Genomic DNA, 57329 nt, shown 5'->3' with positions numbered 1-57329 from the left:
GAACGCCGCGCCTGCTGCCAGCGAGGTCAGCCGCACAGTGGTGCCGGTGGATGCGCTGATCCCGTCGATGATGCGCTGAAACATGGCCTTGCTCCTCAGATCCCACAAGCCGGCACCGGCGGCGCCGCTGCTGCGCCACCGTCTCGATACCCCCTTCGCGACCTCAGCGGCGCCAGGCCGCGCCGATCAGGAAGCCGATGCCGAGCGCGAGCCCGACGGTCGCGAGCGGCCGCTGGCTGATCGCGTCCTCCAGCGTCTCCTCGATCGAGCCGTAGGCCTCCTGTGCCGCGCCCATCATCGCGCTGCCGCGCTCCGACATGTCGTCGATCGCGGAATCCACGTTCTCGCGCGCCTGGCGATAGCCGCGGCGGGCCTGCTTGCCCGATGAGTTGGCAAAAGTATTGAGCGCGTCGGTGATCTGATCAGTGAGGGCGGCGATATCGCTTTTCACGGCTGCTACATCCTTCTCGAGGCGTTCTCGGGTGGCTTTGTCGGTCCAGTCTCTCATCCCGGCTTCGGCATTGGTGGTGGACATCAGGGGCTCCGAACTGCTGACGGTTGAGACAGCCGGGAAACGTTTCGTCGTCGGGTAAGTTCCGTTCACGGAAACCGTTAGTCCTGCGGGAGCTGCGGCGAATCCTCCGGCAACAGATGCTCCTTCAGGATCAGGGCTACGATCAGCAGCGGCGACGACAGGAACGCACCCATCGGGCCCCACAGCCAAGTCCAGAACGCCAGCGCCAGCAGCACCGCGAGCGCATTGAGCGCCAGCCGCCGGCCGATGATGGTCGGCGTGACGAAATGTCCCTCCAGGAAGGTGATGCCGCCAAAGGCGAGCGCCGCCATCAGGCCGCCGCTGACAGTCGGGAAGGTGACCAGTCCCACCACGACCAGAATGGCGAACATGGCCACCGGTCCGATGATCGGAATGAAATTGAGGGTGGCCGCGAGCGCGCCGAGGCCAGCCGGATTGGGCATTCCGGTGAGGGCACAGACTAGGCCGGCGGCGACGCCGACGCCGACATTGATGAGGGTGACGGTCAAGAGATAGCTGCCGAGATGGACCTCAATCTCGTTGAGGATGCGAAGCGTGCGCAACCGTGCGTCATGATCGCTGAAGGTCATGATCATCGCCCGTCGCAGGTCCCGCCAACTGGCGATGAACAGGATCAGGGTGACGAAGAACAGCAGAAATTCGGTAAAGGTCGGTGACAGGAATTCGATCGTCGGCTGTACCCACTCGAATTTCGGCATCTGGAGGCTCGGCAATCCCTCCGAGCCGCCGAGCATCGTCTGCAGCTCTCGCCACAGCGCCAGCGGCCGGTCTAACACGTGGACCTTGTCTTTCAACTGCGCGCCGAGTTCGGGCAGGCGCGAGCTCCATTCCATCGCCGGCGAGGCAATCAGCGCGACGATGAAGCCGACTACGGCGGTCACCGCGAACACGATCAGCGCGGCGGCGAGACTCCGCGGCACTTTCTGTTTCTCCAGGAAGGTCGCTGCCGGCGAGAGCATCGTGCCGGTGACGAACGCCATTACCACAGGCAGAAAGAACGCCTTTCCGACATAGAGCACCGCGACGATTGCGATGAGGAGAAGTCCGGCGAGCGAGAAGGCGACGAGCTCGGTGCGGCGGATCACCGGCGGGAGTTCGCCGTGGCTCTCGGGAAGCGGAGTGCCTTCGCCGTTGCCGGAAGTCAGACGTTCGCTGGGAAGGACGCGCACAATACTTCTCCGGCACGGAGTCTTCGGTCCGCGCGCCCATGACCAGACAAGAACGTCCAAGCCTGCTGCGGGTTCCATCGCGGCTTCGTGAAGCGATGCTCGCTTGACTGTGACGTCGCTGCTGCATCGCGCCGCGGAACTTGTGCCGGTTCGACTGCGTTGATCGAACCAGCGCATCACCCTGATGCGGGTATCCAACGGGGCAGCACATGACGAAGTTCTCTGCAGTCCGACGCCGCTTATCGCCGCGCCGCATCACCGCCTTCGCCTTCGCAACCGCTTTGCTGGCAATGCCGTTCGGCGCCGCAAGCGCACAAACACTGGGCTACACCTATCCGCAGGATCAGGCCTACCCTCAGGACCAGGGCTATTCGCAGGGTTATGCGAACCAAGGCTATGCGAACCAAGGCTATCCAAACCAAGGCTATGCAAGCCAGAGCGCGCAGGCGCCCGACGAGGATGCCGCGCTGCCCGATCGCCTGCGCAAGCAGATTGTCAGCTTCGACCGGAGCGAGCCGGCCGGTACCATCGTGATCGATACCAACAATACTTATCTTTACTACGTGCTCGGACAGGGCCGCGCCATCCGTTATGGCGTCGGTGTCGGGCGCGAGGGCTTCACCTGGTCGGGCGTGCAGAGCGTCAGCCGCAAGGCGGAATGGCCGGACTGGCATCCGCCGGCTGAGATGATTGCGCGCCAACCTTATCTGCCCCGCTTCGTCGCGGGCGGCCCCGCTAATCCGCTCGGCGCGCGTGCGATGTATCTCGGGTCGAGCGAATACCGCATTCATGGCACCAACGATCCCAGCACGATTGGCAAGTTCGTTTCGTCCGGCTGCATCCGCATGACAAATGAGGACGTCACCGACCTGTTCGGCCGCGTCAATGTCGGCGCCAAAGTCGTTGTGCTGCCGAAGAACGCGCCGCTGATGGCGAAAGGCAGCGATTCCGTGCGCAAGCGCCCGGCCGTGACGGCGCTGCCCTCGGGCCGGCAGGCGCTGAACATTTCGAATTCGGCCGTGAACTAAGGGTCGAGCGAGGTCACATGAAGAGAAGTTCGATCGGCAAACTCGCGGGTGGCGCGGCGGCATTCGTCGCCGTTGCCTCCTTCGGCCTCGCGCTGACGCCATCGGCCCATGCGGAGGACTTTTTCTCGGCGCTGTTCGGCGGCTTCCGCGGGCGGCCGGCGCCCCAGATTCGCATGCCGTTCCAGACCGATGACACGCCGCGCTACGACACGCCGCGCCAGCGGGCATCCTATGGCGGCGGCACGGCCTATTGCGTGCGCGGCTGCGACGGACGTTATTTCCCGGCGCAGGGAAATGATTCCGAGAGCAAGGCGCAATCCTGCAAGAGCTTCTGCCCGGCCTCGGAGACCTCGCTGGTCTATGGCGGCAACATCGACGACGCGACGACGGACAAGGGGAAATCCTATTCCGACCTGCCCAACGCGTTCCGCTATCGCAATGAGATTGTCGCAGGCTGCACCTGCAACGGCAAGGATCCGGTCGGGCTCGCTCAGGTCAAGGTCGACGACGATCCCACCTTGCGCAAAGGCGACATCGTCGCGGGCGCCGACGGTCTGGTGGTCGCCAGCCGCAATGCCAACGACCGCCGCGGTGTCGCAATGAATTTCTCCCCGCTGCCGGATTCGGTGCGCGCAAGATTCCGCCAAGTGCCGGTGGTGGCTAAGGAGTAGCCGTCTACGTCGTCCTGGCGAAAGCCAGGACGACACCGAGGGTGTGGGCGCGGCTCTCTTTAAGCGGCCTATCCTACGCCGCGCGGATCTTGCCGAGGAAGTCGCTGACCTCATGGCCGAGCTGGCGGCTCTGGCTCTCCAGCATCTCGGAGGCGTGCTTTACGTTGTCGGCGGCGGCGGCAGCAGCGTCAGCATCGGATTTGACGCCGGTGATGTTGTCCGAGACGTTCTTGGTGCCCTGCGCCGCAAACTGGGTGCTGCGGGTGATCTCTTGCGTGGCCGCCCCCTGCTCCTGCACGGCGGCGGCGATTGCGGTCGCGACCTCGTTAACTTCGCCGATGATGCCGCCGATGGTCTGGATCGCGCTGATGGCGTCGCCCGCGACCTTCTGGATGTCGGCGATCTGCTCGGAGATCTCCTCGGTTGCCTTGGCGGTCTGGCTCGCCAGCGACTTCACCTCGGAGGCGACCACGGCAAAGCCGCGCCCGGCTTCGCCGGCGCGGGCCGCCTCGATCGTGGCGTTGAGCGCGAGCAAATTGGTCTGCTGCGCAATGGTGTTGATCAGGCCCACGACCTCGCCGATGCGGCCGGCCGACTTCTGAAGTCCCTGCACCGTGCCGTCGGTGTCGCGCGCCTGGGTCACGGCGCGGCTGGCGATGCCCGCGGCATGCGCGGCCTGCTGGCTGATGTCGTTGATCGAGGCGCTGAGCTCTTCGGCTGCGGCGGCGACGCTGTCGACGCTCATGGAGGCGTCATTGGAGGCCTTGCCCGCGACCTGCACGCGGTCGTTGGTCTGCCGCGACACCGCGGAGAGATCGCCCGAGGTCTTGCGCATTTCGCCGGAGGCTTCGCTCAATTCGCCGAGCGTCTTGCGCACCGCGCCCTCGAACTCGCCGACATAGGTCTCGACCGCGCGTTGGCGCGCGGAGGCGCCCGCATTGCGTTCGCGCTCCTGCGCCTCGATCTTGAGCTTCTCGTTGGCCTGCTGCTTGAAGGTCTCCAGCGCGCCGGCAAGCGCGCCGATCTCATCGTTGCGATCGAGATAGCCGCTATCGACGGCAAGGTCGCCGCCGGCGACCTTCAGCATGGCATCCCGGATGGTGTTGAGCGGAGTGATGACGCGGCGATTGACCAGCATGATCGCGCCGACGGCAAGCCCCACGGCGAGCGCCAGCAGCGTCAGCTGCACGATCAGTGCGCGCTCTGCGGCGCCGCGCTGCTCCTGCGTGTGGATCTTGGCAGCATCGAGCGCACCTTCTGCCACTGCGACCGCGCTCGCCATGCGGCCGACCGTGAGCGGGCTCCATTGGTTCGCCGTCATCTCGGGCTTCTCACCCTTGACCAGCGCGTCGGCGAGACGGTCGCGCAAGGCCAGATATTGCGGCTCGAAATAGGAGGTCTTGGCGGCCGCCATCGCGGAGGCGAGCCCAGCCGGCAACTGCATGCCGGACGTCGACAACTCCAGCGCCTTCCACATCGCGCTCGTGCCGCCGACATGTTGGGTATAAGCGTAGCGGCCTTCCGGCGTGATCTTGCCGGCGGCCAGTCCGGTCGAGACGATCAGCGACGCCTCGCCCGCGGTGTTGCGGAGCAGCCAGGCGTTCTGCTTGATCGACAGGAGCTGGTCGATCGCGGCGTCCAGGTGATTGACGGTGGCGGCCAAGGTGTTCGAGAGCTTGTCGAGCGTGTCGAGCAGGCCCTGCGTCGTCTCCATGTATTCCTTGGGCAGGCTGGCGCGGCGCTGGTCCTTCGGCTTGGCGACATCCTCCCAGAACTGCTTCTGCTCTTCGGTCAGCAATTTGAACAGACGCGCGAGCTCCGGTACCAGAGTGCCCGACTGCGGGAAGTCCATACTGGGCAGCAGCTGGAGCGCGCGCGCCATGGCGGGCATTTGGGCATCGCGCAGGGCGCGCAGATATTTCTCGATCTCGCCGTCCATCGGCTCGGTCGCGTTCAGGAGGCGGACCAGGCGATCCCAGGACTCGTAGGCGGTGAGCGAGAGTGCGATCACCACGCAGATCGATTGATCGCGATCACCGCCTTCAGCAGCGCGGATACGGTCAGACGATTCAGCATCGAAGTCCCCCAATTCCCATTACAAAGTTCGTGAAGTGGCCCCCGGCAACATCGGAAAAAAGGGGCACGCAAGACCAGGCAATCGCATGCCGTTTGTGGCTCAGGGCCCAAACGGTGACTGCATCTGAAAGGAAAAGGGTCAAGTTTTAGGCAGGCCGACTGACGGTAGAAGTACGGAATTACTAGAAGTTGCAGAGGGTTGCCTCAATGGAACCGGCACGTGAGTTGTGCGTTAAGAAGCGTCAGCAACTGGCCTAATGGGGGTCCTAGCAATGTTGGTCGGCGTCCTCGTCACCTTTCTCGTCGTCATTCTCGTACTTTACCTCATCAACATGCTGCCGATGGACGGCCGCGCCAAGCAGATCGCGCGCGTTGTCGTCATCATCATCGGCATCGTCTCGCTGCTGAAATATCTGGCAGTGTTCTAGCCGCGCTACTGCTCCAAAAAAAAAGCCCCGGCGCGAGCCGGGGCTTCTGGTGCTCGCTTATTAGGGCCTACCCCGCCGCCTTAGCCTCGCGGCGGCGAGCGGTGAGGATGTATTCGGTGTAGCCGTTGGGCTGCTCGCGTCCTTTAAAGATGAGGTCGCTGGCCGCCTTGAAGGCTGTGCCGTCGAAGGCGGGCGCGATCGGCTTGTAGATGGGATCGCCCGCATTCTGCTTGTCGACGACGACCGCCATGCGCTTGAGCGATTCCATCACCTGGGCTTCGGTGATGACGCCCTGGTGCAGCCAGTTGGCGAGGTGCTGGCTGGAAATGCGCAGGGTGGCACGGTCTTCCATCAGGCCGACGTCGTGAATGTCAGGCACCTTGGAGCAGCCGACGCCCTGGTCGATCCAGCGCACGACATAGCCCAGGATGCCCTGGCAGTTGTTGTCGATCTCCTGCTTGACGTCATCGGGCGCCCAGTTCGACTTCGACACCGGGATGGTGAGGATGTCCTCGAGCTTTGCCCGCGGGCCGCCCTTGGTGAGCTCCTGCTGGCGCGAGGTGACGTTGACCTGGTGGTAGTGCAGCGCGTGCAGCGTCGCGGCTGTCGGCGAGGGCACCCAGGCGGTGGTGGCACCGGCCTGCGGATGGGCGAGCTTCTGCGTAAGCATGTCCGCCATCTTGTCGGGAGCCGCCCACATGCCCTTGCCGATCTGGGCATGGCCGGGCAGGCCACAGATCAGGCCCATATCGACGTTCCAGTCCTCATAGGACTTGATCCAGGCCTGCGCCTTCATCTCGTTCTTGCGGATCATCGGCCCCGCCTCCATCGAGGTGTGGATCTCGTCGCCGGTGCGGTCGAGGAAGCCGGTGTTGATGAACATGATGCGCTTGGAGGCGCGCTGGATGCAGGCCTTGAGGTTGACGGTGGTGCGCCGCTCCTCATCCATGATGCCAACCTTGAGCGTGTTCTCGGGCAGCGACAGCATCTTCTCGACGCGATCGAAGATCTCGCAGGTCAGCGACACCTCGTCGGGGCCGTGCATCTTCGGCTTGACGATATAGGCCGAGCCGGTGCGGCTGTTCTTGACCCTGGAGTTGCCCTTCAAGTCATGGACGGCGAGAAGCCCGGAGACGGCGGCGTCGAGCAAGCCTTCCGGAATCTCCTCGCCCTTGTCGTCCAGCACCGCGTCGGTGAACATGTGGTGACCGCAATTGCGCATCAGGAGCAGGCTGCGGCCGTGCAGCTTGACCTCGCCCTTGCCGTCAGGCGTCTTGTAGCTGCGGTCGGCATTGAGCGAGCGCGTCAGCGTCTTGCCACCCTTCTCGAAATCGGCCGACAGCGTGCCGTTCATCAGGCCGAGCGTGTTGCGATAGACCAGCACCTTGTCCTCGGCATCGACCGCAGCGACCGAGTCTTCCATGTCGAGAATCGTGGAGACCGCGGACTCCATGACCATGTCCGCGACGCCGGCCGGATCGTCCTTGCCGATCGCGCTGCTGCGGTCGATCTTCACCTCGACATGCAGGCCGTTGTTGGCGAGCAGCACCGCGCTCGGTGCGGCTGCGTCGCCCTGGAAGCCCGCGAATTGCGCGGCGTTCTTCAGCGCGGTGGCGTTGCCGCTCTTCAGCTTCACCGCGAGCTGGCCCGCGACCACGCTGTAGGCGGTGACGTCGGTGTGACTGCCGGTCGCCAGCGGCACGGCTGCATCGAGGAACGCTTTCGCTTTTGCGATCACCTTGTCGCCGCGCGCCTTGTTGTAGCCCTTGCCGCTCTCGGATGGATCGTGCGGGATCGCGTCGGTGCCGTAGAAGGCGTCATAGAGCGAGCCCCAGCGCGCATTCGCCGCGTTCAGCGCGTAGCGTGCGTTGGTCAGGGGCACGACCAGCTGCGGGCCGCAGATCTTGCCGATCTCCTCGTCCACATTGGCGGTCTCGACCTTCTGCGTCGCCGGCTCCGGGACGAGGTAGCCGATCTCCTTCAGGAACGCGGTATAGGCGTTGAGGTCGAACGCCTTGCCCTTGTTGGCGCGGTGCCAGTCGTCGATCTTGGCCTGCAGCGTGTCGCGCTCCGCCAGCAGCGCGCGGTTCTTCGGCCCCAGCTCCTTGATGATGGCGGCAAGCCCGGCCCAGAACGCATCCGGCGCGATTCCCGTCTTCGGGGCCGCTTCCTTGGCGATGAAATCGAACAGGACGGGAGCGATCTTCAATCCGTGGGCGTCGACGCGTTTCATGATGGGCTTTCTTGTTGGAAATGGCTGTTTTTGGCTGCTTTTGACCCGACAGCAGCAAAATGCGCTCCAAGGAGCGGCTTTCGGGGTCTTATTAGCCCCAAAATCGGGGCCGTGAGAAGGCCCCCAAAAGTTGTCAAAATGTCAAGGCGAGGTGGGGGCGCACGCACGGTGGCGTTCCCCGCGAAGGCCGGGAATCCAGTACGCCGCGGCCTCTCGGCTGAATCACTGCTGTCGGTGGAATACTGTCGTCGCCCGGTCAAGCCGGGCGACGACAGCGGGGCAGCAGCCCGGCTTCAAATATTCGCGGCGAGGTCCACGACTTCGTCGAACAGCACGCCGGTCGTCTTGAGCATTTGTTCGATCTCGTCCGCCGCTTCGGCCACCGTCCGCGTCGAAGTGTCGATCACGAGTTCGGCGGCCTCAGGCCGCTCGTAGTCATTGCCGATACCGGTGAACGACGCGAGCGCGCCGGCGCGGGCCTTCTTGTAGTGGCCCTTGGGGTCTCGCTCCTCGCAGATCCCGGCCGGCGTCGCGACGTGAATCTCGCGGAACGAAGTGTCAGCGATGCGGCGCGCGGTGGCGCGATCCTCGCGGGCGGGCGAGACCGCCGCGACGATGGCGATGTGGCCGTTGCGGGCGAGATGTGTCGCGACTTCGGCGAGACGGCGGATGTTCTCGCTGCGATCGGCGGCGGAGAAGCCGAGGTCGCTGTTGAGGCCGGCGCGCAGCGTATCGCCGTCGAGTAGGATCGGCGAGCCGCCATTGCTGAACAGCCGCCGCTCCAGCGCTTTTGCGAGAGTCGACTTGCCGGAGGCGGGCAGGCCGGTGAGCCAGACCACGGCGCCGTTGTGGCGATAGCGTGCGGAGCGCTCATCCAGCCGCAGGGCGGATTCCACCGGCACGATGTCGACGGGCAGGGCACGCTGACCGGCATCGACCGACAGCACCAGACCGCCGCCGGCGATACGCCCGGACACCTCGATCACGAGCCGGCCGGTGCGCGGGTTTTCCGTGTAGGGGTCGGTGGCAATCGGATTCGAAAGGGAAATGTCGATCTCGCCGACATGATTGCGGCCGATTGCCTTGTTCTCGACGCTCGACAACTCGCCGGGATCGACCGCCTTCTCGATCGCGACAACGGTGGCACGGCTTTCCTTCGGCCCGCAGCGAACCAGGAGCTGGTCGCCCTTGGCCAGCGGCTTGTCGTGCAGCCAGAAGATCCGCGCGCGCAGCCGCCGCGTTTCGCGCGGCGCGCTGTTGGTATGCGCGATGATATCGCCGCGTTCGAGGAACAGCTCGCGGTCGAGCGTGATGCCGACCGAGCGGCCCGCACCCTGTCGGCCCGCGACCGGCGTCACCGGCCAGCTCTCGACCGTCTTGATCCTGGCGATCTTGCCGGCCGGCATGATCACGATTTCGTCGCCGGCGATGAGGCTGCCGGATTCAATCCGACCCGCAACGATGCGGCGATCGTCGAATTTGTAGATCGCCTGTACCGGCAGCCGCAGCGCCAGCGCTTCCAGCGGCCGTGCCGGCTCGAGCCTGTCAAGCGCTTCGACTACGGTGGGGCCCTTGTACCAGCCGATCCGATCGGTGCGCTCGGCGACGCCGTCGCCGTCTCGGGCGGAAATCGGGATCACGGCCGTGGGCTTCACACCGAGGCCTTGCAGATGTGCCGAGATCTCGTCGCTTATCTCTTTGAAGCGCTCGGCGGCGAAGTCGACGCGGTCCATCTTGTTGACGACGACCGCGACCTGCTTCACGCCGAGCAGATGCAGGAGATAGCCGTGCCGCCTTGTCTGGTCACGCACGCCTTCGAGCGCGTCGATGATCAGCACCGCGCCGTCGGCCTGCGAGGCGCCGGTGATCATGTTGCGCAGGAACTCAGCGTGGCCGGGCGCGTCGATCAGCACGATGTCGCGCGAATTGGTGCGGAAGCGGATCTGCGTGGTGTCGATGGTGATGCCCTGGTCGCGCTCGGTCTGCAGCGCGTCGAGCAGGAACGACCATTCGAACGGCATGCCGCGCCGCGCGCTGACGGCCTTGAGCATGTCGAGCTTGCCGTCGGGCAGGCTGCCGGTCTCGTGCAGCAGGCGGCCGACCAAGGTCGACTTGCCGTGGTCGACATGGCCGACGATGACGATGCGGACCTGCGGACGGGTGGTGCCGTTCGGAGTGGCGGGCGATGCGGGGGTGACGATCATATTCATACGACGCTCGCGTCCTTGATCAGAGATAGCCGGCGACGCGCAGGCGCTCGAAAGCGTCCTCGGTCTCGTGGTCGAGCGCACGGCCGGACCGTTCCGGCACCTTGGTCTGCTCGAGTTCGATCAGGATCTCGTCGATAGTCGACGCGTTTGAGGCGACCGGATTGGTGATGTCCTGATCACCCAGCGAGCGATAGCGCTTGCCGTTTTGCGACAGATACAGCGGGATGATCGGGATGTTCTCGCGCTTGGTGTAGGCCCAGATATCGGACTCGGTCCAATGCAGGATCGGATGGATGCGCAGATGCGCGCCCTGCGGCGGCGACGCATTGAAATGATCCCAGAACTCCGGCGGCTGGTCGCGCACGTCCCAATTGCCCTCCAAGCCGCGTGGCGAGAACACGCGCTCCTTGGCACGCGTCGCCTCCTCGTCGCGGCGGATCCCGGCAATCAGGCCGTCGAAACCGTATTTGGCGAGCGCCATCTTGAGGCCCTCGGTCTTGCGCGCGGCGGAACGTGCGGCGGGCGGCAGCGTTGGGTCGACGGCATCAATCGGCGGGCAAGGCTCGACACGCAGATCGAGATCCCATTCCTTGCCGTAGTGATCGCGGAAGCGATACATTTCCGGAAACTTCTTGCCGGTGTCGACATGGAGGGCCGGGAACGGCAGGCGGCCGAAGAAGGCCTTGCGCGCCAGCCAGATCATGACGTTGGAGTCCTTGCCGAGCGACCACAGCAGGGCGATCTTCTTGAGGCGGCCAAAGGCTTCGCGGAAGATATAGATGCTCTGGGCCTCGAGCTGGTCGAGATGGTCCATGCTCGGGGCAAGGTCAGCAGAAAATTCTTGCGTGCGCGCGCGCTCGGCGGCGGCCGGGCTGCCCAAGCCGACAGCAGTGGAATTGTCCTTGAGAAGATGCATCTCTGCCACTTTGCGTTTGAAGGCGAAAATTCTATAGTTGCGATGCAAGAGAGAAGAAAAAATTTTCTCTTGGCGCGCTCGAAACGACACATATATAGAAAATAATTCCAGTCAACCCCGGCTCTGGGGGAGCGAGTATCGTATGCGGTTCTTGCCGGTGTTCCTCGATCTCAAGGCCGGTCCGGTGGTTCTCATCGGCGCGGGTGAGCTTCTGCGCGCCAAGCTGCGCGTGCTCGCAGCCGCCGGTGCGCGCATTCGCGTGCATGCGATCGACGGCAATCAGGATCTGGGTCTGGGCTCCGAGGACGCCGCGCGTATCGAGATCGCGGCCGCCGATCCGCTGACCGCCGATCTCTCGGGAATCATCGCTGTCGTTTGTGCCGGCGCAGGCGATGTCGGCGTGGCGATGTCGGTCCGCGCCAAGGCGCTCGGCCTGCCCGTCAACGTCATGGACGATCTCGAGCATTCGAGCTTTATCTTCCCGGCGATCGTCGATCGCGGTGATGTCGTCGTCGCCGTCGGCACTGGCGGCACGTCGCCGGTGGTGGCGCGGCGCGTGCGCGAAAAGATCGAGGCGCTGCTGCCGGCGCGGATCGGCGAGCTGGCCGAGTTCATCGGCGGCTTCCGCAAATCCATCAACGAACGTATTGCCGAGTTTCCGCTGCGCCGCCGCTTCTGGGAGCGCGTCATCGACGGCCCAATCGGCGCCGCCGTTCTGGTCGGCCGCAAAGGCGAGGCTGAGGCGGCGCTGAAAACGATCTCCGATCCATCCGCGTTCGCGCGAGCCGACAAGCCGGAGGGCTCGGTCGCGCTGGTCGGCGCCGGTCCCGGCGATCCGGATTTGCTGACCATCAAGGCGCTGCGCGCGCTCCAGGATGCCGACATCGTCTTCCATGACGAGCTGGTCTCGCCTGAAATTCTCGACCGCATCCGCCGTGACACCAGCCGCGTGCCGGTCGGCCGCCGCGTTGGCAAGCCCGGCATCGGGCAGGACGCCATCAACAAGCGCATGATCGAGGCCGCGCAATCCGGCCAGCGTGTGGTGCGGCTGAAGGGCGGCGATCCCTTCGTGTTCGGCCGCGGCGGCGAAGAAGTCGAAGCGCTGCGTGCCGCCGGCGTTGCCTATTCGATCATTCCCGGCATCACTGCAGGCCTCGGCGGCGCCGCCGATTTCGAGGTGCCGCTCACGTACCGTCACGAGGCGACCCGCATCACCTTTCTCACCGCGCACAAGGCGCGCGACGCGGAAGTCGTGGACTGGTCGACGCTGACCGACGCCAGGATGACCGTCGTGGTCTACATGGGCATGACCGCTGCGCCGGCCGTACGCGCCGGCCTCTTGGCCGCCGGCCGTTCGCCGGAGACGCCGGTCGGCGTGTTCGCCCGCGTCACGCGTCCCGATGCGCAAGGCGCGATTGGCACGCTGCGCGACCTGCCCGAACTGGTGCGACGGACAAATGGCGGCCCCGCCATTCTCATCATCGGCGATGTGGTCCGGCATGCCGGACCACATCGTCGCCAAACCCCAAAACAAATCATCTCTGACCTATTGGATGCAGCCGAATGACCTCCCCGCTTGAACAGAAGAAGATCAAAATCGCCGGTCCCTCGGTCGTGACCGCCAACCGCACTTGGGACGGCATCGTGGTTTACCGCACCGCCGCCAAGAGCTGGTCCGCGGACCTGTCGGAAGCTGCCATCGTGCGCAACTCCGACGAGGCGAAGGCGTTGCTTGCGGAGTCCGTTGCCGATGACGTCGGCGCGATCGGTCCCTATATCGCGCCGGTACAGGTCGGTGCCGACGGCAAGGTCGAACCCGGCAATCTGCGCGAACAGATCCGCCGCACCGGCGTGACCATCGGACAGCCGGTCCAGGTTTAAGGCATCTCTCATGTACGCTTACGATGAAATCGACCGCACGCTCGTCAACGAGCGCGTCTCGGAATTCCGCGACCAGGTGAAGCGCCGCCTCTCCGGCGAGCTCACCGAGGACGAGTTCAAGATCCTGCGGCTGCAGAACGGCGTCTATCTGCAACTGCACGCCTACATGTTCCGCGTCGCGATCCCCTACGGGACGCTGGCGTCGAACCAGCTGCGGGCGCTCGCCCACGTCGCGCGCAAATACGACCGCGGCTACGGCCATTTCACGACGCGGCAGAACATCCAGTTCAACTGGATCAAGCTCGCCGAATTACCGGACGCGCTGGCCGATCTCGCCGAGGTCGGCATCCATGCGATGCAGACCTCCGGCAACAACATGCGCAACGTCACCTCGGACCAGTGGGCCGGCGTCGCGCCCGGCGAGATCGAGGATCCCCGCATCTGGTCGGAGCTGATCCGCCAGCACACCACGCTGCATCCGGAATTCTCGTTCCTGCCGCGCAAGTTCAAGATTGCGATCACCGCGTCGGACCACGACCGCGCCGCGATCAAGATCCACGACATCGGGCTGAAGCTGATCAAGAACGAGAAGGGCGAGACCGGCTTCGAGGTGCTGGTCGGCGGCGGGCTCGGGCGCACGCCGTTCATCGGCAAGACCATCAAGCACTTCGTGCATGGCCGCGACATTCTCAGCTACATCGAGGCGATCCTGCGGGTGTACAACCAGTACGGCCGCCGCGACAACATCTACAAGGCGCGCATCAAGATCCTGGTGCACGAGCTCGGCATCGAGAAGTTCTCGCGCGAAGTCGAGGAGGAGTGGCAGCAGATCCGCAACTCCTCGCTCCAGATCGATGACGAGGTTGTCGAGGACATCCGTTCGCGCTTCACCTATCCCGCCTACGAGAAGCTTCCGCACATGCCGGACGAACTGCGGCAGGCCGCGGCCGATCCCGATTTCGAGGCATGGCGCAAGAACTCGGTCGCCCCGCACAAGGTCCAGGGCTATTCCATCGTCACGATCTCGCTGAAGCCGATCGGGGCGCCTCCGGGTGACGCCACCGCCGAGCAGATGGACGCGCTCGCCGATCTCGCCGACAAATATTCCTTTGGCGAGATCCGCGTCGGCCACGAGCAGAACCTCGCTTTGCCGCATGTCGCCAAGCGCGACCTGCCGGCGCTGTGGAAGGCGCTCGACAAGCTCGGGCTGGCGACCCCGAACGTCAATCTGATCACCGACATTATCGCCTGCCCGGGTCTCGACTATTGTTCGTTGGCCAATGCGCGCTCGATCCCGATCGCGCAGGAATTGACGCGGCGCTTCGCCAATCACGAGCTCGCCAACCTGATCGGCCGTCTCCACATCAACATCTCCGGCTGCATCAACGCCTGCGGCCATCACCATGTCGGCCATATCGGCATTCTCGGCGTCGAGAAGAACGGCGAGGAAGTCTACCAGATCACCATCGGCGGACGCGCCGACGAGAGTGCCGCGCTCGGCAATTTGATCGGCCCCGGCGTCAAGTTCGACGAAGTCGCCGATGTCGTCGAGGATATCGTGGAAGCTTATCTGGCGCTGCGCGAGCGGCCCGAAGAGCTGTTCATGGACACCGTAAAGCGCCTCGGCGTCGAACCCTTCAAGGAGCGCGTTTATGCCACTCGTTAACGGCGGAAAGATCGCCGACGACAGCTTCGTCAAGCTCGCCGCCGACACGCCGCTGCCCGAGGGCGGCGACATCCTGGTGCCGGCGGAGCGCTTCATCGGCGAGGCGGATGCGTTGCTCAGGCGGACCGGAAAGGTCGGTGTGATCTGGCCGAACAATCGCGACATCGCCGAGCTGGTGCCCTATCTCGGCAAGATCGCGGTTGTCGCGCTGGTGTTCCCGACCTTCCGCGACGGACGTGCCTACAGCCAGGCGCGGCTGCTGCGCGAGCGTTACAATTACCGCGGCGAATTGCGTGCGACAGGCCAGATCCTGCGGGACCAGTTCGTGTTCATGCTGCGCGCCGGCTTCGATTCCTTCGACGTCAAGAAGCAGTCCGACGCCGAAGCCTTCATGCAGACCGCGAAGCGCTACTCGGTATTTTACCAGCCCACCGGTGACGGCCGCATCACGGCGCTGCACCGGCGCATGCAGCTGCGTCATTCCGAGGGTGTCGGCACGTGAACGTAGTCGCGCCTCAGGCTTCGACGTCCGTCTCTGTGCTGCCCTCGGCTGAGGAGCTCGATCGTGTCTTGCGCGATGCCTCGCCCGCCGAAATCATCGCCGCCGCGCTGAAGACGGTCGGGCGCGACAGGCTCGCGCTGGTGTCGTCCTTCGGTACGGAATCGGCGACGCTGCTGAAGGTCATGGCCGACGTCGATCCGGCGATCCCGGTGATCTTCCTCGACACCGGCTGGCTGTTCGAGGAGACGCTGGCCTATCGCGACACGCTGATCGCGACGCTGGGCCTGAAGGACGTCCGCTCGATCAAGCCCGCCGAGGAGACGCTGTCGCGCGAAGATCCCGAACGCGACCTCTGGTTCTCCGATCCCGACGCCTGCTGCCGTATCCGCAAGGTCGAGCCGTTGGCGCGGGCGCTGAAACCGTTCGATGCGTGGCTCAATGGCCGCAAGCGCTTCCAGGGCAACTCGCGCGCCGATATCCCGGTGGTCGAGGACGACGGTGCGCGGTTGAAGTTCAATCCCTTTGCCAATGTTTCGCGCGAGGAGCTCGAGGCGATTTTCGCCCGCGCCAAATTGCCGCGTCATCCTCTGGTTGCGTCGGGATTCCTGTCGGTCGGGTGTATGCCTTGCACGAGCAGAACGGCCGAAGGTGAGGATGAGCGTGCTGGTCGCTGGCGCGGCCGGGCCAAGACGGAATGCGGCATCCACACGATGAAGACTTCGTAGCAAAGTTACGCTGCCCGGCTACGAACAAGAAAATCCGGTTCCGTTGACTTAAGCGCGTTTCGCCCCGAGTTATGCCTGCCATCGATGACGCCGACGTCATTGATGTGAATGGAGATGGACATGATGCGTCGTATCGTTCCGCTCGCGGCAGGACTGCTCGTGACAGGCTTGTTGGCAAGCTCGGCTCTCGCCGCTGACATCAATCTGCTGAACGTATCGTACGATCCGACGCGCGAGCTCTATGTCGAGTTCAACAAGGCGTTCGCGAATTCCTACCAGAAGGAAACCGGCAAGAGCGTCGAGATCAAGCAGTCGCATGGCGGCAGCGGTTCGCAGGCGCGCGCCGTGATCGACGGATTGCAGGCCGATGTGGTGACGCTCGCGCTCGCCTACGACATCGACGCCATCGCTGGCAAAGGCCTCACGACGGCTGACTGGCAGAAGCGGTTGCCGCAAAATTCGTCGCCCTATACCTCGACCATCGTGTTTCTGGTCCGCAAGGGCAATCCGAAGGGCATCAAGGACTGGGGCGATCTGCTCAAATCGGGCGTCGCCGTGATCACGCCGAACCCGAAGACGTCAGGCGGCGCGCGCTGGAATTATCTGGCGGCCTGGGGCTTTGCGCAGAAGAAGTACGGCTCGGCGGACAAAGCCAAGGATTTCATCGGAAAGCTCTATCAGCAGGTGCCGGTGCTCGATACCGGTGCGCGCGGCGCGACCGTGACATTCGTCGAGCGCGGCGTCGGCGACGTGCTGCTCGCCTGGGAGAACGAGGCGTACCTCGCGCTCAAGGAATTCGGTCCGGAAAAATTCGAGATCGTGGCGCCGCCGCTCTCGATCCTGGCCGAGCCGCCGGTGACAATCGTCGACAAGGTTGCCGATAAAAAAGGCACGCGCAACGCCGCCGATGCCTACCTGCAATATTGGTATACCAAGGAAGGTCAGGAAATCGCGGCGCGCAATTTCTATCGTCCGCGCGATCCCGAGATCGCTAAAAAACACGAAAACTCCTTCGCGAAGGTCGAGCTGTTCACGATCGACGAACTATTTGGCGGCTGGACCAAGGCGCAGAAGGAACATTTTGCCGACGGCGGCGTCTTCGATCAGATCTACAAGAACTGATCGGGCGCTGTTGGCGAGGCTTAAACAGGGGGCCTGGTGAGCGCAATAGCAGCACGACGCCGGACATTGCCGGGCTTCGGTCTCACCATGGGGCTGACGCTGTCCTGGCTGTCGATCATCATCCTGATTCCGCTCGCCGGCCTGTTTCTGAAATCGCTCGAGCTCAGCCCCGAGCAGTTCTGGAACATCCTCTCCAGCCGCCGCACCCTGAATGCCCTCCGCGTGTCCTTCGGGCTCGCCTTTGCGGCGGCCTGCGTCAATCTCGTGATGGGCAGCATCATCGTCTGGGCGCTGGTTCGTTACCGCTTTCCGGGAAGGCGGTTGTTCGACGCCATCGTCGACGTGCCCTTTGCGCTGCCGACGGCAGTCGCCGGCGTCGCGCTGACCGCGTTGTTCGCCGAGAAGGGCTGGCTTGGCGCGCCGCTCGCGGCGGCCGGTATCAAGGTGGCGTTCACGCCGGTCGGCATCTTCGTCGCCATGATCTTCATCGGCATCCCGTTCGTGGTGCGCACGGTGCAGCCGGTGCTCCAGGATCTGGATCCTGAGATCGAGGAGGCCGCGGGCAGCCTTGGCGCGAGCCGCTGGCAGACTATCATTCGCGTGATCCTGCCCTCGCTCGGTCCGGCGCTGCTCACCGGGCTCGCGCTCGCCTTCGCACGCGCGGTCGGCGAATACGGCTCGGTGATCTTCATCGCCGGCAATCTGCCCAACGTCTCCGAGATCGCGCCGCTGCTGATCGTGATCCGCCTCTCCGAATTCCGCTATGCCGATGCGACCGCCATCGCGGTGGTCATGCTGGTCGTATCCTTCGTCATCATCTTCGCCGTCAACCGGCTCCAGCGCTGGGCGCAGAGCCGGATCCCGGCGCGCTGAGGGCGGGGCCATGACAATGCAGATCGCAGATTCCGTCCCACTCTCGGCCCCCGACGCCAGGGCACGCGCCCATGCGGCGGCCGCGCGGGACAACCTGCGCACCGAACCGAGGGCGGTTCGCATCGTCATCATCGCGCTCGCGATGACCTTTCTCTCTGTCTTCGTCGTGCTGCCGCTGGTCGTGGTGTTCGCGCAGGCGTTCTCGAAGGGAGTCCTCGCTTATTTCGCCGCGCTGGCCGACCCGGAGGCGCTGTCCGCGATCAAGTTGACGCTGTTGGTTGCGGCAATTTCCGTCGGCCTCAATCTCGTCTTCGGCTTGGTCGCGGCCTGGGCGATTGCCAAATTCGAATTCTCGGGCAAGACCTTCCTGATCACGCTGATCGATTTGCCGTTCTCGGTCAGCCCCGTCATCTCGGGCCTCGTCTTCGTGCTGCTGTTCGGCGCTCAGGGCTATTTCGGCAGCTGGCTGCGCGATCATGACATCCAGATCCTGTTCGCGGTGCCCGGCATCGCGCTTGCGACCACCTTCGTGACCTTCCCCTTTGTGGCGCGTGCGTTGATCCCGCTGATGCAGGAGCAGGGCACGCAGGAGGAGGAGGCCGCGATTTCGCTCGGCGCCTCGGGCCTGCAGACCTTCTTCCGCGTCACGCTGCCCAACATCAAATGGGGCGTGCTCTACGGCGTCCTGCTCTGCAATGCGCGCGCGATGGGCGAGTTCGGCGCGGTCTCCGTCGTCTCCGGCCATATTCGCGGCGAGACCAACACGATGCCGCTCCTGGTCGAGATTCTCTACAACGAATACCAGTTCGTCGCGGCGTTCGCGATCGCCTCGCTGCTCGCGATGCTGGCGCTGATCACGCTGATCGCCAAGACCGTTCTCGAAAACCACCTCGACGAAGGACATGACGCAAGTGAGCATTGAAGTCAGGAATCTCGTCAAGAAGTTCGGCAGCTTCAAAGCCCTCGACGGCGTCGACCTCAAGGTCAACGACGGCGAGCTGCTCGCGCTGCTCGGTCCATCAGGTTCCGGCAAGACCACGCTGCTGCGGATCATCGCCGGCCTCGACTGGCCCGATTCCGGTGAGGTGTCTTTCAACGGCGAGGATGCGCTGGCGCAGGGCGCGCGCGAGCGGCACGTCGGATTCGTATTTCAGCACTACGCGCTGTTTCGCCACATGACGGTGTTCGAGAACGTCGCCTTCGGGCTTCGCGTGCAACCGCGCGCGATCCGCAAGGACGAAGCGACCATCCGTATGCGCGTCAAGGAGCTGCTGGATCTCGTGCAGCTCGACTGGCTCGCCGACCGCTATCCGAGCCAGCTCTCCGGCGGCCAGCGCCAGCGCATCGCGCTGGCCCGCGCGCTCGCGATCGAGCCGCGCATCCTGCTGCTCGACGAGCCCTTCGGCGCGCTTGATGCCAAGGTGCGCAAGGAACTGCGCAAATGGCTGCGCTCGCTGCACCACGAGATCAACGTCACCTCGATCTTCGTCACCCATGACCAGGAGGAGGCGCTCGAAGTCGCCAACCGCGTCGTTGTGATGGACAAGGGCAAAATCGAGCAGATCGGCTCGCCCGATGACGTCTACGAGAGCCCCGCGACCGCCTTCGTCCACGGCTTCATCGGCGAATCCATCGAGCTTCCTGTCCTGATCGCCGACGGTCTCATCACGCTCGGCGACCGGCCGCTGCGGCTCGCGGCAGATGGCCTTGCGCCTGGCGCGTCAAGACTTTTCGTGCGGCGACACGACATGCTGGTCGGCCCGCCCGGCAGCGGCGCCTTCGAGGGGGCCGTGCAGCATGTCCGGAATTTCGGTCCCGTGCAGCGGGCCGAGGTGGCACTGTCAGGCGGGCAAACGATCGAGATCGATGCGCCTCGTGGTCGGGAACTGCGCGCCGGCGACACGATTGGCCTCGAGCCCCGCCGCTACCGGATATTTGCGGGCTAGATCTCCGTCATTCCGGGATGGTCCCTAGGACCAGACCCGGAATCTCGAGATTCCCAGGTGCGCAATTGCGCACCATAGTTCGATGCTTCGCATCGCCCCGGAACGACTTCGACGATTTTCTTCAATATTCACCTTTCAGCCACGGTTGGTATGCAACAACGGCCCCTGATTTGGGGGCTCCTGTTCATGCGCGCCGCGGCCGCAATACTCATCACTTTGCTGCTCGCCGGCTGCGCCGGCAACGAAGCGCCGGTCCAGCAGCCGTCCATGTATGCCGATATGTCCGTCCCGGGCGCCAAACTCGATGCGCAGGCGGCGGCGATCATGATCTCGCAATACCGCCAGAACAACGGGCTCGGCATCGTCGTGATCGACCCCGAACTGATGCGGCTCGCCGAATCCCAGTCCCAGGCCATGGCGGCGGCCAACAAGATGGATCATGACGTCCGCGCGCCGCTGGCCAAGCGCCTCAGCGCCGGCGGCTATCCGGCGACGGTTGCGGTCGAGAACGTCTCGGCCGGCTATCATACGCTGGCGGAAGCGTTTTCCGGCTGGCGCGACTCGCCCCCGCACCGCGCCAACATGCTCAAGAGCGGTGTCACAAAATTGGGCATCGCGGCGGGCTATGCTCCCGGCACCAAATACAAGGTGTTCTGGACCATGATCCTGGCCTCGACGGACTCTCGATAAGCCAGACTTGATCCCGGGATGCATTGACGCCGCGGCAGACTGTCGCCACGGTCGCTCGCCATCTGCTATTGTTTCCGTATGACTGATCATAGCCCGGAAGTCGCAACAATCCCCGCGAACGCGCAACGTGTCCTGGTCCTCCAGGGCGGCGGCGCGCTCGGCTCTTATCAGGCTGGCGCCTATCAGTCGCTCTGCCATGCCGGCTTCGAGCCGGAATGGGTCGCCGGCATCTCGATCGGCGCGGTCAACGCCGCGATCATCGCCGGCAACGAAGGGCAGACGCGCGTCAAGCGGCTCAAGGAATTCTGGGAGATGGTCTCCGCGCCGGTGCCATGGAAGCCGATCGGCAAGAGCGACCATAGTCGCGAGTTGTTCAACTCGACCAGCGCCGCATTGATCGCGACCTTCGGCGTGCCCGGCTTCTTCACGCCGCGCATTCCGCCCGCGCCGCTCTGGCCGCCCGGCAGCCCGCAGGCCGAGAGCTATTACGATACCGCACCGCTGAAGAAGACGCTGGAGCGGTTGGTCGATTTCGACCGCATCAACGATCTGAAGACGCGGCTGTCGGTCGGCGCGGTCGGCGTCACCTCCGGCAACTTCAAATATTTCGACAATTTCGAGTTCAGGAAGCTTGGCAAGAAAATCGGCCCCGAGCACATCATGGCCTCCGGCGCGCTGCCGCCCGGCTTTCCGTCCGTCGTGATCGACGGCGAGCATTATTGGGATGGCGGCATCGCCTCCAACACGCCGCTCGACTATGTGCTGGACGCCGAGACGGACCGCGATCTCCTCATCTTCCAGATCGACCTGTTCAGCGCCCGCGGCGACCTGCCGACCTCGCTGCTCGAGGCGACCGAGCGCGAGAAGGACATCCGCTTCTCCAGCCGCACGCGGATGAACACCGACAAGAACAAACAGGTGCACAACGCCCGCAGGGCCGTGCGCGACCTGATTTCCAAATTGCCCGATTATCTCAAGAACGACCCTTCCGTGGAATTCTTGGCCAAGGTATCGCGCGAAAGCACCGTTACCGTGGTGCACCTGATCTACCGCAGCAAGAATTACGAATCCTCGTCCAAGGATTACGATTTCTCGCATGTCGCCATGGTCGAGCATTGGGAAGCCGGCGTGCGTGACGTGCATCTGTCGATGCGCCACAAGGACTGGCTCGAGCGGCCGCAATCCGGCGAGACCATGGTGACCTACGATCTCACGGGGGACGTCACTGCGCCCCCGGCAAAAAGGAGCGAGTAATATGGGTAGTTTGTCAGGCAAGAACGCCGTCGTGACCGGGTCGACCAGCGGCATCGGGCTCGCCTATGCGCGCGCCTTCGCCGCCGCCGGTGCCAATGTCGTCATCAACGGCTTCGGCTCGCCGGAGGACATCGAGAAGGAGCGCGCCAAGATCGAGTCCGATTTCGGCGTGAAGGCGGTCTATTCGCCGGCTGACATGACCAAGCCGGCCGAGATCGCCGGGATGATCGCGCTCGGCGAGAAGAGTTTTGGTTCGGTCGACATCCTCGTCAACAATGCCGGCATCCAGTTCGTCTCGCCGATCGAGGAATTCCCGCCGGAGAAATGGGACCAGATCATCGCGATCAACCTGTCCTCGGCCTTCCATGCCATTCGCGCCGCCGTGCCCGGCATGAAGAAGAAGGGCTGGGGCCGCATCATCAATACCGCTTCCGCGCACTCGCTGGTCGCCTCGCCCTTCAAGTCGGCCTATGTGTCGGCCAAGCACGGCATTGCCGGCCTGACCAAGACCGTGGCGCTGGAGGTCGCGACCCACAAGATCACCTGCAACTGCATCAGCCCCGGCTATGTCTGGACGCCGCTGGTGGAGAAGCAGATCCCCGACACCATGAAGGCGCGCAATCTCACGCGCGAGCAGGTCATCAACGACGTGCTGCTCGACGCGCAGCCGACCAAGGAGTTCGTCACCTCCGAGCAGGTCGCAGCCCTCGCGCTGTTCCTGTGCGGCGCCGATGCGGCGCAGATCACCGGCACCAACCTGTCGATCGACGGCGGCTGGACCGCGGAGTAGAGCGCGACCGCCGGCGAATGGCGGAGCCGAGCTCCGCCATTTCGTTCAGTGCGTCCACGCCAGCGCCGTCTCGAATGCCGAGGACAGGTGCAGCTCCGCGAACATGATCTTGCCGGCGACCACGAACAGCACGCTGGCAAGCGTCAGGCGCAGCACTGTCTCGGGCACGCGCGTTGCGCTGAAGCTGCCGACGACGATGCCGGGCAGTGAGCCCAACAGCAGCACGCCCATCAATGCCCAATCCACGTCGCCAAGCGCCCAGTGCCCCATTCCCGCGATCAGGGTCAGCGGGACCGCATGGGCGATGTCGGAGCCGACGATGGTCGCCATCGGCAGGCGCGGATAGAGCAGCAGCAGAACGGTGACGCCGACCGCGCCGGCGCCGACCGATGAAATCGAGACCAGCACACCGAGCACGATTCCGGTGACGACGGTCGCGATCGCCGTGGTGCGGTCATCGACCTGCTCCAGGCGCCGGCGATAGCGCTCCATGATCGATCTGCGGAAGATCAGCGAGGTCGCAGTCAGCAGCAGTGCGAAGCAGAGCACGAGGTTGACGAGATTGCGCTCGGAATCGCTCTTGAGGTCGAGCTTCCACAGCACCAGCAGCGTCAGCGCACTCGCCGGAAGACTGCCGCAGGCGAGCCGCAGCACCGCCGGCCAGTGCACGCTGCGCGACCAGCCATGCACCACGCTGCCGCCGGTCTTGGTGGCGGCGGCATAGAGCAGGTCGGTGCCGACCGCGGTCGATGGATGAATCCCGAACAGCAGGATCAGCAGCGGCGTCATCAGCGAACCGCCGCCGACGCCGGTCATCCCGACCAGCAGGCCGACGCCGAAACCGGAGGCGACGTAGAGTGGATCGATCATGTCCAGGGAATCTTAGGTTTATCTCGTCAGTTGGGCAATATGACGTAGAATAAACTTTCCCTGCGGCGCAACCATCTGGAAGCAATAAGAAAAATCTTGCTGTCCCTCCTGAACGGGCAGGAGTTTAGCCGCGCTCCTCGGCGTGCCGCGAAACGGTTGTTCCCCAGCGGAAGCGTGGAAGAGCCGGGGCGCTGGTCCTATTTCCCGAACGCCAGCACGTGCAGGCCGAGCCGCTGTCGCACGATCCAGAACAGCAGCACCGTCTCGAAGCTGAGCGAGATCGAGGTCGCGGCCGCAGCGCCGTGGCCGCCGAAGCGCGGCACCAACGCGATGCAGAGCACCAGGTTCATTGCAAAGGCCAGCGCATAGGCCAGCGCGCAGATCTTCTGCTGCCCGAGCATGTTGAGCAGCCGTTCGACCGGGCCGATCGCGGAGCGCACCACGAGGCCGATGGCGGCAACGAACATGATGTCGTAGCCGACCACGAATTGCGGCCCGAACAGCCAGAGCAGCGGCTTGCCGAGCGCGAGCAGCACCATGGTCGCCGCCAGCGACGGCCAGAACGTCCAGTTGATGGCATGCGCCACGTAAGCCGACAACCGCGCCTTGTCGCCGCTTGCGTTGTATTCGGCGAAGCGATGCGCTGTTGTCGCCGACATCGCGTAGTGGATGAACGAAACCAGCGCCAGCGTCTTCACCACGGCGAAATAGACCCCGACCTCGTCGGAGGGACGGAATTGCTGCAGCACCAGCACGTCGGTGTAGGACAGCAGCAGGTAGAAGCTTTCGACTAGCAGGATCGGCAGCGACACGGCGAGCCAACCGCCGATGTCGTAGGCCTTGGGGCCCGCCTCGATGTGACCGGCGAGCTTGCGGTTCAGCACCACCATCTGCCCGGTCATCGCGATCCACACCGCGCCGGCGCTCGCGATCATCGCGGCGACCGCGCCGAGATGATAGCCGAGCAGGAAGGCGCAGGCCGTGATGCCGATGATCAGCGCCTGGCGGATGATGAATTGCGGCATCAGGCCGAGCTGCATCCAGTCATGCGAGCGCGCGATGCCGTCCTGGGTGTTGGCGACGACGAAGGCGGGCAGCGTCATGCAGCCGATATAGAGCGGCAGCTCTTCGGCCGGATCGATCCAGGGCGACAGCAATTTGACGAGACCGGCGAGGCCGAGCGACACCAGTGCGGAAACGGCAAAGGTCAGCCAGCGGCTGCCCGAGAGAAAGCCGCGCAGCAGCGCATGCTCGCCACGGGCGCGGTATTCCGGAATGATCTTTTGCGCGGAGGCCGAGATGCCAAAATCCATCATGCTGCCGAGCAGCAGCACCCAAGTCCAGACATAGACATAGACGCCGTAGTCCGACGTACCCATCCAGCGCGCGAGCAGGACCTGCGAGAAATAGGCAAGGCCGGCGCTGATCACGCGGATGACGAAGATGGTGCCGGCTAGCCGCCGCGTCAGCGATGCCTCGCTCGACCCGCCCGTCAATTTCTCGCGCAGCCGCGCGATGAGGCCGGCAGGTCCGGTCGTTGCGGGTTCTGCATCCATCACGGCCAATTCGAAGGGTCCCCAAGGCGCGCACGTGCATGGCTGCGGCAGGCTTGTGCGGTAGCCTTGGGATTAGCAACGATTCGTTAAGATTCGGTTGGGTGGAGTGCGTTGCAACCCCAAACGTCGTCCTGGCGAAAGCCAGGACCCATCCCGCGTGATCTATCGGGAGGGATCGGGTAGCAGTTCCATACTAGGAATCTTCGCCAAACTACTCCCTGGGGTAATGGGTCCTGGCGTTCGCCAGGACGACAACTACTCCAGATTGGTATTGAACTCGTACGACTTCTCCGGTCCGACCAGCGTGAACTTCAGCGCCGCGCCGTCGGGCTTGGCGCCCGGCGGCAGTCCGTCGAGTTCGAAAGAAAATCGCTTCACGCCCGGTGGGCTGGGCTCGACCGGTGCCGGGATGGGCAAGGCCCAATCGGGCGTCGGGCCTTCCACGTAGAGATTGACACTGCGCGCATCCGGCGCGACCACGTCGACCACGACATTCTTGGGCCCGTCACGCTTGACGTCGCGGATGGTGAGCGGGTTGGGATCGCCGATGGTGGCAGGCTTCGGCACGGTGTCGAGCGCGGCACGCAGATTGGCGTCCTCGGTCGAGGCGACGCTGTTGAAGCCAAGCTCGGCGCGGGCCTCGACGGGGATGCACAGCTTTTCGCACACCGCATAATTGATCTCGGCGCGCAGCGTCACCGGCTTGTCGGCCGCCTTGGCGATGACACGCAAGGGCAGCACGATCTGGTCGTGATAGCCGATCGAATGGCCGCCCGCGCCGTCGTCGAATTTTTGCGGTGCCGGCCACATCACCGTCACCGCTTCGACATTGTCGGATTTCGAGAAATCGAAGCGCGGCGGAACGCCGGAATCGCCCGGCATGCGCCAATAGGTTTTCCAGCCGGGCTGGATCTGGAAGGCGATACCGCCGAGCAGGACGGCGCCGCTGCGCGATCCCGCAAGCAACCGCACCGCGGAATGTCCGTCGCGCTGCCACGGTGATGAATCGTCGGCATGGGCTGCAAGCGCCAGCGAAGACGCGAGCAGGGTTGTCGCGACGCCAATTGCCGCACGCAGGGGAACTCTTGTCAGCATGGTACGTCTTTACAGGGTCGCCCCGCGGCAAACCATTGAATTGCTTGTGATGGACGCACTTGAATCAAGTCCCTGAAAGCCTTGATTTGACAGCCGGCCGGCCCGACATCAGGATAGGAATTGAAACCGGAGTGCTTCACCGATGGCTCCCACAGGCAAGAGGACAGGCGAAGGCACCCGCAAGCCCGGCCCCGCGCTGCCCAGTTCGGCGGGCTACCTGGACGGCCAGTTGTTGATCGCCATGCCGGTAATGGGCGACGAGCGCTTCGAGCGTTCGGTGATTTATCTCTGCGCCCACTCCGCCGAAGGTGCGATGGGCATCATCGTCAACCACCCGGCCGGCAGCATCGATTTCCCGGAGCTGTTGCAGCAGCTCGGCATCATCAACAAGGGCGAGCACATCAAGCTGCCGGAGAATGCCGAAAGCATGAAGGTGCTGCGCGGCGGTCCGGTCGATACCGGCCGCGGCTTCGTGCTGCATTCCAGCGATTTCTACATCGAAAACGCGACGCTCCGCATTGACGACGGCGTCTGCCTCACCGCGACCGTCGACATCCTGCGCGCGATCGCCAACGGCTCCGGCCCCAAGCACGCCATCCTCGCGCTAGGCTATGCCGGCTGGGCGCCGGGCCAGCTCGAGACCGAAATCCAGAGCAATGGCTGGCTGCATTGCGACGCGGATTCGGATTTGATCTTCGGCGATGACGTCGACGAAAAATACGGACGCGCGCTGCGCAAGATCGGCATCGATCCCGGCATGCTCTCGAACGAGGCCGGGCACGCGTAGCGCCATTCTCGCTGTCGTGTATCACCCTCCGCTGTCATGCCCCGGCTTGACCGGGGCATCCAGTACGCCGGAGCGTATCGGCTCTATCACAACTGTCTCGGAATACTGGATCGCCCGGTCAAGCCGGGCGATGACACCGATTGCTGAGTAGCGCCTACTCCGCCGCCTGCTGCTGCACCGTCGGCTCCGTGCCCGCCACCGTCGCGCGGCGCATGTCGCGGGGCTGCGACTGGTCGTAGCGGCGGACGCGGTGCATGGTCTGGCGGTTGTCCCACATCACGAGATCATGCAGCGTCCATTTGTGGACGTAGACGAACTCGCTTTGTGTCGCGTGCTCGTTGAGATCGCGCAGCAGCAGCCGGCCCTCCGGGACGCTCATGCCGACGATCTTGCCGGCATGCGATGAGAGATAGAGCGACTTGCGGCGATGGACGGGGTGGGTGCGCACGAGGCGTTGCAGCACCGGCTTGAACATCTGCTTCTCGTCGTCGGTGTATTCGGTGAAGCCGAGCGATCCCCGCGAATACATCAGCGAGTGCTCGCAGACGAGGTCCTCGATCTCCGCCTTGGTCTCGTCGTCGAGCGCGTCATAGGCCGCGCGCATGTCGGCGAATTCGGTGTTGCCGCCCTTCGGGTTGAGCACGCGGGCGGACAGCAGCGAGAATTTTGCCGGGATGGGACGGAACGAGCTGTCGGAATGCCACAGACAGTTGCCGAGGTTGAACAGGTGCGCGCGACTGTCCTTTGCCAGCGGCTTGCCGTCCTTGCCGAGATTGGAGACGTCGTTCAGGCCCGATTGGAGCCGGTAGTCTTTTTCCTTCGTCACGGTGCCGCCGCGCGCGTCCTCGCGCTGGCCGAAATTCAGCGCAAAGGCCATCTGCTGTTCGTCGGTGATGTCCTGGTCGTGGAACACCAGCACCGCATATTTGTCCATGGCGGCTTCGATCTCGCGCGCCTCGGCCTCGGTGAGAGGTTGTCGCAGGTCGAGGCCAGAGACCTCGCCGACAAAATGTTTGTGAAGCTGCCGGATGGCGATCGTCATGACGTTTCTCCCGGAACCGCGAGCGGTTGGTCCCGCTCTGTTGAAGAAAAAAACTACTCCGGCGGCCGGCGATGTCAACGCTGGGCGCGCATGGCAGCCCGTAGCCCGGATGGAGCGAAGCGCAATCCGGGGCACGTGCCGCGGAGAGACCTCTCCGGATTGCGCTGCGCTCCATCCGGGCTACAGCCGCTCAAGCATTGCGCGCCATCAGGCCGCCGTCGACCGGGATGACCGCGCCGGTGAGGAAGGATGCTGCCGGCAGGCACAGGCTCAGCGTCATGTGCGCGACCTCCTCGGGATCGCCGTAGCGGCCCAGCGCGGTGCGGCGTCTGGCGTAGATGGTCTTGTGCTCTTCCGAGATCCGGTCGGTGATGGCGGTGCGGATCGGCCCCGGGCAGATGCAGTTGACGGTGATGCCTTCGCGGCCGAGCTCCACCGCGAGCGAGCGGGTGAGACTGGCGACGCCGCCCTTCGCCGCCGAATAGGGGCTGTGCAATGCGGTGGCGCCGAGCGCCTCGGTCGAGGCGATGTTAACGATGCGGGGGCTGTTCGACTTGCGCAAGTGAGGCAGCGCGGCGCGGATGATGCGCGGATGCGCCGTCAGCATCACCGCGATACCCCTGGCCCAGGCGTCCTCATAGGCCTCGTCGTCGATCGCGATGCGGACGGAGATGCCGGCATTGTTGACGATGATGTCGAGCCCGCCGAAATGCGCAGCGACGTCGCCGACCACGCGCTTGATCTCGCCGCCGTCGGCAACATCGAGCTTCCAGGCTTTCGCGGCTCCGCCGCTTGCCGCGATCTCCTTCGCGACGGCCAGCGCACCCTGCTCGTCATAGTCGGTGACGGCAACGTTGGCGCCCTCAGTGGCGAACACGCGTGCCGTCGCGCGTCCCATGCCGCTGGCCGCGCCGGTGACGAGAACGGTCAGGCCCTTCACGGACCGGCTGAGCTGTTTGAAATCGGCCATGCTGTTTCCTCTGAGCGCTGCTTGTTCTTGTTGTGATTGACAAGGCTGTCATCGATCCGCAGACAGGTCAAACAAGCAAGACAATCGGGGAGGCCAGCGATGACGAACGAGCTCGATTTCTCAGGCAAGCAGGTGCTGGTCGTCGGCGGATCCAGCGGCATCGGCAACGGTATTGCGCAAGCCTTTCGCGTCAGGGGCGCGCAAGTTGCGGTTTGCGGCACGCGTGCTCACGCGAAGGAATATTCGCAAGAGGAAGGCTCGGATCTCACCGGTCTCTCCTACGCGCAGCTTGACGTCGGCAATGCCGGAGCGGTCGAAGCGTTCAAGCCGTCGTTCGATCGGCTCGATATCCTGGTGCTCGCACAGGGCGCGGTGCTCTATCGCCGCCGCGAGTTCGAGATGTCCGGCTTTCGCAAGGTCGTCGAGGTCAACCTGATGAGCCTGATGGCCTGCGCCACGCGCTTTCATTCCATGCTGCGGGACTCGCGGGGATCGCTGATCATGGTGTCCTCGACCGCGGCCTATCATTCCACCATGGGCAATCCCGCTTACAACGCGTCGAAGACCGGCGCGGTCGGATTGACGCGGACGCTGGGCGAGGCCTGGGCGGAGGATGGCATCCGCGTCAACGGCATCGCGCCCGGTCTGGTCGACACCAAGATGACCAAGGTGACGACCGACAATCCCAAGCGGCTCGAAGGTGCACTTTCACGCATTCCGCTGCGGCGATTGGGCACCCCGGCTGACATGGCGGGCGCGGCGTTGTTTCTCGCATCGCCGCTGTCGTCCTACATCATCGGCCAGACACTGGTTGTCGACGGCGGGCTTATTCTCTGAGTCCAATTTCAAGTCAGATGGAACTGCGCCGCTCCTGATCGGTTACTTGGGCTGACCCCCGAGGAGGAGCATCATGGATAAAGATCGGATTGTCGGATCGGCCAAGGAATTCGCCGGACGCGCGGAAGGCGCTATCGGAGATATGGCCAGCGATACGCAGACACAGGCGTCCGGCAAGGCACGCGAAGCCGCCGGCACCGTGCAGAATCTCTACGGCCAGGCTAAGGATGCGGTACGTGACGCCACGGACACCGCGGCCAGCTATGCCAAGGACGCCTATGACAAGCCGGCCGAAACCTTGCGCGACGGTTCGCAGGCGATTGTCCAGAAGGTGCAGGACAACCCGATGGGCGCGCTGCTGGTCGCCGGCGGCATCGGCTTCGCGCTCGCGCTGCTGATGGCACGGCCTTCGCGCCGCCCGCCGCCGCGCTGGCGCTATTACGGCTAAAGCCAACGCGCGATATACATCGGGCCCCGGACGCAATGCGGCCTAGGCGATGCGTAGCATCGTCCAGCAACGCCGCGTTGCTGAGCCGGGGCCCATTCTTTTTGCGGCTGTCGGACACGCTGGGTCCCGGCTCGGCGCAGCAGCGTTGCACGCTGCAGCGCGTCCGGGACACGAGACCTCAGCTGAGAAAATTACCGGAACACTTCCGCCGATCGCCCGACGTTGCCAGGCGGCCGCGGGATCGCAGGGTTGGGATTCGGATTGCGCGGCGCCGGCGCCAATTGACGCGGCGGGGGCGGCGGCGAGCCAAAGCCGAAGAAATCGCGCATCGATGGCGCTGCCTGTGCCGGTTGCTGCGGCGCCGGTGGCTTCTTCGGCGCAAGCTTTGGCGGGGCGATCGCTGCGGCCGCACCCGGCGTACCACCATCGGGTGTCGTCGTGGCGACCGGCGTATCGCCCTTGGCCTGCTCGCGGCCGACTTCGCGGCGCGGCCAGGCATAATCGTCGGCGCGGCCGGCGGGCGCAGCCAAAGGCTCGCCCTTCACCATCGTCTTCGCAGCGAGCGCATCGACGGCGGCAGGACGTGAGCCCGGCCCACCCAGCAATTGATCGGTCGAGATCGAGGCCGCAACCAGTGGCACGATCGGGCCGGCCAGCGGCCGCGGCGCGGGCTTGCCGGGTTCGGCACTGGTGTCGGGGGTCGCCGGTTCGCTCGGCAGCGCGATCGGGCCGGAGCGCCCGGCGAGCAGGCGGGTGATCTCGCGTTCGACATAGTGGGCGAGCTTGCGCGCGCCGGGTTTTGTGAAATAGACGCCGTCACCGCTGCGGAGCTGACGGATCTGGCCTTCGAAGTCCGGGCCCTTCTGCAGGAAGCGGCCGGCCTCGTCGACAAAGCCGTCCCAGACGTCGACATAGGTGATGCCGGCCTTGGCCGCGCCTTCGCGATAGAGCGAATCCAGGAACAGCATGTCCGCGGTGCCCTTGGGACCGCGGATCGCGGGCAGGCCGACCCAGAGCACCGGCACGCCCTTGGACTTGAGGACGTTGGCGAGCTCCTCGATCTTCTTGCCGTAGAGTTCGACCCAGCGCTCGTCGCGGAATTCGTAGAGGCCGTTCGGGTTGCGTGCGGTCTTCTCGGGTGCTGCGACCGCCGGTGCGTCAGCGTTGTCGGCATCGTCCTGCGGCAGGTCGGCATCGGTCGGCTTGTCGTCCGGCTTCGCGGCGGTGTCGCCGGGCTTGGCATCGCCGGGCTTGACCGGTGGTTTGCCGCGCGCGCCCTTGTCGTTCTTCTTGTCCTTGTCCGTCGCCTTATCCGATTTATCGGGCGCCGCCGCCTCGCGGATCGCGATGCGGTCGTTGAGGCCGAGCATCACTACGATCACGTCGGGCTTCTCGCTCTCGAGGATGCCCTTCGCAGCAGCCGTCCAGTCCGAGGGCTCACCCTTGGGCTGGTACTTGATCAGGCCGGACGTGGTCTTGTGCTTGCGTATCACCCCCATGTCGGGCTGCTCGGTGTAGGCGTCTTCGAGACCATAGGCGAGCCAGTCGGCCATGGCGTCGCCGATCACCAACACGTTCCTGTCGGGAATGGTGTCGCGCTTGGCCGGCGCCGGCGCGCGCGAAAAGTCCTGACGCGGTGCTTGCGGCTGTTGCTGCTGGAACGGCGCGAAGAAGTCGCCGCCGAACCATCCGCCGCCTCCACCTCCACCTCCGCCGTTCCGCGGCGGAGCCGCGCGCTGCGGCGGGCCGCCGAAACCCGGGAAGTTGAAGAACTGCGCCGAGGCGGGTCCTGCGATCGAGACCAGAATCGCAAGCGCCGTCCCCAGCGCGATCAGCGGGCCGGTCTCGGTCAGCACCTTGAAAAAGGACTTCTTCGACATGCGATCTCGGCACGTGCAACGGGGATCGGGACACCCTCGAATTATAATAACGGAATCGGGCGCCAAACGGGCAGATTCTCTTTTCAGATTCTCTTCAGATACTGGGATCCTTAGATACTGGGATCCTTGGCCCAAGATTATTGGCCCATACACGGCGAACAGCCGCCCCGGTCAAGGCTGCCGGCCAAAATCCCTGTTCAGGGTTACTTTCGGCGCGATTTACCGCCCGCGCAGCCGGTCCAGCGCGTCGGAGGAGGCAAATCCATCCGCGGGGACCCCTATCGAGGCCTGGAAGTTGCGCAGGGCCTCCCGGGTCTGGCCGCCGAACTGGCCGTCTGGGGTGCCCTTGTAGAAGCCGCGCTGGGCCAGCAGCTGCTGCAGTTCCAGCCGCTCGGTCCGGGACAGCTCCCGTTCCTGCCGCGGCCAGGGCTGCACGAAGGGCTGGCCGCCGCGCAGGCGATCGGCGAAATGGCCGATCGCCAGCGCATAAGCCTCGGCCGGGTTGTATTTCATGATGACCCGGAAGTTCTGCAGCATCAGGAAGCCGGGCCCTTGGGCACCGGCCGGCGCCAGCAGATAGGCCTTCTCGGCCGGATGCGGGAAGGGCTGGTTGGTCGGGCGCTTGAGGCCGAGCTTCTCCCACTGCGCCATCGTCATCGCCTTGGCGCGGTCGGCCAGCATGTAGTTGAAGTCCTGGGGCACCACGACCTCGTAGCCCCAGGTCTGGCCGGCCTGCCAGCCGTCCTTCTTCAGATTGTTGGCGGTCGACGCAATCAGGTCGGAGGGATTGTCGACGACGTCGCGCCGGCCGTCACCGTCGCCGTCCACGGCAAAGCGCTTGAACGCGGTCGGCATGAACTGCGTCGGGCCGAAGGCGCCGGCCCAGGAGCCGCGCAATTGTTCGGGCCTGAGATCGCCGCGGTTGAGGATCTCCAGCGCGGAGAGGAATTCGTCTTTGAAGTAGGCCTGGCGGCGCCCGACGCAGGCGAGCGTCGCGGTCGATTGCAGCACGCTGCGGTCGCCCATCTGCGTCGAGTAGTTGGACTCGATGCCCCAGATCGAGGCGATGATGTAGCGGTCGACGCCGGTGGCTTTTTCGGTGGCGTCGAACTGCGCCTTGTATTTGGCCAGAACCTCGCGGCCTTTGGCGAGGCGGTTGTCGTTCACGAGGATGTCGAGATAATCCCAGATCGACTTGGTGAACTCCGGCTGCGAGTCCATCAGGTCCATGATGCGCAGATCGGGCGCGAGGCCTGCCGTGAAGCGCTGGAAATTTTCCTGCGTGATGTTGCGCCGTGCGGCATCGGGCCACATGCCTGCGACGCAATTGTTGAAGTTACCCGCGGCCTCCCGGATCGCGGCGGCTGTCATCAGCGGATGTCCGGAGGCGCCGTCCTCGCCGGTCCAGGGTTGAACTCCCGTTTGAGCGCCGCTGGGCCCGGGCGCTGCTTGCGAAGGCGCGGGGTTCGGGCCGGAGAAAATACCGCCGAACAGATTCGACAGACCGTTCTGAGCCTGCGCGCCGGCGGGAAGCGGGAACAGCAGGGCGGCCGCAATCATCGTCGCGCCGGTCACGGACCCGCCCCGTTTTGCCAGCCCTGCCATTGATTGCATCATGTCCACACCTGTCCGGCCAAAATCCGCCCTCAGGAGGCCTGGTTACGGTTGCCAACAGCTTAACAAAGGTGAAATTTTGATGGTGGCCTTTTTCTTAACTCTGTGAGGATGAGGCCCCACATCCGCCTTTGTTGGCGGCTGCAAACAAGCTAGCAAGATGCCATTGCTCCCTTCACGTGTTCCTCAGGTATTCGATCAATCCCATGAAAATCCGCAAAGCCGTATTTCCCGTTGCCGGCCTCGGCACCCGCGTCCTGCCCGCCACCAAGGCGATGCCGAAGGAAATGCTGACGATCGTCGACAAGCCGCTGATCCAGTACGTCTATGACGAGGCCAGGGAAGCCGGCATCGAGCACTTCATCTTCGTCACCGGCCGCAACAAAAGTGTCATCGAAGATCATTTCGACCGGATGTTCGAGCTCGATGCGACGCTGGCCGCGCGCGGCAAGAAGACCGAGCAGGACGTTCTGGCGCAGAACCAGCCCGAAGCCGGCGCCGTCAGCTTCACGCGCCAGCAGGCGCCGCTCGGCCTCGGTCACGCAGTCTGGTGCGCGCGCGACATCGTCGGCAACGAACCGTTCGCTGTGGTGCTGCCGGACGAACTCGTGCTCAATTCGCCCGGCTGCCTGAAGCAGATGATCGACACCGCCAGCAAGCTCGGCGAAAAATCCAACGTCATCGCGGTCGAGCCGGTGCCCGACCATCTGACCCATCAATACGGCATCTGCGGCGTCGGCAAACGCACCGGCAAGATGTTCGAGGTCGACGGCATGGTCGAGAAGCCGGCCAAGGGCACCGCGCCCTCCAACCTTTCGATCACCGGCCGCTACATCCTGCAGCCGGAGATCTTCAAGATCCTGGAGACCCAGGAGCGCGGCGCCGGCGGCGAGATCCAGCTCACCGACGCCATGATCGGCCTCGCCAGATCGCAAAAATTCTACGGCGTCGAGTTCGAAGGCGAGCGCCACGATTGCGGCTCCAAGCCCGGCTTCCTCCGCGCCAACATCGCCTACGGCCTGAAGCGGCCGGAGCTGCGCGACGGGCTGATCGCGGAGATGAAGAAGTATCTGGGGCAGTAGTCGCCGCACCTCCGGTGTCGTCCCGGCGAAGGCCGGGACCCATAACCCCAGGGAGTGGTTTGGCGGAGATTGGTCGTTCGGTACTGCTATCGGCCGCAACGATAGATTACGCGGTATGGGTCCCGGCCTTCGCCGGGACGACACCGAGGATGCGGTGATTGCGTGGTCTCAAACGTCGATGGCCTCACGCCACCAGCGACAGCTTCGGCAGGCTCGCGACCACCGACTGATTGCGGCCGCCGGCTTTTGCGGCGTAGAGCGCCTTGTCGGCGGCGGCGACCAGGAGCGGCCAGTCCATGCCGGTGGTGGGAACGAGGCTCGCGATGCCGCAGGACACCGTCGAGCTCGTGTGGTCGTCGGACCATCCCTGCACCTTGGTGCGGATCTTCTCGGCGACATCGAGGGCGTCCGTGACCGAGGTGCCCGGCAGCAGCACGGCGAATTCCTCGCCGCCATAGCGCGCGGCGCAGTCGCCGGCGCGGCTCACCGAATCGGAAATGCAGATGGCGATGCCGACCAGCACCTGATCGCCGGCCTGGTGGCCGAACGTGTCGTTGTAGGCCTTGAAGTGATCGGCATCGATCATCAAGAGCGCGATCGGCGTCTGCTGCCGCATCGCGCGGCGCCATTCGACGTCGATCACCTGGTCGAACTTGCGGCGGTTCTTCAGGCCGGTGAGCGCGTCGGTCGTCGCCATCTCCTCGAGCTTGCGCTCGGCCTCGGCGCGCCGGCCGATCTCGCGCGCGAGCACCAGCGTCGATGCCAGCATGAACAGGCTGAGCGCCAGGACCACGGCGCCGATGCGATAGGCTTCCCTCTGCCAGAGCTCGAACACGGCCTTCAGGGGCTTGCCTGCGACCACGAATAGCGGGCCGGTCCCACTGCTGCGGACATAGAGCCGCGGCGTGCCGTCGATCGGCCCCTGTCCGGCGAATGCGCCGCCGACCTTCAGATTTTCGGCCTTCCAGACCGGTCGGTCGGCCAGATTCGTGCCGATCACGTCGAGATCAAACGGCCGCCGCATCATGACGGTACGGTCGCGCTTGAGCACGGTGATGGTGTCGTCGGGATCGAGGCTCAGCCGCTCGAATAATTCGTGGAAATAGCTGAAGCGGATCGAGCCGGCGACGACGCCGAGGAAGCCGCCGTCGGTGTCGCTGATGCGCCGGCTCAGCACGATCGAATAGGCGCCGCGGAACAGCATCGGCCGGCTGATGAAGAGCCCGGCTTGCGGATTGTCGCGATGGGCCTTGAAGTAATCCTCGTCGCTCCGGTTCTCGGCAACGGGATCGAGCGTCGAGGCGTCGATGGTCAGCCGGCCGTCGGCGTCGAACACCTGGATCGCGCCGAAATGCCTCGCCGTGGTCGCATGGTCGAACAGGATGAGGTGACGGATCGGCTTCGAGACCGTGGCGATTTCCGGCAGCAGCATGTTGCTGGCGACCGCCTTGAGGGCCAGATCGTAGATCTCGATGTTGCGGCTGACGTCGGACTCGATGGTCGTCGCCAGGTTTTCCAGCGTCTGGCGGGCGAGCGCCTCCTCGCCGCGGCGCATGTCCAGCATGACGTTGACGCAAATGGCGGAAAAGCCGATCACCGTCACCACGGACGAGATGATCAGCAGCTTCGCCGAAAGCCGCCATGGCCGGCGGGCCGTGACGTCGCGCCATCGAGACAACATCGTTTGCTCCCGACACCAGTGAATGCGCCCGAAAGCTTGAGTAGTGTTTAAGCCGGGACGGCGCTGCCGGAATGAGTTAAAAATTGGTTTCCGCGGCTCACGTTTTTGGGCAAAGCGGGCCTTCGACCAGCGAAGAGGACAGCGGTGAACGACTACGACGCGTTGCGCGATTATCTGATGCGGCAGAAGCAGGCGGAATTCGTGCTGACCTATGAACAGATCGAAGAGATCATCGGCGCGGCCCTGCCGCGCGCGGCGAATCGTGCCTCATGGTGGGACAGCCTGCGCAGCCCGGACATCCAGATGCCGCAGCGCGAAGCCTGCCTCGCCGCGGGTTTCAAGGCGATGCGGATGCCGGACGGTGCGAGCGTGCGGTTCACGAAGCTGAAGAGCGACCGGCGGCGTCCAGTATCGTAGGGTGGGCAAAGCGAAGCGTGCCCACCACCTCTGTTGCAATGTTGGATTGATGGTGGGCACGGCGCAAGTACGCCTTTGCCCACCCTACGGGACCGGACTCGCGTTGAGATCAGCTCGCCGCTTCCAGGCGGACTTCCGTGAGCAGGCGCATCGCGGCGTCGGCGTCCATGGGTTCGCCGAAGGCAAATCCTTGCGCGTATTCGCAGCCCATCTGGTAGAGCTCGACCGCGTCGGAATCGGTCTCGGCACCTTCGGCAACCACGTCCATGCCGAGGTCGTGCGCGAGCGCGATGATGGACTTCAGGATCACCGGGCGGGTGCCGCGGTTGGTGGTGCGCACGAAGGACTGGTCGATCTTGATGGTGTCGAACGGGAAGCGCTGCAGATAGGCCAGCGACGAATGGCCGGTGCCGAAATCGTCGAGTGACAGCCCGGTGCCGAGCTCGCGGATTCGCGTCAGCATCTGCGCCGCGTGCTCCGGATTCTCCATCACCAGCGATTCCGTCAGTTCCAGCTTCAGCGTGCCGCGCGCGACCGAGGAGCGCGACAGCACGGTGCGGATGTCGTGGATCAGGTCGTGGCGCAGCAATTGCCGCGAGGAGACGTTGACCGATGCGAAGATCGGCTCGCGCGAGCGCATCGCGCGCTGCCAGATCGAGAGCTGCTTGGCGGTCTGGTCGAGCACGAACATGCCGAGGTCGATGATCAGGCCGGTCTCTTCCGCGATGGTGATGAATTCCGACGGCGCCATGCGTCCGAGCTTGGGATGATCCCAGCGCACCAGCGCCTCGAAGCCGGCGACCGAACGGTCTTCGAGCCGCACGATCGGCTGGTACAGGATCGTGAGCTCCTGCCGCTCGATGGCGCGGCGCAGTTCGCTCTCCAGCGTCAGCCGGTCGGTTTTTCGCGCGCGCATCGCGGACTTGTAAACGTCGATGCGGTCGCCGCCGATGCGCTTGGAGTGATACATCGCAAGCTCGGCGTCCTTGATGATCTCGTCCGTGAGCTGAACTTGCGGATCGGACAAGGCAAGGCCGATCGAGGCCGTGAGAAAGATCTCGCGTTCGTTGAAGGCGATCGGCGCGCGGATGGTCTTGCGGATCGTCTCGGCGAAGGCGGTGATGCGGGCGGGATCCTGCTCCGAGAGCAGGATCAGGCCGAACTGGTCGCCCGCAAGCCGCGCCAGCGTATCCTGCGGCTTCAGGATGCGGGTGAGGCGGCGGGCCAAGGTCAGCAGGATGGAATCGCCGACCGCGATGCCGACGGAATCGTTGACCTGTTTGAAGCGGTCGAGGTCGATCACCATCAGAGTCGGCCGCAGCGTCGGCATGGTCTTGGCGAAATGCGCGACGGCGCCGAGCCGGTCCATGAACAGCTTGCGGTTGGGCAGGCCGGTGAGATTGTCATGCACGGAATCGTGCAGCAGGCGCTCCTCGGCATTGCGCAGCTCGGTGACGTCGGTGAGGGTGCCGACCACGCGCGAGACCTCGCCGTCCGAGCCGACCACCGGGCGCGCCTTCAGCGCGAACCACATGAAGTGACCGTCCGGCGTGCGCAGGCGGAAATCCTGCACCAGGCGGCCGCGGCGCTGGTCGAGCACGCTGTCGAGCGCGGCGCGGAAACGGTCCTGGTCGAGCGGGTGCAGCACTTCCAGCCAGGAGGCGGCCGGACCTTCCAGCGTGCCGCGCTTGAGGCCGAGCAGGGCTTCGGTCTCGGGGCTGGTGAAGACCTTGTCGGCGGAAACGTCCCAGTCCCAGATCAAATCGCCGGAGCCGGCCAGCGCCAGCGCGCGGCGCTCGATGTCGGAGACGACGCCGGTGGTGGCGCCGCCGCCGGCGAACGCATGCTGCATCACCGTGAAGCCGATCAGCATCACGATCAGCACGAGGCCGCCGAGCAGGGCAGGGCCGACGATGTCGTTGGTGACGGAGCCTGCGACCGTCATGCCGGCCGCGACCACCCAGACCACCAGCAGGAACCAGGTCGGGATCAGCAGCACCGCGCGGTCGAAGCCGTGGGTGGAGAGATAGACGATCAGCGCGAAGCCGGCGAAGGCAATCAGCACCAGCGATATGCGCGCGATGCCGGAGGCCACCGCGGGGTCGAACAGGGCCAGCGCAACGAGAGAACCCAGGAACGCGAGCCAGCCCACCGTGATGTGGGAATAGCGCACGTGCCATCGACTGAGATTGAGATAGGCGAACAGGAACACCAGCAGCGTCGCCGCCAGGATCGCCTCACCCGCCGCGCGCCAGATGCGCTCGGCGTTGTTCGACATGTCGAGCACCTTGCCCCAGAAGCCGAAATCGACGCCGATATAGACCAGCACCGCCCAAGCCAGCGCCGCGGCGGCCGGGAACATGATGCTGCCCTTGACCACGAACAGGATGGTCAGCACCAGCGCCAGCAAGCCGGAGATGCCGATCACGATGCCCTGGTACAGCGTGAACGAGTTGACCTTGTCCTTGTAGGATTCCGGCTCCCACAGATAGAGCTGCGGCAGCTTGTCGGTGCGCAGCTCCGCGACGAAGGTGACGACGGCGCCGGGATCGAGGGTGATGCGGAAGACGTCGGCGGTCGGGCTCTCCTGCCGCTCCGGCCGGTCGCCGGTCGAGGGCGTGATGGTCGCGATGCGCGACAGCCCGAGGTCGGGCCAGAGCAGCCCCGAGGAGACGATGCGGTAATGCGGGGCGACGATCAGGCGGTCGAGCTGGTCGTCGGTGTTGTTGGCGAGCGCGAACACCACCCAGTTCTGGCCGCCTTCGCGGGCGCGCACCTCGATGCGGCGGACGATGCCGTCGGTGCCGGGCGCGGTGGAGACCTGGATGCGGTCGGCGTCGCTGCGCTGATGCTCGAGCACGCCGGTGAGGTCGATCGCGGGCGCGTCACCGCGGACGCTGACAGCGTCGAGTGCGCGCGCCGGGAACGCGCAGACGAGAATCATGAGGCCCAGCGCTATGGGCGCGAGGCACCTGATCAGACGCAAGGTCAGTTCTCCGCGTTCGACGCAAACTCTTCGGTGCAGGCTCTTCGGTGCACGGCGTTTTCCGAACGGAACAGGATGGTTCGGTGCGTCGCGATAGATGCCACGAAAGCAAGGAAAATCAAAGGGTTTCCGGCTTGCTCTGTAGGCCGCTGGCCTAGACCTCCAACACAATTTTGCCAATATGTGCCGAGGTTTCCATCCGCCGGTGCGCGTCGGATGCCTTTTCGAGCGGGAAAGTGCTGTCCATCAGCGGCTTGACCCGGCCTTCGCGCAACAGCGGCATCACTTTCGCCTCGATCGCGGCCACCATCGCCGCCTTGTCCGCATTACTACGGGGGCGCAGCGTCGAGCCGGTATGGGTCAGGCGCTTCACCATCACCTTGGCGATGTTGACGGTGACCTTGGGCCCGTTGAGGGTCGCGATCTGCACGATGCGGCCGTCGAGTGCGGCGGCGTCATAGTTGCGATCGACATAGTCGCCGGCGACCATGTCGAGAATCAGATTGGCGCCGGCATTGTTGGTCTCCGCCTTGACCACGGCGACGAAGTCTTCCGTCTTGTAATTGATGGCACGATCTGCGCCGAGCTTGAGGCAGGCATCGATCTTGTCCTGCGATCCCACGGTGACGATCACCTTGGCGCCGAACGCTTTGGCGAGCTGGATCGCCATGGTGCCGATGCCGGAGGAGCCGCCATGGATCAGCAGCGTCTCGCCGGCCTTCAGGCCGCCGCGCTCGAACACATTGTGCCAGACCGTCATCAGCGTTTCCGGCAGCGCACCGGCTTCCTTGATCGACAGCGACGGCGGCACGCTCATCGCCTGACCGTCCTGGGCGATGCAGTACTGCGCATAGCCGCCACCGGCGACCAGCGACATCACCTTGTCGCCGATCTTGTGCCGCTTGGCGTTGCTGCCGACGGCCACCACTTCGCCCGCGATTTCGAGGCCGGGCAGGTCGCTGGCGCCGGGCGGCGGCGGATAGGCGCCGGAGCGCTGCGCGACGTCGGGCCGGTTGACGCCGGCGGCCTGCACCTTGACCAGGATCTCGTCGGGACCGGGCTGCGGCAGCGCCCGTTGTTCCGGCACCAGCACTTCCGGTCCGCCGGGTTTCGAGATGGCGACCACGGTCATTTGCGCGGGCAGCTTGTCCATGATGTGTCCTTGAGCAAAGGTGCGGGATGGAACGAGGCCATTGCTTAGCCAGCGCAATGCAGGCTGGCAACCGCCTCAGCCGCTTGTGATGCGAACGCAGGAGGAACAAGGATGGCGATGGAAGACGACGACCGTCCGCGCAAGAAGATCAGCCATGACATCGGACAGGATCTTTCACTCTTGTCAGTGGAGGAACTGACCGAGCGCATCGCGCTGCTCAAGGGCGAGATCGCAAGATTGGAAGAAGCCACAACAAAGAAGCGCGCCTCGCGCGATGCGGCCAACAGCGTGTTCAAGTCGTAGAGCCACACAATAGCTGTCGTCCCGGCGGAGGCCGGGACCCATACGCCGGGCGAGCAGTTTTACGAAGACTCGGAGTTGCCGGCTCGCGAGACAACTGCTCCCTGTGGCTATGGGCCCCGGCCCCCGTGCGCAATTGCGCACTAGGCCGGGGCGACGGAGAGAGTTCGTTCCGCGGGCGCACTCGGCCACTGACCGACATGGCTAACGAACCCTCAAAATATTCGCTCGTTTACTCCACATTAAGCTTTCGAGTTTATGACTGGGAACTGTCCTTGTTTGGACACCGAGTGGCTCCTGTCCACTCTGTTTGACGCCTCCCTGTTATCAACTTTCAAAGCCGCCGGTTTTCCGGCGGCTCTTTTTTTGCGCCCGGCTCCGCCTTTTTGCGTCTCGCCGCGGTTGAATTTCGAGCAAAGACCCGCGGAAACCATATCCGCGCTTGTCACTGGACTCGGCGTCCCGCCCGCGCAATGATTTGTTCATCATAAGCCGGCGCCAAAGCCGGGCAGTCAGACAGTTGCGTAAGGGGCGTTAACCATGGAACGTTTGCAAGCCGAAGGCGCTCTCGTTCAACTCAGCGAGCGGTTCACCAATTCTGCGGCGTTCGGCGTCCTGTTCCGCGAGGGCATGGACCTGGTCGAGGAGACCGCGGCCTATCTCGATGGCGCCGGCCGCACCGAGGCCAAGGCGCTCGATCGCGCCGTCAGCCTCACCTATGCGACCGAGAGCATGCGCCTGACCACCCGCCTGATGCAGCTCGCTTCGTGGCTGCTGTTGCACCGCGCGGTGAAGGAAGGCGAGATGACGCTCGGCCAGGCCAACCGCGAAAAAACCAAGGTCAAGCTCTCCGCCGCCGATCCCGGCTCCACCGACAGCATCGAGAAGCTGCCGTCGCAGCTCCAGGACCTGATCCATCGCTCGATGAGCCTCCAGACCCGCGTGCGCCGCCTGGACACCACCATCCACACCCCGCCGGTCGATCATTCCTCGATCGGCAACCCGCTGGTGCCGCATCTCAACGCACTGAAGGCGGCGTTCGAGCGGTAAGCGCAGGTGCCGTAGGGTGGGCAAAGGCGCGCAGCGCCGTGCCCACCATTTTCTCGCAGAATCGCAACCAAGGTTGGTGGGCACGCTACGCTTTGCCCACCCTACGATTCTCGGCCTGGTCGAGAGCACATCCCCCAAAACAAAAAACGCCCCGGCTCTCCGGGGGCGTTTTCGTCTCCAGCCTTGCGGCCGGATCAATCCTTTTTGAGAAAGCCCGAAAACTTCTTCTGGAAGCGCGAGACGCGGCCGCCGCGATCCATCAGCTGGGCGTTGCCGCCGGTCCAGGCCGGGTGCGACTTGGGGTCGATGTCGAGGTTCAGCGTGTCGCCTTCCTTGCCCCAGGTGGAGCGGGTCAGGTACTCGGTTCCGTCGGTCATCACGACCTTAATCGTATGATAGTTCGGGTGAATTTCGGCTTTCATGGCAATTCCTCGGCGCCCCGGCGCCTCACTTGAGTGGCTATCGAATGACGGATTTGGCGCGGTCTATACCCCACGAGGCCCTGTAAAACAAGCCATTGCAGGGCCTTAGTAGGGGACCGGGCGGCCCCCTAAGGGACATCCCGGATTTGCCACTCCCGCTCGCCCGGCCTATCTGGAGCGGAGTAACTCTCTTTGTCTTTTGGTCGGATCTCATGAGCGCAGTTGAACGGCTTGAAACCGGGCCCGCGGAAGCCCCGTCGATCGAGGCCGACCTGATCGAAGCGCCGGCGAAGAGCCGCGCGAAGCTGCGGCCGCTGCTGGCGCTCGCGCCCTATGTGGCGCGCTATCGCGGCCGGGCGGCGCTGGCTTTCGTGGCGTTGACGATCGCGGCACTGACCACCCTGCTGGTGCCGGTCGCGGTGCGCAGGATGATCGATTTCGGCCTGACGCCTGAGGGCATCGAGCTGATCAACAGCTACTTCTCGGTGATGATAGCCGTCGTCGCCGTGCTCGCGCTCGCAAGCGCTGCGCGCTACTACCTCGTGATGACGATCGGCGAGCGCATCGTTGCCGATCTCAGGCGCGACGTCTTCGCCCATCTGCTGTCGCTGTCGCCGGCCTTCTTCGATTCCGCGCGCAGCGGTGAGCTGGTGTCGCGCCTGACCGCCGACACCACTCAGATCAAATCCTCCGTCGGCGCCTCGGTCTCGATCGCGCTGCGCAACCTGATGATGTTCTTCGGTGCTGCGGCCATGATGGTGATCACCAGCCCGCGGCTATCGGGCTTCGTGCTGCTCGCCATTCCCCTGATCGTGCTGCCGCTGGTCGCCTTCGGGCGCTGGGTGCGCCGTCTGTCGCGCAATGCGCAGGACACGCTGGCCGAGGCGTCCGCCTATGCGAGCGAGCTGGTCGGTGCGATCCGAACTGTGCAGGCCTATACCAGCGAGAGCCTCGCCGAGAAGCGCTTCGGCGGCGAGGTCGAGCAGGCTTATGAAGCCGCGCGCACGTCCACGCAGGCCCGTGCCGTGCTCACCGCCATCATCATCTTCATCGTGTTCGCAAGCGTGGTCGCGATTCTCTGGATCGGTTCGCACGACGTGCTGATCGGCACCATCACGCCGGGCCGGCTCGGCCAGTTCGTGCTCTATGCGGCCTTCGCCGCGGCCGGTCTCGGCCAGCTCAGCGAGGTCTGGGGCGAAGTCTCGGCGGCGTCCGGCGCTGCCGAGCGCCTGTTCGAGATCCTGCATGTGCAGCCCGACATCACAGCGCCCGCCTCGTCGCGCGCGCTGCCGGTGCCGGCGCGCGGCGAAGTCGGCTTCGACCACGTCAGCTTCGCCTATCCGGCGCGGCGCGACGTCAATGTGCTCGATGCCGTGTCGTTCACCGTGCGCCCCGGCGAGAAAGTCGCGATCGTCGGTCCGTCCGGCGCCGGCAAGAGCACGATCTTTCATCTCCTGTTGCGCTTCTACGATCCGCGCAGCGGCGCGATCTCGCTCGACGGCGTGCCGGTCAAATCCGCCGATCCGCGTGATTTCCGCTCCCGCATCGCGCTGGTGCCGCAGGAATCCAACGTGTTCGCCGCAAGCGCCCGCGACAACATCCGCTTCGGCCGGCCCGATGCCACCGACGCCGAGGTCGAGCGCGCCGCCGAGCTCGCGCACGCCGCCGAGTTCATCCGCCGCCTGCCCGAAGGTTTCGACACCCCGCTCGGCGAGCGCGGCGTGACGCTATCAGGTGGTCAGCGCCAGCGCATCGCGATTGCGCGTGCGATCCTGCGCGATGCGCCGCTGCTGCTGCTGGACGAAGCCACCTCCGCGCTCGACGCCGAAAGCGAGACACTGGTGCAGACCGCGCTGGAAGAGCTGATGCGCCACCGCACCACCCTCGTCATCGCGCACCGCCTCGCAACCGTCCTGTCGTGCGACCGCATCCTGGTGATGGACCAGGGCAGAATCGTCGAGCAGGGCACGCATGCGGAGCTCGTGGCTGCGAACGGGCTTTATGCCAGGCTGGCGAGGTTGCAGTTCGAGGGGGCGTGAGGCGGAGCAGTCCGGACTGCTGCCCCACTCACAGTGTCATCGCCCGCGCAGGCGGGCGATCCAGTACTCCGAGACCGTAGTGAGCAATCGAGAAGCTGCAGCGTACTGGATTCCCCGCCTTCGCGGGGAATGACAGCGGAGATTTTGGATTGCTCATCATGGGCTTCCGCAATTTCCGATAGGTCAGCCCACGCCCCTTAGCCGAGTGGATGGACCTTGCAGTTCCCCCAGATGTGGCGCCTAATCAGGTATCGCCGGCCAAAGGCTCGTCCGTAGGCGTCGGTGCCTGAGAGATGATTTGCGCTCCCGCCTCAACGGGAGTGCGCCTCATGGCCCAGCCATACAGCAAGGAAACTCTCGAACTTTTGGAGCGGGCGCGGCGAGCGATCGATGAGTCGATCCGGCTTCGCGAATACAGCCAGCGCGCGATCCGCCAAGCCGAAATGTGGCAGTTCAATCTTGAACTCCGCTTGAGCCGAGAGCGCGTCGCGGCGAGTGGGCGAACAGCGCCGATCATCGACACTTCGGCGATAGCGCCGGCACATTCGGCCATGGCCAGTTCTTCCAGCTCCCGTCCTCATCAACGCAGGCCGATGGCCCAAGGCCATTCGTCGGAGCACTCGTCGTCTTGACCGGCGTGGCCAACCGCTGGTCGACGTAGCTCGTCGAGACATATCCGGCGACGATGACGCCGAGCAGGACCGAAGATCCCTTGGCCAGATCGCTCAGTTTCATCGGTCATCTCCATCCGCTTGCCGGCGCAACTTCCGGGCACAACGACTAGCTGACGTCCCGGGATCCCGACGTGACGGGCGTCACGCCCGCCACATCATCTTCAGCACCGGCCGGCCCGAGGTCGGATTCACCTCGTCGCCGGCATGGGCAAAGCCGTTGCGTTCGTAGAAGCGGATGGCGCGGCTGTTGTCCTTGTTGACGAGCAGCGTCACGCCCCTTGGTGACAGGCGCTTGGCCTCATCGACCAGCAGCCGTGCCGCGTCCGTGCCCCAATGCGCGGGATCGACCACGAGCTGGTCGAGATAGCCGTCGCCGTCGATGGTGACGAAGCCGGTCAGCGCGCCGTCCTGCTCCGCGACCACGATCGAGGCCTTCGGCACCAGATCCCTACGCCAGCGCTCGCGCCACCAGTCCAGGCGTGCCGCGAAGTCGATCTGCGGATAGGCCTGCTGCCAGGTGCGATGCCAGAGGTCAATCGAGGCGGCCTCGTCCTCAGGAAGGTAGGGACGGAGGTGGAGGGCGCTCACTACCGCTCCGTCAGCTTCAGCTCGATGCGCCGGTTGCGCTTGTAGGCTTCCTCGGTGTTGGCGGTGTCGAGCGGCTGGAATTCGCCGAAGCCGGCGGCGACGAGGCGCTGGGCCGGCACGCCGAGCGTGACCAGATATTGCACCACGGAGATCGAGCGGGCGGCCGAGAGATCCCAGTTCGATTTGAAGTTCGGACCGTTGACCGGGCGCACATCGGTATGGCCGTCGACGCGCAGCACCCAGGGGATCTCGTTCGGGATCTTCTTGTCGAGCTCGATCAGGGCGGCCGCCAGCGTGTCGAGCTCGGCGCGGCCCTCGGGCAGCAGCACCGCCTGTCCGGTGTCGAAGAACACTTCGGACTGGAATACGAAGCGGTCGCCGACGATGCGGATGTCGGGGCGGTTGCCGAGGATGGCGCGCAGGCGGCCGAAGAATTCCGAGCGGTAGCGCGATAATTCCTGCACGCGCTGCGCCAGGGCGACATTCAGGCGAGAGCCCAGATCGGCAATTCGATTTTGCGATTCCTTGTCGCGCTTCTCGGAGACGTCGAGCGCTTCTTCCAGTGCCGCCAATTGCCGCCGCAGCGCGCTGATCTGCTGGTTCAGCACCTCGATCTGCGCCAGCGCGCGGGCCGAAACCGCTTTCTCGGAGTCCAGCGCCTTGCCGAGCTCGGAGGATTTGCCTTGCGCGTCGTTGCCGGCTGCGGCGAGCCCGTCGTAGAGGCCCTTGATGCGGTCGCGCTCGGACTCGGCCGAAGCGAGGCCGGCCTTCAGCGACGAGACTTGGTCGTCGAGCGTGAGCTTGCCGAGCTTCTCCAGCGACAGCAATTCGTTGAGCTGCGCGATCTTGGCGTTGAGCAGCTCCAGGGCCTTGTCCTTGCCGGTGACCTCCTGCGACAGGAAGAACTGCACGACCAGGAACACCGACAGCAGGAACACGATCGACAGCACCAGCGTCGACAGCGCGTCGACGAAGCCGGGCCAGTAGTTGAAGGAGGTATCGCTGCGGCGGCCGCGCGCCAGTGCCATGTCGCTAACCCTTCTCGGGCTGACGCGCGATGCGCTCCAGCAAGCGCCGGATCTCGCGGTTCTGCTCGCCCTGGCCGTCGGCCCATTCGCGGATCATCTGCTGCTCGGTCCGCATATGCGAGACCAGTGCCTGGATGGCCTCGGCGAGGCTCGCCATCGCAGCGGTGGTGCCGCGGCTGCCGCTGCCTTCCTCGAGCACCGAGCGCAAGCGCTCGACGACAGCCTGAAGCTCGCCGCTGGCAATGCCGCCGCCACCGCTGGTGGCGACAGCCACCTCGCCGCTGCCATATTCGCGCACGGTGGTGGCAAGCCAGTCTTCGAGGTCGGTGTAGAAACGGTTCTGCGCCTGGCTCGATTGCAGGTCGAGAAAGCCCAGGATTAGCGAGCCGGCGAGGCCGAACAGCGAGCTCGAGAACGAGATGCCCATGCCACCGAGCGGGGCGGCCAGCCCCTCTTTCAGCGTGTCGAACAGGGCGCCGGAATCGCCCCCGACCTTGAGCCCGTCGATCACCTTGCCGACCGAGCCGACCGTCTCGATCAGGCCCCAGAAGGTGCCGAGCAGGCCGAGGAAGACCAGAAGCCCGGTCATGTAGCGGGAGATGTCGCGGGCTTCGTCGAGGCGGGTCGCGATCGAATCGAGCAGGTGCCGCATGGTGGTCTGGGTGATCGACATCCGCCCGGTGCGCTCGCCGCCGAGGATCATCGCCATCGGTGCCAGCAGCTTGGGGTGGCGGGCGGGCGCAAGGCCGGGATCGGCGATGCGGAAATTGTTGACCCAGGAGACTTCGGGGTAGAGCCGGATCACCTGGCGGAAGGCCAGGATGATGCCGATGAACAGCACGCCGCCGATCAGGGCATTGAGCCCGGGATTGGCGAAGAAGGCCTGGATGATCTGCTTGTAGAGCACCACCCCCACCAGAGCGCAGAGCACCAGAAAGACCAGCATCCGCACCAGGAAGACGCTGGGCGAGGATAGCTTGGTATATTCGATGTCGATGGAAGAGCGGGGCGAGGCGCCTGGCGGCATGGCCGGTATCATCCGTTAACTTACTTGCGGGGCGCACTATGGCACAGCGCCAGCCCAAAAAAAGCGCCGGATGCGCCGATTTCGGGGAGAGCTGGGGAACCCAAAGCTGAAATCGGGCTTTGGTAAGGACGTACTTTCCAAATCGTCGGCATTCCACAGGTTCAGTTCGCACTTTTCCCCCGGCCGCCCAAGATCTGCCGCCCAAGACGGAGTCGTCGCATGAGCGTCGTGTCCGCGATCATCGGGACTGCCGAACGGGTGCCGCTGCCTGATGTCGTGATCCGCGCGGCGATCCAGCGCCTGTGCTCGCGCACGGTGACGCGGCTGTCCGCGCTGGCCGAGGCGGACGACGCCGCCTTTGCCGGGCGGATGATGCTGCGGCCGATCGCCGAGGACCCGGATGCCGGGCACGACGGGGTGCCAGCTTTGTTCTTTGCGAAGGTGCTCGGCCCCAACCGCAAATACTCCTGCTGCTTCTACAAGACCGACGCGACCACCTTGCGGGAGGCCGAGGAGGAGGCGTTGCGCCAGACTGCCGAGCATGCCGCTCTCGCCGATGGTCAGACCATCCTCGAGCTCGGCTGCGGCTGGGGCTCGCTGTCGCTGTGGATGGCGCGGCAGTTTCCGCACGCCAAGGTGATGGCGGTGTCGAGCTCGCAGGCGCAGCGTGCCCATATCGAGGAAGAGGCGCGGCAGCGCGGTCTGCCCAACCTGCGGGTGGTCACGGCGGACATCAACGTGTTCGCGCCCGACGGACAATTCGACCGCATCGTGTCGGTCGAGATGTTCGAGCGCGTGATGAACTGGCGCAAGCTGATGACGCGCCTGCGATCGTGGCTCGCGCCGGAGGGACGGTTCTTCATGCACATCGTCGCCCATCGCTCCGGCTCTCACCTGTTCGACCGGGCCGATCGCGACGACTGGATCGCGCAGCACGTCTTCACCGGCGGGCTGATGCCGAGCCATCACCTCGTCAGGCAATTCGACGATATCTTCACGGTCGAGAAGGAATGGTTGTGGAGCGGCACGCATTATCAGCGCACCGCCAACGACTGGCTCGCCAATTTCGACATGCATCGCTCAGTGATCGAGGCGGCCTTGCGCAACATCCATGGCGAGGAGACCGCCCTGCGGATGCGACGTTGGCGCTGGTTCTTTCTCGCGAGCTCGGGCCTGTTCGGTTATGCCGACGGAACCGAGTGGGGCGTCAGCCACTACCGGATGAAGGCGGCGGGGTAATTGCGATGTTCCGTCGCAGCACGCGGCGGTGGAACCGGACTCACAATCGGGTGAGGCGCAGAAAACGTCGTAAACCCAGCACCTTAGACCGTGTGACATTGGGCCGCCCGCAGCGCGCGTTGCGTCGCAGCAAGTCCCGTCTATTTTGACGGCATCGGCCGCGCGGAATCACCCAGAACGGGGTCCCGCGGCGCGTGATCAGTTTTCAACAATATCGGGGCACTTAACTTCATGTCAGGACTTCGCGCGCGATCGGCATGCGTTGCAATGATGCTCGCGGCCTTTACGCCGCTGTTGGCAGGCTGCGACGAATCCAGCTCCGCCATTTCAGCCGCCCAGCCCAACGACCCCGACGTCAGCATCGTCATCGTCAAGCCGCAGCCGCGCGCCGTGGTGCGCGAGCTGCCGGGCCGCATTGCGCCGACACGCGTCTCCGATGTGCGGCCGCGCGTCTCCGGCATCGTGGTCGAGCGCCTGTTCCGCCAAGGCAGCGAAGTGAAGGCGGGCGATCCGCTGTACCGCATCGATCCGCGTCCGTTCGAGGTCGAGGTGATGGCCAACGACGCCGCGGTCGCCAAGGCCGAGGCGGCGCTGATGCAGGCCCAGCAGCAGGCGCGCCGCATCGCCACGCTCACCAGCCAGCGCGCCGCGCCCGAAGCCGAGAACGAGAAGGCGATCGCCGCCGAACGCCAGGCTCATGCCGAGGTTGAGGGCCGCAAGGCCGATCTCGCGCGGGCCAAGCTCAATCTCGACTATGCCACCGTGCATGCGCCGATCGACGGCGTCGTCGGTGCCGCCCTGGTCAGCGAAGGCGCGCTCGCGGTCCAGAACGAAACCAATCTGGCCACCATTCAGCAGCTCGACCCGATCTATGCGGACTTCACCCAGTCGGTGAACGAGCTCAACCAGCTCCGCCGTGCCTTCGAGAGCGGCGATCTCGAGCGCATCGCGCCCGATGCCGCCAAGGTGCATCTCGTGCTCGACGACAACACTCTCTACTCGCTCGACGGCAAGTTGCTGTTTTCGGATGCCAAGGTCGACGCCAATACCGGTCAGGTGACCTTGCGCGGTGAGTTCCGTAATCCCAAGCGCGAGCTGCTGCCAGGCATGTATGTCCGCGTCCGCATCGACCAGGGCCTCGATAGCGACGCGATCGCGGTGCCGCAGCAGGCGATCCAGCGCAATGGCGGCGGCGGCAGCGAGGTGTTCGTCGTCAAGGACGACAACCATATCGCGGTGCAGCCGGTGCGCACCGGTTCGGTGCAGGACGGAATCTGGTTCGTCACCGAGGGCCTGAAGGCCGGCGACAAGGTCGTGGTCGAAGGGTTCCAGAAGTTCGCCGCCGGCGATAAGGTCAAGCCGCAATCCTGGTCGGAAGCGGATGCGACCGCCGACAACCGGCACGCCCAGAAGCTGATGCGGTAACGCGCTATGGCGAGCTTCTTCATCGACAGGCCGATCTTCGCCTGGGTGGTCGCGCTGTTCATCTGTCTGGTCGGCGCAATTTCGATTCCGCTGTTGCCGATCGCGCAATATCCGATCATCGCGCCGCCCTCGATCTCGATATCGACCAGCTATCCCGGCGCCTCGCCCGAGAACCTCTACAACAGCGTCACGCGGCTGATCGAGGAGGAGCTCAACGGCGCCTCCGGCATCCTCAATTTCGAATCGACCAGCGACTCGCTCGGCCAGGTCGAGATCATCGCCAATTTCGTGCCGGGCACCGATACCAGCGCCGCTTCGGTCGAGGTGCAGAACCGCATCAAGCGCGTCGAGGCGCGGCTGCCGCGCGCGGTGATCCAGCAGGGCATTCTGATCGAGGAAGCCTCCAGCGCGGTGCTCCAGATCATCACGCTGAACTCGACCGACGGCAGCCTCGACGAGGTCGGGCTGGGCGACTTCATGATCCGCAACGTGCTCGGCGAGATCCGCCGCATCCCCGGCGTCGGCCGCGCCACGCTCTATTCGACGGAACGCAGCTTGCGCGTCTGGGTCGATCCGGCAAAGCTGGTCGGCTATGGCCTGACCGCCGACGACGTCAACAAGGCCATTGCCGCGCAGAACGCGCAGGTCGCTTCGGGCAGCATCGGCGCAGAGCCGTCGACCTCGACCCAGCGCACCTCCGCGCTGGTGCTGGTCAAGGGCCAGCTCTCGTCCCCGGACGAATTCGGCACCATCATCCTGCGCGCCAATGCCGACGGCTCGACCGTGCGGCTGCGCGACGTCGCGCGCATCGAGGTCGGCGGCCTCAGCTACCAGTTCAACACCCGTCTCGACGGCAAGCCGACCGCCGGTCTGTCCGTGCTGATGTCGCCGACCGGCAATGCGCTGGCGACCGCGAGCGCCGTCGAAGAGAAGATGAAGGAGCTGTCTCGCTTCTTCCCGGCCAATATCGGCTACGAGATTCCCTATAACATCACGCCCGTGGTGGAGGCCTCGATCAAGAAGGTGCTGTCGACGCTGGTCGAAGCCATCGTGCTGGTGTTCGTGGTGATGTTCCTGTTCCTACAGAACATCCGCTACACCATCATTCCGACCATCGTGGTGCCGGTGGCGCTGCTGGGCGCCTGTACCACGCTGCTGCTCGCCGGCTACTCCATCAACATGCTCTCGATGTTCGGCATGGTGCTCGCGGTCGGCATCCTCGTCGACGATGCCATCGTGGTGGTCGAGAACGTCGAGCGCATCATGGCCGAGGAGGGGCTGCCGCCGAAGGAAGCGACGCGGAAAGCGATGTCGCAGATCACCGGCGCCATCATCGGCATCACGCTGGTCCTGATGGCCGTGTTCGTGCCGATGGCATTCTTCCCGGGCTCGGTCGGCATCATCTATCGCCAGTTCTCCGTGACCATGGTCGCCGCGATCGGCTTCTCCGCCTTCCTCGCGCTGTCGCTGACGCCGGCACTGTGTGCGACGCTGCTCAAGCCCGTCGCGGCCGGTCATGGCCATGCCAAGAAGGGCGTGTTCGGCTGGTTCAACCGCATGCTCGACGGCAGCAAGGAAGGCTATTCCCGCACCGTCGGCTTCTCGCTGAAGCGCACCGGCCGCTTGATGCTGGTCTATGTCGCGCTGCTCGCCGGCCTGTCCTGGGCCTTTGTCAACCTGCCCGGCGGCTTCCTTCCCGTCGACGACCAGGGCTTCGTCACCACCGACGTGCAGACGCCGTCGGATTCGTCCTATGGCCGGACCGAGGCGGTGATCGAGAAAGTGGAAAAATACCTGGCGCAGCGCCCGGGCGTCGACAACGTCACCTTCCTCACCGGCTTCAGCTTCTCCGGCCAGGGCATGAACACCGCGCAGGCCTTCATCACCCTGAAGGACTGGTCGGAGCGCGGGCCGAAGGATTCGGCGGCGGCGATCGTTGCCGACATCAACCGCGATTTGTCGTCGTCGATCCGCGACGCCAAGATCTCCGCGCTGCAGCCGCCGCCGATCGACAATCTCGGCAACTCCTCCGGCTTCTCGTTTCGCCTCCAGGACCGCGGGCAGAAGGGCTATCCGGCCTTGATGCGCGCCGCCGATCAGTTGATCGCGGAGGCCAATGCAAGCGCTGTGCTTCAGAAGGTCTATGTCGAAGGCCTGCCCGAGGCCGGCGTGGTCAATCTCGTGATCGACCGCGAAAAGGCCGGCGCCTTCGGCGTCACCTTCGAGGACATCAACAACACGATCTCGACCAATCTCGGCTCGAACTACATCAACGACTTCCCGAACCGCGGCCGCATGCAGCGCGTCGTGGTGCAGGCCGATGCCCGCGACCGCATGCGGACCGAGGACATCCTCAACTACAACGTCAAGAACAGCCGCGGCCAGCTCGTGCCGTTCTCGTCCTTTGCCACCGTGGAATGGGCGCGCGGCCCGACGCAGATCACAGGCTTCAACTATTATCCGGCGGTGCGCATCTCCGGCGAAGCCAGACCCGGCTTCACCTCGGGCGATGCCATCGCCGAGATGGAGCGGCTTGCCGGCAAGCTGCCGCGCGGCTTCGGCTATGAATGGACCGGGCAGTCGCTCCAGGAAAAGCTGTCGGGCTCGCAGGCGCCGTTCCTGCTCGGACTCTCGGTGTTCGTGGTGTTCCTGTGCCTGGCCGCGCTTTACGAGAGCTGGACCATTCCGCTCGCGGTCCTGCTCACCGTGCCGCTCGGCATCGTCGGCGCGGTGGTCGCGGCGATGCTGCGCGGCCTGCCCAACGACGTCTATTTCACCGTCGGCCTGATCACCATCATTGGCCTTGCGGCCAAGGATGCGATCCTCATCATCGAGTTCGCCAAGGATCTGCGCAAAGAAGGCAAGCCGCTGGTGGACGCCACCATCGAGGCCTGCCGCCTGCGCTTCCGCCCGATCCTGATGACCGGCCTCGCCTTCATCTGCGGCGTGCTGCCGATGGCCATCGCGCATGGGGCCGGCGGCGCCAGCCAGCAGGCGCTCGGCAGCATCGTGATGGGCGGCATGATCGCGGTGGTGATTTTGGCGCTGCTGATGGTGCCGGTGTTCTTCGTCTCGGTGCAGCGCGTGCTGGGCGGAGATCGGGAGAAGGCGGCGAAGAAGGCCGAGATGTACGGGCCGCCCGCACCGGCCAAGCTGTAAGGTGAGGCGTCATGCTCCGCGAAGGCGGGGCATCCAGCACGCCGCGGCCTTTCCGTACCCAACAAACGTCTCTGGGATACTGGATCATCCGCCTTCGCGAATGATGACAGTCGTTTTTCCTCTGGTGAGAGGCGGCCACTGAACGCTGGATCGGTCGGCTTGCTTTCTCTGGAGCATCAATTCAGACTGCATCCCTGGATTGAAAGAACGTATTCGCTCCACGCCGCGAATGCACAGGCACCCTGCCGATCGAAAGCATGTCATGCGTCCGAGCGAAATTGCGATCTCGAACTATCGCTCCATTCGGCGGCTCTCCATACCCATCCATCCCCTGTCGGTGTTTGTCGGCGAAAATGGAGTCGGCAAGTCCAATCTCTACAAGTCCTTGTCGCTGTTGCGCGACGCGGCGACCGGTCAAATCACCCGCACGATCGCCGATGAAGGCGGATTGAATTCGGTCTGCTGGTCCGGCCTACGCAAACGAGGCGAAGATGGGCGGCTGCGGCTGTCGGCCACATTCGATAGCATGAGATATTTCATCGAGCTCGGGTTTCCCAGCCCGCTTCAGGCCGCGTTTTCCGGCGAGCCGATGATCAAGACCGAAATGATCGAGGCGACGCGCGGCAAACGCACGGTCAAGCTGATGGAGCGGGTCAATTCGCTCATCAGCGTCCGCGGCGAGAGTGGCGCCTGGATCGCTCACAAGGATGCGGTGCTGCCGTCAGAGACCGCGCTTGCGGCTTTTTCCGATGGCAAGCAATGCCCGGAAATCGACCTGATCAGAAATGCAATGCTGGGCTGGCGCTTCTATCATGACTTCCGCACGGATCCTGCGTCACCGATACGAAAGCCTTGTCTCGCGATCGCAACGCCCTCGCTTAGCGCCGATGGCATCGATTTGGCTGCCACCCTGGCGACCCTCTACGTCATTCGGGAAGACGCCAACGACCTGCAGGACGCGATCCAGGATGCATTCCCGGGCGCCGAACTCCGCGCATGGGAAGAAAATGGCAGGTGTGAATTCGATCTGCAATTGCCGGATATGCCGCGGCCGTTCAGGGCTCACGAATTGTCCGATGGGACGCTGAAATACATTTGCCTGCTCGCGGTGTTCATGGGCTATCGGCTGCCGCCGTTCATCGCGCTGAACGAACCCGAGACCAGCCTGCATCCGTCGCTGCTGGCGCCGCTGGCCCGTCTCATCGCCAAGGCATCGCACCGCGCCGACATCTGGATCGTCACCCATTCGGAACAGCTGATGGACGCACTGCGAAGCGAGAGTTCGGTCCCGCTCCGCCGGGTGATCAAGTCGAAAGGCGCCACGGCGATCGAGGGCCTGACCATCGGCGGTGAATATCGCGACGATGAAGACGACGAGGACGTCGATTAGCCGTTGTAGATCGCGTCGTCCTGCTACTGCGCCGGCTTCCTCAAAATCTTCACCAACTCCCCGTGCACGAATTCATTCCCGCACACGACATTGCCCGTCACCAGCGCATCGCCCGGCGTATCGATGTCGGTGATCGTGCCGCCCGCTTCGCGCAGCATGATCATGCCTGCCGCGATGTCCCAGGATTGCAAATTGCGCTCCCAATAGCCGTCGAGACGGCCGGCGGCGACGAAGGCCAGATCGAGGGAGGCGGCGCCAAAGCGGCGCAGGCCGGCGACGCGCTCCTGCATCGCGGTCATCTCGCGGCGGAATTCCTCGTGGTCGCCGCGGCCGATATGGGGCAGTCCGCAGGCCACCACGCATTCGTTGAGCTGGCGGCGGCCGGCCACGCGCAGGCGCTGGTCGTTGAGGAAGGCGCCCTTGCCGCGCTCGGCAATGTAGAGCTCGTCATTGGCTGGATTGTAGATCACGCCGGCGATGATCGTGCCTTCGCGCGAAAGCCCGATCGAGATCGCGAATTGCGGGATGCCGTGCAGGAAGTTGGTGGTGCCGTCGAGCGGATCGACGATCCAGGTGTGGCTCTTGTCGGAGCCCTCGCGCGTGCCGCCTTCCTCGCCGATGAAGCCGTAGCCAGGGCGCGCCTTGGCGAGGTCCTGATAGAGGATCTCCTCGGCGCGCTTGTCGGCCAGCGAGACGAAATTCGCCGGTCCCTTCAGCGAGACCTGCAGATGTTCGATCTCGCCGAGATCGCGCTTGAGGCTGCGGCCGGCGCGACGCGCGGCCTTGACCATGACGTTGATAGTTGCGGAATACAGCATGAGCTCTGGTCTTGATCGGGGGAAATGGCGCGAAATCGCACCTGTTTGAGGGATGGGGTGCCCTGCGAGGGGGCCAACGTCAAGTCATTGCTTCAGTTCATTCGGCGCCAAGTCATTTGGTCCCGAGCCATTTCCTGGCGGCGGCCTCGGCCTTGGCCCGGTCCTCGGCCGGCAGATCGGACATTTGCTTGTCCAGCTCCGGATCGCCCTTGCCGGCGGTCTTGGCCACCAGGTGCCATTTGAAGCCCTCGACCTTGTCCACGGCCGTGCCCATGCCGTTGATCAGCACCCAGGCCAGCCGGTTCTGCGCGATCGCGCTGCCCTGGCGGGAGGCCTTGCGGAGCAGAGCTACGGCCGCCGGCTGGTTCTTCGGCGTGCCGGTGCCGTTGAACAGTGCGATGGCGTATTCGACCTCGGCATCGACATTGTCGGTCAGAGTGGCGACCTGAAGCAGACGCACCGCCCGTTCCAGATCCTTCGGCACGCCAGTGCCTTCCTTGTAGAAGGTCGCGAGCGCGTATTGCGCCTCGGGCAGGCCGGCATCAGCGGCCTGGCGCAGCAGCTCGGCGGAGCGTTTGACGTCCTGCGGCAGGGTCTGCCCGTCGAGATAGAGCAGCGCGAGGTTATAGGCCGCCTTGGGCTCGCCGAGCTTGGCGGCGGAGGCCATCAGCTTGACCGCCTCGTTCTTGTCGACCGGGCCGCCACGGCCGGAGATCCTCAGCATGGCGAGCGCGAACATCGCCTCGCGGTCGCCGGCGTCGGAGGCGCGCTTGTACCATTGCAGCGCCTTGGCGTAGTCGCGCCGGATGCCCATGGCATTGGAATAGAGCTCACCCAGCATGGTCATTGCCTTGGCATCGCCGGTTTCGGCACGGGCCGTGGCGAGATCGAAGGCGGTCTTGTACTGGCCGCGCTGATAGGCGCCGTACACCAGATCGACGTTGGGATTGTCGGTCGGAGGCGCCGGGATCACGGTCGCGGCCGGGGCGGGCTTGGGGGACGCTGAAGGCTTGGGG

50 protein-coding genes and 1 pseudogene (1 of these 51 running past the window's edge) are annotated in these 57329 nt (G+C 64.7%); 27 read left to right on the top strand and 24 right to left on the bottom strand.

Annotation, left to right across the window (positions count from 1 at the left end):
* The 3 genes from GWG67_RS26200 to GWG67_RS26190 form a co-directional block, all read right to left on the bottom strand.
* A protein-coding gene (locus GWG67_RS26200; protein ID WP_275172269.1) for a hypothetical protein crosses the window boundary here: on the bottom strand, positions 1-84 show its 5' end (the start). The gene continues 372 nt to the left of window position 1, outside the view; the window shows 84 of its 456 coding nt (coding positions 1-84); the start codon lies at positions 82-84; its stop codon lies beyond the left edge, outside the window.
* Positions 85-163: 79 nt separating this feature from the next.
* Positions 164-535 carry a YqjD family protein gene (locus GWG67_RS26195; RefSeq protein ID WP_007599824.1) on the bottom strand — a complete coding sequence of 124 codons (372 nt, stop codon included), beginning with the start codon at positions 533-535 and terminating at the stop codon, positions 164-166.
* 77 nt (positions 536-612) lie between these two features.
* On the bottom strand, positions 613-1725 hold the full coding sequence (locus GWG67_RS26190) for an AI-2E family transporter (RefSeq protein ID WP_275172268.1): 1113 nt from the start codon (positions 1723-1725) through the stop codon (positions 613-615).
* Between the two features lie 209 nt (positions 1726-1934).
* Here GWG67_RS26190 and GWG67_RS26185 point away from each other — a divergent pair, with 209 nt between their 5' ends.
* Positions 1935-2753 (top strand): L,D-transpeptidase, encoded by an 819-nt coding sequence (locus GWG67_RS26185; RefSeq protein WP_275172267.1) that lies wholly within the window; start codon positions 1935-1937, stop codon positions 2751-2753.
* Positions 2754-2770: 17 nt separating this feature from the next.
* Positions 2771-3424, top strand: coding sequence for a DUF2865 domain-containing protein (locus GWG67_RS26180; RefSeq protein WP_275172266.1), 654 nt, complete (start codon positions 2771-2773; stop codon positions 3422-3424).
* A 73-nt stretch (positions 3425-3497) separates the two neighbouring features.
* Here GWG67_RS26180 and GWG67_RS26175 read toward each other — a convergent pair.
* Positions 3498-5500, bottom strand: a pseudogene (locus GWG67_RS26175) (methyl-accepting chemotaxis protein).
* Positions 5501-5772: 272 nt separating this feature from the next.
* On the opposite strand from GWG67_RS26175, the gene GWG67_RS26170 reads away from it, so the two are divergent.
* A complete protein-coding gene (locus GWG67_RS26170) occupies positions 5773-5928 on the top strand; it encodes a Thivi_2564 family membrane protein (protein WP_007599832.1) in 156 nt (51 codons plus the stop codon).
* Between the two features lie 67 nt (positions 5929-5995).
* Here the strand turns inward: GWG67_RS26170 and GWG67_RS26165 are convergent, their stop codons facing one another.
* From GWG67_RS26165 to cysD, 3 genes are all read right to left on the bottom strand, one after another.
* Positions 5996-8161 carry a malate synthase G gene (locus tag GWG67_RS26165; RefSeq protein WP_275172264.1) on the bottom strand — a complete coding sequence of 722 codons (2166 nt, stop codon included), beginning with the start codon at positions 8159-8161 and terminating at the stop codon, positions 5996-5998.
* Between the two features lie 293 nt (positions 8162-8454).
* Positions 8455-10371 (bottom strand): adenylyl-sulfate kinase, encoded by a 1917-nt coding sequence (cysC, locus tag GWG67_RS26160; RefSeq protein ID WP_275172263.1) that lies wholly within the window; start codon positions 10369-10371, stop codon positions 8455-8457.
* Between the two features lie 19 nt (positions 10372-10390).
* Positions 10391-11185, bottom strand: a complete 795-nt coding sequence (gene cysD / locus GWG67_RS26155; RefSeq protein WP_026232781.1) for a sulfate adenylyltransferase subunit CysD — start codon at positions 11183-11185, stop codon at positions 10391-10393.
* A 244-nt stretch (positions 11186-11429) separates the two neighbouring features.
* Here cysD and cysG point away from each other — a divergent pair, with 244 nt between their 5' ends.
* The 12 genes from cysG to GWG67_RS26095 all read left to right on the top strand — a co-directional run bounded on the left by cysG (position 11430) and on the right by GWG67_RS26095 (position 22736).
* Positions 11430-12854, top strand: a complete 1425-nt coding sequence (gene cysG, locus GWG67_RS26150; protein ID WP_275172262.1) for a siroheme synthase CysG — start codon at positions 11430-11432, stop codon at positions 12852-12854.
* A complete protein-coding gene (locus GWG67_RS26145) occupies positions 12851-13168 on the top strand; it encodes a DUF2849 domain-containing protein (RefSeq protein ID WP_007599842.1) in 318 nt (105 codons plus the stop codon). The genes cysG and GWG67_RS26145 overlap by 4 nt, the downstream gene beginning before the upstream one ends.
* Positions 13169-13178: 10 nt before the next feature.
* The gene (locus tag GWG67_RS26140) at positions 13179-14834 is read left to right on the top strand and encodes a nitrite/sulfite reductase (protein WP_275172261.1); all 1656 of its coding nucleotides are present in this window, start codon (positions 13179-13181) and stop codon (positions 14832-14834) included.
* Positions 14821-15336 (top strand): DUF934 domain-containing protein, encoded by a 516-nt coding sequence (locus GWG67_RS26135; RefSeq protein WP_275172260.1) that lies wholly within the window; start codon positions 14821-14823, stop codon positions 15334-15336. Before GWG67_RS26140 ends, GWG67_RS26135 begins: the two co-directional genes overlap by 14 nt.
* Positions 15333-16061, top strand: coding sequence for a phosphoadenylyl-sulfate reductase (locus GWG67_RS26130; RefSeq protein WP_275172259.1), 729 nt, complete (start codon positions 15333-15335; stop codon positions 16059-16061). The genes GWG67_RS26135 and GWG67_RS26130 overlap by 4 nt, the downstream gene beginning before the upstream one ends.
* Positions 16062-16169: 108 nt before the next feature.
* Positions 16170-17183: a sulfate ABC transporter substrate-binding protein gene (locus tag GWG67_RS26125; protein ID WP_275172258.1), complete on the top strand. Its 1014-nt coding sequence runs from the start codon at positions 16170-16172 to the stop codon at positions 17181-17183.
* Positions 17184-17219: 36 nt separating this feature from the next.
* Positions 17220-18056 (top strand): sulfate ABC transporter permease subunit CysT, encoded by an 837-nt coding sequence (gene cysT, locus GWG67_RS26120; RefSeq protein ID WP_081747971.1) that lies wholly within the window; start codon positions 17220-17222, stop codon positions 18054-18056.
* A gap of 10 nt (positions 18057-18066) precedes the next feature.
* Positions 18067-18978, top strand: coding sequence for a sulfate ABC transporter permease subunit CysW (gene cysW, locus GWG67_RS26115; protein ID WP_275172257.1), 912 nt, complete (start codon positions 18067-18069; stop codon positions 18976-18978).
* A complete protein-coding gene (locus tag GWG67_RS26110; RefSeq protein WP_275172256.1) occupies positions 18968-20002 on the top strand; it encodes a sulfate/molybdate ABC transporter ATP-binding protein in 1035 nt (344 codons plus the stop codon). The genes cysW and GWG67_RS26110 overlap by 11 nt, the downstream gene beginning before the upstream one ends.
* Before the next feature lie 186 nt (positions 20003-20188).
* Complete coding sequence (locus GWG67_RS26105) at positions 20189-20692, top strand: CAP domain-containing protein (protein WP_275172255.1); 504 nt, start codon at positions 20189-20191, stop codon at positions 20690-20692.
* A 78-nt stretch (positions 20693-20770) separates the two neighbouring features.
* Entirely contained in the window at positions 20771-21946 is a 1176-nt protein-coding gene (locus tag GWG67_RS26100; protein ID WP_275172254.1) for a patatin-like phospholipase family protein, read from the top strand.
* 1 nt (position 21947) lies between these two features.
* Positions 21948-22736 (top strand): 3-hydroxybutyrate dehydrogenase, encoded by a 789-nt coding sequence (locus GWG67_RS26095; protein WP_275172253.1) that lies wholly within the window; start codon positions 21948-21950, stop codon positions 22734-22736.
* A gap of 45 nt (positions 22737-22781) precedes the next feature.
* On the opposite strand, the gene GWG67_RS26090 is transcribed toward GWG67_RS26095, so the two are convergent.
* The 3 genes from GWG67_RS26090 to GWG67_RS26080 form a co-directional block, all read right to left on the bottom strand.
* Positions 22782-23606, bottom strand: a complete 825-nt coding sequence (locus GWG67_RS26090) for a sulfite exporter TauE/SafE family protein (protein ID WP_275172252.1) — start codon at positions 23604-23606, stop codon at positions 22782-22784.
* A 197-nt stretch (positions 23607-23803) separates the two neighbouring features.
* On the bottom strand, positions 23804-25171 hold the full coding sequence (locus GWG67_RS26085) for a flippase (protein ID WP_275172251.1): 1368 nt from the start codon (positions 25169-25171) through the stop codon (positions 23804-23806).
* A gap of 246 nt (positions 25172-25417) precedes the next feature.
* Positions 25418-26257, bottom strand: coding sequence for a protein-disulfide reductase DsbD domain-containing protein (locus GWG67_RS26080; RefSeq protein WP_275172250.1), 840 nt, complete (start codon positions 26255-26257; stop codon positions 25418-25420).
* Between the two features lie 142 nt (positions 26258-26399).
* Here GWG67_RS26080 and GWG67_RS26075 point away from each other — a divergent pair, with 142 nt between their 5' ends.
* The gene (locus GWG67_RS26075) at positions 26400-27044 is read left to right on the top strand and encodes a YqgE/AlgH family protein (protein WP_275172249.1); all 645 of its coding nucleotides are present in this window, start codon (positions 26400-26402) and stop codon (positions 27042-27044) included.
* 154 nt (positions 27045-27198) lie between these two features.
* Here the strand turns inward: GWG67_RS26075 and GWG67_RS26070 are convergent, their stop codons facing one another.
* The gene (locus GWG67_RS26070) at positions 27199-28086 is read right to left on the bottom strand and encodes a TauD/TfdA family dioxygenase (protein WP_027570245.1); all 888 of its coding nucleotides are present in this window, start codon (positions 28084-28086) and stop codon (positions 27199-27201) included.
* A 190-nt stretch (positions 28087-28276) separates the two neighbouring features.
* A complete protein-coding gene (locus GWG67_RS26065; RefSeq protein WP_275172248.1) occupies positions 28277-29056 on the bottom strand; it encodes an SDR family NAD(P)-dependent oxidoreductase in 780 nt (259 codons plus the stop codon).
* Between the two features lie 99 nt (positions 29057-29155).
* Here GWG67_RS26065 and GWG67_RS26060 point away from each other — a divergent pair, with 99 nt between their 5' ends.
* The gene (locus GWG67_RS26060; RefSeq protein WP_275172247.1) at positions 29156-29893 is read left to right on the top strand and encodes an SDR family NAD(P)-dependent oxidoreductase; all 738 of its coding nucleotides are present in this window, start codon (positions 29156-29158) and stop codon (positions 29891-29893) included.
* Positions 29894-29966: 73 nt separating this feature from the next.
* Positions 29967-30341 carry a CsbD family protein gene (locus GWG67_RS26055; protein ID WP_275172246.1) on the top strand — a complete coding sequence of 125 codons (375 nt, stop codon included), beginning with the start codon at positions 29967-29969 and terminating at the stop codon, positions 30339-30341.
* Positions 30342-30532: 191 nt separating this feature from the next.
* Here GWG67_RS26055 and GWG67_RS26050 read toward each other — a convergent pair whose 3' ends face one another.
* Both GWG67_RS26050 and GWG67_RS26045 read right to left on the bottom strand, forming a co-directional pair.
* Positions 30533-32221 carry an SGNH family hydrolase gene (locus GWG67_RS26050; protein WP_275172245.1) on the bottom strand — a complete coding sequence of 563 codons (1689 nt, stop codon included), beginning with the start codon at positions 32219-32221 and terminating at the stop codon, positions 30533-30535.
* A 219-nt stretch (positions 32222-32440) separates the two neighbouring features.
* Positions 32441-33838 carry a lytic murein transglycosylase gene (locus GWG67_RS26045; RefSeq protein WP_275172244.1) on the bottom strand — a complete coding sequence of 466 codons (1398 nt, stop codon included), beginning with the start codon at positions 33836-33838 and terminating at the stop codon, positions 32441-32443.
* A 203-nt stretch (positions 33839-34041) separates the two neighbouring features.
* Between GWG67_RS26045 and GWG67_RS26040 the strand changes: the two genes are divergently transcribed.
* The gene (locus tag GWG67_RS26040) at positions 34042-34917 is read left to right on the top strand and encodes a UTP--glucose-1-phosphate uridylyltransferase (protein WP_007599884.1); all 876 of its coding nucleotides are present in this window, start codon (positions 34042-34044) and stop codon (positions 34915-34917) included.
* A gap of 184 nt (positions 34918-35101) precedes the next feature.
* Here GWG67_RS26040 and GWG67_RS26035 read toward each other — a convergent pair whose 3' ends face one another.
* A complete protein-coding gene (locus GWG67_RS26035; RefSeq protein ID WP_275172243.1) occupies positions 35102-36598 on the bottom strand; it encodes a diguanylate cyclase in 1497 nt (498 codons plus the stop codon).
* Between the two features lie 144 nt (positions 36599-36742).
* Here GWG67_RS26035 and GWG67_RS26030 point away from each other — a divergent pair, with 144 nt between their 5' ends.
* On the top strand, positions 36743-37015 hold the full coding sequence (locus tag GWG67_RS26030) for a hypothetical protein (RefSeq protein WP_007599886.1): 273 nt from the start codon (positions 36743-36745) through the stop codon (positions 37013-37015).
* Positions 37016-37124: 109 nt separating this feature from the next.
* Here GWG67_RS26030 and GWG67_RS26025 read toward each other — a convergent pair whose 3' ends face one another.
* Both GWG67_RS26025 and GWG67_RS26020 read right to left on the bottom strand, forming a co-directional pair.
* Positions 37125-40001, bottom strand: coding sequence for an EAL domain-containing protein (locus GWG67_RS26025; RefSeq protein WP_275172242.1), 2877 nt, complete (start codon positions 39999-40001; stop codon positions 37125-37127).
* 154 nt (positions 40002-40155) lie between these two features.
* On the bottom strand, positions 40156-41154 hold the full coding sequence (locus GWG67_RS26020) for an NAD(P)H-quinone oxidoreductase (protein ID WP_007605500.1): 999 nt from the start codon (positions 41152-41154) through the stop codon (positions 40156-40158).
* Positions 41155-41265: 111 nt separating this feature from the next.
* On the opposite strand from GWG67_RS26020, the gene GWG67_RS26015 reads away from it, so the two are divergent.
* A complete protein-coding gene (locus GWG67_RS26015; RefSeq protein WP_275172241.1) occupies positions 41266-41457 on the top strand; it encodes a DUF1192 domain-containing protein in 192 nt (63 codons plus the stop codon).
* A 537-nt stretch (positions 41458-41994) separates the two neighbouring features.
* Positions 41995-42504, top strand: a complete 510-nt coding sequence (locus tag GWG67_RS26010; protein WP_007599893.1) for a DUF1465 family protein — start codon at positions 41995-41997, stop codon at positions 42502-42504.
* A 194-nt stretch (positions 42505-42698) separates the two neighbouring features.
* On the opposite strand, the gene rpmE is transcribed toward GWG67_RS26010, so the two are convergent.
* The gene (gene rpmE, locus GWG67_RS26005) at positions 42699-42926 is read right to left on the bottom strand and encodes a 50S ribosomal protein L31 (protein ID WP_007599895.1); all 228 of its coding nucleotides are present in this window, start codon (positions 42924-42926) and stop codon (positions 42699-42701) included.
* Positions 42927-43138: 212 nt separating this feature from the next.
* On the opposite strand from rpmE, the gene GWG67_RS26000 reads away from it, so the two are divergent.
* Positions 43139-44965 carry an ABC transporter ATP-binding protein/permease gene (locus tag GWG67_RS26000; protein WP_275172240.1) on the top strand — a complete coding sequence of 609 codons (1827 nt, stop codon included), beginning with the start codon at positions 43139-43141 and terminating at the stop codon, positions 44963-44965.
* A 513-nt stretch (positions 44966-45478) separates the two neighbouring features.
* Here GWG67_RS26000 and GWG67_RS25995 read toward each other — a convergent pair.
* The 4 genes from GWG67_RS25995 to GWG67_RS25980 form a co-directional block, all read right to left on the bottom strand.
* A complete protein-coding gene (locus tag GWG67_RS25995) occupies positions 45479-45700 on the bottom strand; it encodes a hypothetical protein (protein ID WP_027570257.1) in 222 nt (73 codons plus the stop codon).
* A gap of 80 nt (positions 45701-45780) precedes the next feature.
* Positions 45781-46227 (bottom strand): GNAT family N-acetyltransferase, encoded by a 447-nt coding sequence (locus tag GWG67_RS25990; protein ID WP_275172239.1) that lies wholly within the window; start codon positions 46225-46227, stop codon positions 45781-45783.
* A complete protein-coding gene (locus GWG67_RS25985) occupies positions 46227-47255 on the bottom strand; it encodes a peptidoglycan -binding protein (RefSeq protein ID WP_275172238.1) in 1029 nt (342 codons plus the stop codon). Before GWG67_RS25985 ends, GWG67_RS25990 begins: the two co-directional genes overlap by 1 nt.
* Positions 47256-47259: 4 nt before the next feature.
* Complete coding sequence (locus GWG67_RS25980; RefSeq protein ID WP_275172237.1) at positions 47260-48282, bottom strand: flagellar motor protein MotA; 1023 nt, start codon at positions 48280-48282, stop codon at positions 47260-47262.
* A gap of 219 nt (positions 48283-48501) precedes the next feature.
* Between GWG67_RS25980 and GWG67_RS25975 the strand changes: the two genes are divergently transcribed.
* The 4 genes from GWG67_RS25975 to GWG67_RS25960 all read left to right on the top strand — a co-directional run bounded on the left by GWG67_RS25975 (position 48502) and on the right by GWG67_RS25960 (position 55495).
* Entirely contained in the window at positions 48502-49521 is a 1020-nt protein-coding gene (locus GWG67_RS25975) for a cyclopropane-fatty-acyl-phospholipid synthase family protein (protein WP_275172236.1), read from the top strand.
* A gap of 231 nt (positions 49522-49752) precedes the next feature.
* The gene (locus GWG67_RS25970) at positions 49753-50946 is read left to right on the top strand and encodes an efflux RND transporter periplasmic adaptor subunit (protein WP_275172235.1); all 1194 of its coding nucleotides are present in this window, start codon (positions 49753-49755) and stop codon (positions 50944-50946) included.
* A 6-nt stretch (positions 50947-50952) separates the two neighbouring features.
* On the top strand, positions 50953-54105 hold the full coding sequence (locus tag GWG67_RS25965; protein ID WP_275172233.1) for an efflux RND transporter permease subunit: 3153 nt from the start codon (positions 50953-50955) through the stop codon (positions 54103-54105).
* A 262-nt stretch (positions 54106-54367) separates the two neighbouring features.
* Complete coding sequence (locus GWG67_RS25960; RefSeq protein WP_275172232.1) at positions 54368-55495, top strand: AAA family ATPase; 1128 nt, start codon at positions 54368-54370, stop codon at positions 55493-55495.
* Positions 55496-55518: 23 nt separating this feature from the next.
* Here the strand turns inward: GWG67_RS25960 and GWG67_RS25955 are convergent, their stop codons facing one another.
* Both GWG67_RS25955 and GWG67_RS25950 read right to left on the bottom strand, forming a co-directional pair.
* Positions 55519-56313 carry an inositol monophosphatase family protein gene (locus GWG67_RS25955; protein WP_275172231.1) on the bottom strand — a complete coding sequence of 265 codons (795 nt, stop codon included), beginning with the start codon at positions 56311-56313 and terminating at the stop codon, positions 55519-55521.
* Positions 56314-56425: 112 nt separating this feature from the next.
* A partial coding sequence (locus GWG67_RS25950) for a tetratricopeptide repeat protein (RefSeq protein WP_275172230.1) occupies positions 56426-57329 on the bottom strand: 904 nt, incomplete at its 5' end.

It is taken from the genome of Bradyrhizobium sp. CSS354, assembly GCF_029051725.1.
In the GTDB taxonomy this organism is placed as follows: Bacteria; Pseudomonadota; Alphaproteobacteria; order Rhizobiales; family Xanthobacteraceae; genus Bradyrhizobium.
This window is presented reverse-complemented; position numbering and strand designations above follow the sequence as displayed.

What these genes read in the sequence shown, in the direction of transcription:
- GWG67_RS26195 (WP_007599824.1), bottom strand. Translation starts at nt 535, where the DNA reads ATGTCCACCACCAATGCCGAAGCCGGGATGAGAGACTGGACCGACAAA.
- GWG67_RS26185 (WP_275172267.1), top strand. Translation starts at nt 1,935, where the DNA reads ATGACGAAGTTCTCTGCAGTCCGACGCCGCTTATCGCCGCGCCGCATC.
- GWG67_RS26180 (WP_275172266.1), top strand. Translation starts at nt 2,771, where the DNA reads ATGAAGAGAAGTTCGATCGGCAAACTCGCGGGTGGCGCGGCGGCATTC.
- GWG67_RS26170 (WP_007599832.1), top strand. Translation starts at nt 5,773, where the DNA reads ATGTTGGTCGGCGTCCTCGTCACCTTTCTCGTCGTCATTCTCGTACTT.
- GWG67_RS26165 (WP_275172264.1), bottom strand. Translation starts at nt 8,161, where the DNA reads ATGAAACGCGTCGACGCCCACGGATTGAAGATCGCTCCCGTCCTGTTC.
- cysC (WP_275172263.1), bottom strand. Translation starts at nt 10,371, where the DNA reads ATGAATATGATCGTCACCCCCGCATCGCCCGCCACTCCGAACGGCACC.
- cysD (WP_026232781.1), bottom strand. Translation starts at nt 11,185, where the DNA reads ATGGACCATCTCGACCAGCTCGAGGCCCAGAGCATCTATATCTTCCGC.
- cysG (WP_275172262.1), top strand. Translation starts at nt 11,430, where the DNA reads ATGCGGTTCTTGCCGGTGTTCCTCGATCTCAAGGCCGGTCCGGTGGTT.
- GWG67_RS26145 (WP_007599842.1), top strand. Translation starts at nt 12,851, where the DNA reads ATGACCTCCCCGCTTGAACAGAAGAAGATCAAAATCGCCGGTCCCTCG.
- GWG67_RS26140 (WP_275172261.1), top strand. Translation starts at nt 13,179, where the DNA reads ATGTACGCTTACGATGAAATCGACCGCACGCTCGTCAACGAGCGCGTC.
- GWG67_RS26135 (WP_275172260.1), top strand. Translation starts at nt 14,821, where the DNA reads ATGCCACTCGTTAACGGCGGAAAGATCGCCGACGACAGCTTCGTCAAG.
- GWG67_RS26125 (WP_275172258.1), top strand. Translation starts at nt 16,170, where the DNA reads ATGGAGATGGACATGATGCGTCGTATCGTTCCGCTCGCGGCAGGACTG.
- cysW (WP_275172257.1), top strand. Translation starts at nt 18,067, where the DNA reads ATGACAATGCAGATCGCAGATTCCGTCCCACTCTCGGCCCCCGACGCC.
- GWG67_RS26105 (WP_275172255.1), top strand. Translation starts at nt 20,189, where the DNA reads ATGCGCGCCGCGGCCGCAATACTCATCACTTTGCTGCTCGCCGGCTGC.
- GWG67_RS26100 (WP_275172254.1), top strand. Translation starts at nt 20,771, where the DNA reads ATGACTGATCATAGCCCGGAAGTCGCAACAATCCCCGCGAACGCGCAA.
- GWG67_RS26095 (WP_275172253.1), top strand. Translation starts at nt 21,948, where the DNA reads ATGGGTAGTTTGTCAGGCAAGAACGCCGTCGTGACCGGGTCGACCAGC.
- GWG67_RS26090 (WP_275172252.1), bottom strand. Translation starts at nt 23,606, where the DNA reads ATGATCGATCCACTCTACGTCGCCTCCGGTTTCGGCGTCGGCCTGCTG.
- GWG67_RS26080 (WP_275172250.1), bottom strand. Translation starts at nt 26,257, where the DNA reads ATGCTGACAAGAGTTCCCCTGCGTGCGGCAATTGGCGTCGCGACAACC.
- GWG67_RS26075 (WP_275172249.1), top strand. Translation starts at nt 26,400, where the DNA reads ATGGCTCCCACAGGCAAGAGGACAGGCGAAGGCACCCGCAAGCCCGGC.
- GWG67_RS26070 (WP_027570245.1), bottom strand. Translation starts at nt 28,086, where the DNA reads ATGACGATCGCCATCCGGCAGCTTCACAAACATTTTGTCGGCGAGGTC.
- GWG67_RS26065 (WP_275172248.1), bottom strand. Translation starts at nt 29,056, where the DNA reads ATGGCCGATTTCAAACAGCTCAGCCGGTCCGTGAAGGGCCTGACCGTT.
- GWG67_RS26060 (WP_275172247.1), top strand. Translation starts at nt 29,156, where the DNA reads ATGACGAACGAGCTCGATTTCTCAGGCAAGCAGGTGCTGGTCGTCGGC.
- GWG67_RS26055 (WP_275172246.1), top strand. Translation starts at nt 29,967, where the DNA reads ATGGATAAAGATCGGATTGTCGGATCGGCCAAGGAATTCGCCGGACGC.
- GWG67_RS26050 (WP_275172245.1), bottom strand. Translation starts at nt 32,221, where the DNA reads ATGTCGAAGAAGTCCTTTTTCAAGGTGCTGACCGAGACCGGCCCGCTG.
- GWG67_RS26045 (WP_275172244.1), bottom strand. Translation starts at nt 33,838, where the DNA reads ATGATGCAATCAATGGCAGGGCTGGCAAAACGGGGCGGGTCCGTGACC.
- GWG67_RS26040 (WP_007599884.1), top strand. Translation starts at nt 34,042, where the DNA reads ATGAAAATCCGCAAAGCCGTATTTCCCGTTGCCGGCCTCGGCACCCGC.
- GWG67_RS26035 (WP_275172243.1), bottom strand. Translation starts at nt 36,598, where the DNA reads ATGTTGTCTCGATGGCGCGACGTCACGGCCCGCCGGCCATGGCGGCTT.
- GWG67_RS26020 (WP_007605500.1), bottom strand. Translation starts at nt 41,154, where the DNA reads ATGGACAAGCTGCCCGCGCAAATGACCGTGGTCGCCATCTCGAAACCC.
- GWG67_RS26015 (WP_275172241.1), top strand. Translation starts at nt 41,266, where the DNA reads ATGGCGATGGAAGACGACGACCGTCCGCGCAAGAAGATCAGCCATGAC.
- GWG67_RS26010 (WP_007599893.1), top strand. Translation starts at nt 41,995, where the DNA reads ATGGAACGTTTGCAAGCCGAAGGCGCTCTCGTTCAACTCAGCGAGCGG.
- rpmE (WP_007599895.1), bottom strand. Translation starts at nt 42,926, where the DNA reads ATGAAAGCCGAAATTCACCCGAACTATCATACGATTAAGGTCGTGATG.
- GWG67_RS26000 (WP_275172240.1), top strand. Translation starts at nt 43,139, where the DNA reads ATGAGCGCAGTTGAACGGCTTGAAACCGGGCCCGCGGAAGCCCCGTCG.
- GWG67_RS25995 (WP_027570257.1), bottom strand. Translation starts at nt 45,700, where the DNA reads ATGAAACTGAGCGATCTGGCCAAGGGATCTTCGGTCCTGCTCGGCGTC.
- GWG67_RS25985 (WP_275172238.1), bottom strand. Translation starts at nt 47,255, where the DNA reads ATGGCACTGGCGCGCGGCCGCCGCAGCGATACCTCCTTCAACTACTGG.
- GWG67_RS25980 (WP_275172237.1), bottom strand. Translation starts at nt 48,282, where the DNA reads ATGCCGCCAGGCGCCTCGCCCCGCTCTTCCATCGACATCGAATATACC.
- GWG67_RS25975 (WP_275172236.1), top strand. Translation starts at nt 48,502, where the DNA reads ATGAGCGTCGTGTCCGCGATCATCGGGACTGCCGAACGGGTGCCGCTG.
- GWG67_RS25970 (WP_275172235.1), top strand. Translation starts at nt 49,753, where the DNA reads ATGTCAGGACTTCGCGCGCGATCGGCATGCGTTGCAATGATGCTCGCG.
- GWG67_RS25965 (WP_275172233.1), top strand. Translation starts at nt 50,953, where the DNA reads ATGGCGAGCTTCTTCATCGACAGGCCGATCTTCGCCTGGGTGGTCGCG.
- GWG67_RS25960 (WP_275172232.1), top strand. Translation starts at nt 54,368, where the DNA reads ATGCGTCCGAGCGAAATTGCGATCTCGAACTATCGCTCCATTCGGCGG.
- GWG67_RS25955 (WP_275172231.1), bottom strand. Translation starts at nt 56,313, where the DNA reads ATGCTGTATTCCGCAACTATCAACGTCATGGTCAAGGCCGCGCGTCGC.